The organism is Acidocella facilis ATCC 35904 (assembly GCF_000687875.1).
Lineage (GTDB): Bacteria > Pseudomonadota > Alphaproteobacteria > Acetobacterales > Acetobacteraceae > Acidocella > Acidocella facilis.
In genome coordinates this window covers 1-55386 of sequence record NZ_JHYG01000009.1, presented here as the reverse complement: position 1 = coordinate 55386, position 55386 = coordinate 1, and the positions used below count along the sequence as shown (strand labels likewise).

At 64.9% G+C, this 55386-nt stretch carries 54 protein-coding genes (1 of these 54 only partly in view); 22 read left to right on the top strand and 32 right to left on the bottom strand.

Annotation, left to right across the window (positions count from 1 at the left end; translation table 11 throughout):
- From T331_RS0112635 to T331_RS18305, 4 genes are all read right to left on the bottom strand, one after another.
- Positions 1–2298 carry the 5' portion of a Hint domain-containing protein gene (locus T331_RS0112635; RefSeq protein WP_026440281.1) on the bottom strand. 477 nt of this gene lie to the left of the window's left edge, so the window shows 2298 of its 2775 coding nt (coding positions 1–2298); it begins with the start codon at positions 2296–2298; its stop codon lies beyond the left edge, outside the window.
- A 68-nt stretch (positions 2299–2366) separates the two neighbouring features.
- The gene (locus T331_RS18310; protein ID WP_035180107.1) at positions 2367–3212 is read right to left on the bottom strand and encodes a CDP-alcohol phosphatidyltransferase family protein; all 846 of its coding nucleotides are present in this window, start codon (positions 3210–3212) and stop codon (positions 2367–2369) included.
- Positions 3212–3901 (bottom strand): phosphatidylserine decarboxylase, encoded by a 690-nt coding sequence (locus T331_RS0112625; protein ID WP_008492299.1) that lies wholly within the window; start codon positions 3899–3901, stop codon positions 3212–3214. Before T331_RS0112625 ends, T331_RS18310 begins: the two co-directional genes overlap by 1 nt.
- A gap of 16 nt (positions 3902–3917) precedes the next feature.
- On the bottom strand, positions 3918–4898 hold the full coding sequence (locus tag T331_RS18305) for a LysM peptidoglycan-binding domain-containing protein (protein ID WP_051622359.1): 981 nt from the start codon (positions 4896–4898) through the stop codon (positions 3918–3920).
- A 53-nt stretch (positions 4899–4951) separates the two neighbouring features.
- Between T331_RS18305 and T331_RS0112615 the strand changes: the two genes are divergently transcribed.
- Positions 4952–5503 carry an LOG family protein gene (locus T331_RS0112615; RefSeq protein ID WP_026440280.1) on the top strand — a complete coding sequence of 184 codons (552 nt, stop codon included), beginning with the start codon at positions 4952–4954 and terminating at the stop codon, positions 5501–5503.
- A gap of 136 nt (positions 5504–5639) precedes the next feature.
- Here T331_RS0112615 and T331_RS0112610 read toward each other — a convergent pair whose 3' ends face one another.
- The 10 genes from T331_RS0112610 to hslO form a co-directional block, all read right to left on the bottom strand.
- Positions 5640–6032: a flagellar FlbT gene (locus tag T331_RS0112610; RefSeq protein WP_008492296.1), complete on the bottom strand. Its 393-nt coding sequence runs from the start codon at positions 6030–6032 to the stop codon at positions 5640–5642.
- Between the two features lie 76 nt (positions 6033–6108).
- Complete coding sequence (locus T331_RS0112605; protein ID WP_026440279.1) at positions 6109–6924, bottom strand: TIGR00282 family metallophosphoesterase; 816 nt, start codon at positions 6922–6924, stop codon at positions 6109–6111.
- Positions 6925–6964: 40 nt separating this feature from the next.
- Entirely contained in the window at positions 6965–7957 is a 993-nt protein-coding gene (locus T331_RS0112600) for an SDR family oxidoreductase (RefSeq protein ID WP_026440278.1), read from the bottom strand.
- Positions 7958–8116: 159 nt separating this feature from the next.
- Positions 8117–9229, bottom strand: coding sequence for a DNA replication/repair protein RecF (recF, locus tag T331_RS0112595; RefSeq protein WP_322786136.1), 1113 nt, complete (start codon positions 9227–9229; stop codon positions 8117–8119).
- A gap of 210 nt (positions 9230–9439) precedes the next feature.
- Complete coding sequence (dnaN, locus tag T331_RS0112590; RefSeq protein WP_008492289.1) at positions 9440–10567, bottom strand: DNA polymerase III subunit beta; 1128 nt, start codon at positions 10565–10567, stop codon at positions 9440–9442.
- Between the two features lie 150 nt (positions 10568–10717).
- A complete protein-coding gene (dnaA, locus tag T331_RS0112585; RefSeq protein WP_051622366.1) occupies positions 10718–12103 on the bottom strand; it encodes a chromosomal replication initiator protein DnaA in 1386 nt (461 codons plus the stop codon).
- A gap of 441 nt (positions 12104–12544) precedes the next feature.
- Entirely contained in the window at positions 12545–12814 is a 270-nt protein-coding gene (rpsT, locus tag T331_RS0112580; protein WP_008492286.1) for a 30S ribosomal protein S20, read from the bottom strand.
- An 86-nt stretch (positions 12815–12900) separates the two neighbouring features.
- Positions 12901–13245 (bottom strand): cupin domain-containing protein, encoded by a 345-nt coding sequence (locus T331_RS0112575; protein ID WP_026440275.1) that lies wholly within the window; start codon positions 13243–13245, stop codon positions 12901–12903.
- Positions 13242–14021: a hypothetical protein gene (locus tag T331_RS18300; protein ID WP_051622358.1), complete on the bottom strand. Its 780-nt coding sequence runs from the start codon at positions 14019–14021 to the stop codon at positions 13242–13244. Before T331_RS18300 ends, T331_RS0112575 begins: the two co-directional genes overlap by 4 nt.
- On the bottom strand, positions 14018–14980 hold the full coding sequence (gene hslO, locus T331_RS18295) for an Hsp33 family molecular chaperone HslO (RefSeq protein ID WP_035180104.1): 963 nt from the start codon (positions 14978–14980) through the stop codon (positions 14018–14020). The genes T331_RS18300 and hslO overlap by 4 nt, the downstream gene beginning before the upstream one ends.
- A gap of 67 nt (positions 14981–15047) precedes the next feature.
- On the opposite strand from hslO, the gene rfaE1 reads away from it, so the two are divergent.
- Together rfaE1 and T331_RS0112555 are read left to right on the top strand one after the other, a co-directional pair.
- Positions 15048–16523, top strand: coding sequence for a D-glycero-beta-D-manno-heptose-7-phosphate kinase (gene rfaE1, locus T331_RS0112560; RefSeq protein WP_026440274.1), 1476 nt, complete (start codon positions 15048–15050; stop codon positions 16521–16523).
- A gap of 3 nt (positions 16524–16526) precedes the next feature.
- Entirely contained in the window at positions 16527–17204 is a 678-nt protein-coding gene (locus T331_RS0112555) for a GNAT family N-acetyltransferase (RefSeq protein ID WP_026440273.1), read from the top strand.
- Between the two features lie 109 nt (positions 17205–17313).
- Here T331_RS0112555 and T331_RS0112550 read toward each other — a convergent pair whose 3' ends face one another.
- The 5 genes from T331_RS0112550 to petA all read right to left on the bottom strand — a co-directional run bounded on the left by T331_RS0112550 (position 17314) and on the right by petA (position 20956).
- Positions 17314–18003: a DUF4396 domain-containing protein gene (locus T331_RS0112550; protein ID WP_026440272.1), complete on the bottom strand. Its 690-nt coding sequence runs from the start codon at positions 18001–18003 to the stop codon at positions 17314–17316.
- Between the two features lie 81 nt (positions 18004–18084).
- Positions 18085–18591 carry a uracil-DNA glycosylase family protein gene (locus T331_RS0112545; RefSeq protein ID WP_008492278.1) on the bottom strand — a complete coding sequence of 169 codons (507 nt, stop codon included), beginning with the start codon at positions 18589–18591 and terminating at the stop codon, positions 18085–18087.
- Positions 18592–18638: 47 nt separating this feature from the next.
- The gene (locus T331_RS20445) at positions 18639–19331 is read right to left on the bottom strand and encodes a cytochrome c1 (RefSeq protein WP_026440270.1); all 693 of its coding nucleotides are present in this window, start codon (positions 19329–19331) and stop codon (positions 18639–18641) included.
- Positions 19331–20389 carry a cytochrome b N-terminal domain-containing protein gene (locus tag T331_RS0112535; RefSeq protein ID WP_026440269.1) on the bottom strand — a complete coding sequence of 353 codons (1059 nt, stop codon included), beginning with the start codon at positions 20387–20389 and terminating at the stop codon, positions 19331–19333. The genes T331_RS20445 and T331_RS0112535 overlap by 1 nt, the downstream gene beginning before the upstream one ends.
- Positions 20390–20398: 9 nt before the next feature.
- Complete coding sequence (petA, locus tag T331_RS0112530; RefSeq protein WP_026440268.1) at positions 20399–20956, bottom strand: ubiquinol-cytochrome c reductase iron-sulfur subunit; 558 nt, start codon at positions 20954–20956, stop codon at positions 20399–20401.
- 109 nt (positions 20957–21065) lie between these two features.
- Here petA and hemF point away from each other — a divergent pair, with 109 nt between their 5' ends.
- Positions 21066–21917 carry an oxygen-dependent coproporphyrinogen oxidase gene (hemF, locus tag T331_RS0112525; RefSeq protein ID WP_026440267.1) on the top strand — a complete coding sequence of 284 codons (852 nt, stop codon included), beginning with the start codon at positions 21066–21068 and terminating at the stop codon, positions 21915–21917.
- Between the two features lie 49 nt (positions 21918–21966).
- Here the strand turns inward: hemF and T331_RS18290 are convergent, their stop codons facing one another.
- Complete coding sequence (locus T331_RS18290; RefSeq protein WP_035180102.1) at positions 21967–22440, bottom strand: hypothetical protein; 474 nt, start codon at positions 22438–22440, stop codon at positions 21967–21969.
- Positions 22441–22688: 248 nt separating this feature from the next.
- On the opposite strand from T331_RS18290, the gene T331_RS0112515 reads away from it, so the two are divergent.
- The 7 genes from T331_RS0112515 (at position 22689) to T331_RS0112485 (ending at position 29924) form a co-directional block, all read left to right on the top strand.
- Entirely contained in the window at positions 22689–22976 is a 288-nt protein-coding gene (locus tag T331_RS0112515; RefSeq protein WP_162173902.1) for an FtsB family cell division protein, read from the top strand.
- 289 nt (positions 22977–23265) lie between these two features.
- Complete coding sequence (gene pdhA, locus T331_RS0112510) at positions 23266–24225, top strand: pyruvate dehydrogenase (acetyl-transferring) E1 component subunit alpha (protein ID WP_008492269.1); 960 nt, start codon at positions 23266–23268, stop codon at positions 24223–24225.
- Positions 24226–24231: 6 nt separating this feature from the next.
- Positions 24232–25566, top strand: a complete 1335-nt coding sequence (locus T331_RS0112505; protein ID WP_026440265.1) for a pyruvate dehydrogenase complex E1 component subunit beta — start codon at positions 24232–24234, stop codon at positions 25564–25566.
- A 17-nt stretch (positions 25567–25583) separates the two neighbouring features.
- Positions 25584–26855 (top strand): pyruvate dehydrogenase complex dihydrolipoamide acetyltransferase, encoded by a 1272-nt coding sequence (locus T331_RS0112500; protein WP_026440264.1) that lies wholly within the window; start codon positions 25584–25586, stop codon positions 26853–26855.
- Between the two features lie 106 nt (positions 26856–26961).
- A complete protein-coding gene (gene lpdA / locus T331_RS0112495; RefSeq protein WP_026440263.1) occupies positions 26962–28356 on the top strand; it encodes a dihydrolipoyl dehydrogenase in 1395 nt (464 codons plus the stop codon).
- Positions 28357–28463: 107 nt separating this feature from the next.
- Complete coding sequence (gene lipA, locus T331_RS0112490; protein WP_008492263.1) at positions 28464–29414, top strand: lipoyl synthase; 951 nt, start codon at positions 28464–28466, stop codon at positions 29412–29414.
- A gap of 12 nt (positions 29415–29426) precedes the next feature.
- Positions 29427–29924, top strand: a complete 498-nt coding sequence (locus T331_RS0112485) for a type II toxin-antitoxin system RatA family toxin (protein WP_008492262.1) — start codon at positions 29427–29429, stop codon at positions 29922–29924.
- Between the two features lie 30 nt (positions 29925–29954).
- On the opposite strand, the gene T331_RS0112480 is transcribed toward T331_RS0112485, so the two are convergent.
- The 3 genes from T331_RS0112480 to uvrA form a co-directional block, all read right to left on the bottom strand.
- Positions 29955–31685 carry a hypothetical protein gene (locus tag T331_RS0112480; protein ID WP_035180097.1) on the bottom strand — a complete coding sequence of 577 codons (1731 nt, stop codon included), beginning with the start codon at positions 31683–31685 and terminating at the stop codon, positions 29955–29957.
- 64 nt (positions 31686–31749) lie between these two features.
- A complete protein-coding gene (locus tag T331_RS0112475; RefSeq protein ID WP_026440261.1) occupies positions 31750–32466 on the bottom strand; it encodes a C40 family peptidase in 717 nt (238 codons plus the stop codon).
- A 4-nt stretch (positions 32467–32470) separates the two neighbouring features.
- On the bottom strand, positions 32471–35341 hold the full coding sequence (gene uvrA, locus T331_RS0112470) for an excinuclease ABC subunit UvrA (RefSeq protein ID WP_026440260.1): 2871 nt from the start codon (positions 35339–35341) through the stop codon (positions 32471–32473).
- A 124-nt stretch (positions 35342–35465) separates the two neighbouring features.
- Between uvrA and ssb the strand changes: the two genes are divergently transcribed.
- The 3 genes from ssb to T331_RS0112455 all read left to right on the top strand — a co-directional run bounded on the left by ssb (position 35466) and on the right by T331_RS0112455 (position 37682).
- Positions 35466–35993, top strand: a complete 528-nt coding sequence (ssb, locus tag T331_RS0112465) for a single-stranded DNA-binding protein (protein WP_026440259.1) — start codon at positions 35466–35468, stop codon at positions 35991–35993.
- Positions 35994–36613: 620 nt separating this feature from the next.
- Complete coding sequence (locus T331_RS0112460) at positions 36614–37174, top strand: lipocalin family protein (RefSeq protein ID WP_035180095.1); 561 nt, start codon at positions 36614–36616, stop codon at positions 37172–37174.
- A gap of 22 nt (positions 37175–37196) precedes the next feature.
- Positions 37197–37682: a hypothetical protein gene (locus T331_RS0112455; RefSeq protein ID WP_051622356.1), complete on the top strand. Its 486-nt coding sequence runs from the start codon at positions 37197–37199 to the stop codon at positions 37680–37682.
- A gap of 42 nt (positions 37683–37724) precedes the next feature.
- On the opposite strand, the gene T331_RS0112450 is transcribed toward T331_RS0112455, so the two are convergent.
- A complete protein-coding gene (locus tag T331_RS0112450; protein WP_026440256.1) occupies positions 37725–39107 on the bottom strand; it encodes a purine-cytosine permease family protein in 1383 nt (460 codons plus the stop codon).
- A 328-nt stretch (positions 39108–39435) separates the two neighbouring features.
- Here T331_RS0112450 and argE point away from each other — a divergent pair, with 328 nt between their 5' ends.
- The gene (gene argE, locus T331_RS0112445) at positions 39436–40572 is read left to right on the top strand and encodes an acetylornithine deacetylase (RefSeq protein WP_026440255.1); all 1137 of its coding nucleotides are present in this window, start codon (positions 39436–39438) and stop codon (positions 40570–40572) included.
- A 7-nt stretch (positions 40573–40579) separates the two neighbouring features.
- Here argE and T331_RS0112440 read toward each other — a convergent pair whose 3' ends face one another.
- Complete coding sequence (locus tag T331_RS0112440; RefSeq protein ID WP_026440254.1) at positions 40580–41497, bottom strand: LysR family transcriptional regulator; 918 nt, start codon at positions 41495–41497, stop codon at positions 40580–40582.
- A gap of 100 nt (positions 41498–41597) precedes the next feature.
- Here T331_RS0112440 and T331_RS0112435 point away from each other — a divergent pair, with 100 nt between their 5' ends.
- Positions 41598–42275, top strand: a complete 678-nt coding sequence (locus T331_RS0112435) for a DUF1028 domain-containing protein (RefSeq protein WP_026440253.1) — start codon at positions 41598–41600, stop codon at positions 42273–42275.
- Between the two features lie 9 nt (positions 42276–42284).
- Here the strand turns inward: T331_RS0112435 and T331_RS0112430 are convergent, their stop codons facing one another.
- The 5 genes from T331_RS0112430 to hutI all read right to left on the bottom strand — a co-directional run bounded on the left by T331_RS0112430 (position 42285) and on the right by hutI (position 47980).
- Positions 42285–43007, bottom strand: a complete 723-nt coding sequence (locus T331_RS0112430) for a class II aldolase/adducin family protein (RefSeq protein WP_026440252.1) — start codon at positions 43005–43007, stop codon at positions 42285–42287.
- A 17-nt stretch (positions 43008–43024) separates the two neighbouring features.
- Positions 43025–43432, bottom strand: a complete 408-nt coding sequence (locus tag T331_RS0112425) for a RidA family protein (RefSeq protein ID WP_026440251.1) — start codon at positions 43430–43432, stop codon at positions 43025–43027.
- 118 nt (positions 43433–43550) lie between these two features.
- Positions 43551–45212 carry a urocanate hydratase gene (hutU, locus tag T331_RS0112420; RefSeq protein WP_026440250.1) on the bottom strand — a complete coding sequence of 554 codons (1662 nt, stop codon included), beginning with the start codon at positions 45210–45212 and terminating at the stop codon, positions 43551–43553.
- Between the two features lie 81 nt (positions 45213–45293).
- Positions 45294–46802 carry a histidine ammonia-lyase gene (hutH, locus tag T331_RS0112415; protein ID WP_026440249.1) on the bottom strand — a complete coding sequence of 503 codons (1509 nt, stop codon included), beginning with the start codon at positions 46800–46802 and terminating at the stop codon, positions 45294–45296.
- Positions 46799–47980 carry an imidazolonepropionase gene (gene hutI / locus T331_RS0112410; protein ID WP_026440248.1) on the bottom strand — a complete coding sequence of 394 codons (1182 nt, stop codon included), beginning with the start codon at positions 47978–47980 and terminating at the stop codon, positions 46799–46801. Before hutI ends, hutH begins: the two co-directional genes overlap by 4 nt.
- Positions 47981–48045: 65 nt before the next feature.
- Between hutI and T331_RS0112405 the strand changes: the two genes are divergently transcribed.
- The 3 genes from T331_RS0112405 (at position 48046) to T331_RS0112395 (ending at position 50955) form a co-directional block, all read left to right on the top strand.
- Complete coding sequence (locus tag T331_RS0112405) at positions 48046–49338, top strand: formimidoylglutamate deiminase (RefSeq protein WP_026440247.1); 1293 nt, start codon at positions 48046–48048, stop codon at positions 49336–49338.
- Between the two features lie 5 nt (positions 49339–49343).
- Positions 49344–50081, top strand: coding sequence for a histidine utilization repressor (hutC, locus tag T331_RS0112400; protein WP_035180111.1), 738 nt, complete (start codon positions 49344–49346; stop codon positions 50079–50081).
- 151 nt (positions 50082–50232) lie between these two features.
- The gene (locus T331_RS0112395; RefSeq protein WP_026440245.1) at positions 50233–50955 is read left to right on the top strand and encodes a hypothetical protein; all 723 of its coding nucleotides are present in this window, start codon (positions 50233–50235) and stop codon (positions 50953–50955) included.
- A gap of 69 nt (positions 50956–51024) precedes the next feature.
- On the opposite strand, the gene T331_RS0112390 is transcribed toward T331_RS0112395, so the two are convergent.
- Positions 51025–51720 (bottom strand): NAD-dependent deacylase, encoded by a 696-nt coding sequence (locus tag T331_RS0112390; RefSeq protein WP_026440244.1) that lies wholly within the window; start codon positions 51718–51720, stop codon positions 51025–51027.
- Between the two features lie 199 nt (positions 51721–51919).
- Between T331_RS0112390 and T331_RS0112385 the strand changes: the two genes are divergently transcribed.
- The 3 genes from T331_RS0112385 to T331_RS0112375 are packed head-to-tail and all read left to right on the top strand — an operon-like array spanning position 51920 to position 55073.
- Complete coding sequence (locus T331_RS0112385; protein WP_026440243.1) at positions 51920–53935, top strand: FUSC family protein; 2016 nt, start codon at positions 51920–51922, stop codon at positions 53933–53935.
- Positions 53932–54156: a DUF1656 domain-containing protein gene (locus T331_RS0112380; protein ID WP_026440242.1), complete on the top strand. Its 225-nt coding sequence runs from the start codon at positions 53932–53934 to the stop codon at positions 54154–54156. The genes T331_RS0112385 and T331_RS0112380 overlap by 4 nt, the downstream gene beginning before the upstream one ends.
- Positions 54153–55073 (top strand): HlyD family secretion protein, encoded by a 921-nt coding sequence (locus tag T331_RS0112375; protein ID WP_026440241.1) that lies wholly within the window; start codon positions 54153–54155, stop codon positions 55071–55073. Before T331_RS0112380 ends, T331_RS0112375 begins: the two co-directional genes overlap by 4 nt.
- A gap of 9 nt (positions 55074–55082) precedes the next feature.
- Here the strand turns inward: T331_RS0112375 and T331_RS0112370 are convergent.
- Positions 55083–55386 (bottom strand): transposase (locus tag T331_RS0112370; RefSeq protein ID WP_155992710.1); only part of this gene is annotated, 304 nt, incomplete at its 5' end.

Here is a 55386-nt window from a genome sequence, read left to right as displayed (position 1 = left end):
GCTTTCCGCCAGCAGGCAATCATGACGCTCAAACTCCGGCAGGACATACTCAACCGCCTCTGCCGGCTCTGGCTGGGTGATGGTGACGCCGTTGACCAGCGCCTCCGCCAACACCAGCACCCCGCCCAGCAGCAGGGAATGGCCCGGGGAGACGAACAGATCGCGCCGCGGCAGGCCCATGCCGAGCGCGCCCTTCTGGATACAAACCGGCCAGCGCGCGCGCTGGCCGCGCAGCGCCTCCGGCCCGAAACGCTGGCGGCCGATCCAGCGAATCGGCTGGCGGCCGCCAAAGCGCGTCGGCAGCACATCGCCAATGCGCAGCGACACGACATCGCGCTCGCCCTCCACGGTCTGGATCATGGTCCCGCGCCGGTAGCAGATGACGATCTCGGCACCGCCTGCGGTCTGGCTGAGCGTCACCGGCCCGGCCTGATCGAAACCGGCCAGGGCGATGGTTTCCGTCCCGCTGGCCCCGCTCAGCACCAGCCCGGTCCCGGCGACGAGGCTGGCGCTGCTGGCACTCACCCCGTCCAGGCGCAGAACATCCCCCGCACCGAACCCGGCGAGGGTCTGGCCGCCGGCAAGCTCGGCCACCGCCCCGGCCAGCATCCAGCCCGTGCCGGCGAAGGAGATCTCGGAAAAGCCGGAAAAGCTTGCCCCCATATCCAATGTGCCATGGCTGCCGGAGAGCAGCAGCGTGCCGCCGCCGCTCACGGCCGTCACCCTCCCCTCGAACACGCCGCCCGGGGCGACGGTGAGGCTGGGGCTGGCTTCGCTGATATAGGCGGCGAAGCTGCCGGCGAGCGTGCCGGCATTGGTGAAAGCCCCCCCGGCCAGGTCCAGCGCCACCGCCGCGCCCTCGACCAGCCCGCCATTGGTGAAGCTGCCCCCCTGCATCGCCAGCGCCGCATGGCCGAGGATGGTGCCGATATTCTGCACGCTGCCCCCGCCCATCCAGAGCCCGATAAAGGCGCCGCCGCCGCCCGAGAGCAGCCCCTGATTGAGCACCGTGCCGGTATAGAGCGCCACCCCCGCCCCCAGCCCTTCGCCCCAGCCATAGCGCGTCCCGGCCCCGCCCTGGATGCTGCCCGCATTCACCAGCAGGGCATCGTTCATCAGCACCACACCGTTGCCGCCGGTCTGCGTCCCGCTGCCGCCGGCGATCGAACCGCGATTGACCAAGGTGGCGCCGGCCAGCATCGCCGCGGCCCCGCCATAGAAGCCGCCACCGCCCAGCAGCGTGCCATCATTGCTGGCAACCAGCCCCGCCCCGCCGGACAGGCCAACGCCGCCGAACCCGGCAGAGCCTCCGCCGCCTCCGGCAATCACGCCGCCATTCACCAATGTGCCAGCGCCGAGCACCATGCCGGCTCCCGCCGTGCCCTGCCGCAAGACGGAACCGGACGGCGCGCTGGCGCCCTCAATCAGCCCGGTATTCTGGACCTGCCCCGCCGCCAGCGCCACCGCGGCACCGGTGGTGAAGCCATAGCCGCTCGCCGGGAAGGCCAGCGCGATGCTCCCGCCGCCCAGCATGGTGCCGCCATTATTCAGCCGCACCGGACCCGCCCCGGCATAAGCCGCATCGAACCCCGCAATGACCCCCGCATTGCCGAGATAGGCGCCGGCGCTCAAAATCACCCCGTCATGCCCGGCGGCGATGCTCGTGGCCTGGACCTCGCCCTGATTGACCAGGCTGGCGCCGCCGCCCAGCACCAGCCCGGCCAGCCCGCCTTGCACCACCCCGCCTGCCTGATTTTCCAACAGCCCGCTGGCACCCAGCACCATCCCCGCCAACCCGCCGGAAATGCTGCCCGCATTGCTGACCACACCACCTCCGCCGAGGCTGACACCATAGGCGCCACCAGTGATCGTCCCGGTCGCGTCGTTCTCCAGCGCGCCGCTGGCCATGCGCACGCCGATCCGCTGCAAGCCTACCCCGCCCGCAACGCCCCCTTCGATAAGCCCCTGGCTGACCAGGATCCCGCCCGAAGCCAGCACCACCCCTTCCAGATTGCCGGACAGCGTCCCACCCAGAGCATTATCAATGGTGCCGGCCCCGGCCAGTTCGAGCCCCACCCCGACAGCCGCGCCGCTGGCCAGCGTCAGCTCCGCGACCAGCGTGGCGCTGGTCGCGATGGTCCAGTTCGAGGATTGATCGCCATAAAGCCCGCTGACCAGCGCCGGGCTGTCTGTTGCCGCCTGGCCGGCCAAGGTGAGGGAAAGTCCGCTCGCCAGGCTCAACGAGGCGGGGGTTGCCGTTCCCAGCAAGATCGGGCCGCCTTGCGTCAAGCCGGACATCAAACGCTTCTCCGCGCGATTATTCCGGAATCAGATTTAAAACGACAGGTTAATCAAATCAATAAAAATCAAACCTCAGGTTGCGTCACGACCTGTTCATCATCGATCACCACAGACGCTTCGCGCCGCGCCTTCGCCTCGCGGGCCAGCTTGCGATAGCTGCGCAGCGAAAACGGCAGCATGATGATATAGGCGAGCCCGGCCATCGCGCCGGCAATGAAGGGGTCGGCGAAGATCAAAGCCGCGAAGACCACCACCCCCAGCAGCAGCGGCAGGATGCCGGCGGTGGGGATCTTGAAATTCTTGAAGCTCCAGACCGGCAAAGTGGAGACGCATAGCACCGCCACCATGGCCAGCACCGCGCCGGTGAAAAGCGGGTAGCTCACCACATCCTGCAGCCAGAACTGGTCATGCTCATTCGCCGCCAGACCGATGAAGAGCGGAAACAGAGCGAGCCCCGCGCCAGCCGGAGCCGGCACGCCGGTGAAGAAATTATAGGCGAAGGCGGCCTTGGGCGCGGAATCCAGCGCCGCGTTGAAGCGCGCCAGACGCAGCGCCATGGCGGCGGCGAACATCAAAGGCGGCAGAAAGCCGATCGCCCCCCAGGGCTGCAGCGACCACATATAAAGCAGCAGCGCCGGGGCGATGCCAAAGCAGAGAAAATCCGCCAGGCTGTCGAACTCGGCGCCGAAGCGCGAGGTCGCCTTCAGCATCCGCGCCAGCCGCCCATCCAGCCCGTCGATCACGCCCGAGACCGCGATGGCCAGCACGGCGGCGCCGAAGCGCCCCTCCAGCCCCAGCCGGATCGAGGACAGCCCGACGCAGAGCCCCAGCAGCGTCATCAGATTGGGCAGCATCCGGTTGAAACTCTGCCCGGAAAAACGCTGCCGGCGCGGCAGCCGACGCGGCCGCATCACGGGAAGGTGCTGAGCACGGGCGGCAATTCGGCGATCACCGTCTCACCGCCGAGCATGCGCTGGCCGACCGCGACCAGCGGCAGGCAGCCTTCCGGCAGATAGAGATCGGTGCGCGAGCCGAAGCGGATGATGCCGAAACGCTGGCCGGCGAGCAGCGCCTGGCCCTCGGTCACTTCGCAGAGAATCCGCCGCGCGATCAGCCCGGCGATCTGCACCACCACCACCTCGCGCCCATCGACGGTGCGCAGCAGCATCGAGTTACGCTCATTATCGTCGCTCGCCTTGTCCTCGGCGGCGGAGAGGAACAGGCCGGGATGATAGGCGATCTTCTGCACCGTGCCGGCGATCGGGGCGCGGTTCACATGCACGTCCAGCACCGAGAGGAAGATGGCGACACGGGTGCGCGGCACCGGCGGCAAGCCGAGCTCCGCCGGCGGGATCGCCTGTTCGATGCTCACCACCAGACCGTCGGCGGGGGCGACGAACACGTTGGGGCGCGGCGGCAGCACGCGTTCCGGGTCGCGGAAGAAATACAGACAGAACAGGGTGAAAAGCAGCCCGATCCAGGCCAGCGGGTGCCAGACCACCAGCCCGATCAGGGCGACCACGATGCCGCCGATGATGAACGGATAGCCGGCCTTGTGCGGCGGGCTCATCACCGATTTGATCGTCTCAGCAATATTCATGGAACTCTGCCTTTATTCAGTGCGCCTGAGTCTGCGGCAGGGCGAAGGCCTGGCCGGGGAAAATCAGGTTGGGGTCGTGGATCTGCCCCGCATTGGCGGAATAGATCAGCGTATACAAGGTGCCTTTCCCATAAACCCGGCGCGCGATCATCCAGAGATTATCGCCGGGGGCGATCAGCACATGGCCGTCCTGCAGCGCCTTGGTCAGAGCTTCCGGCGCAAAAGGCGCGGTCACCGGTGGGAGCGCCTGGCCATCCGGGCCGGTGGCGTTCAGCGTGACCATGCCAGGCGCCGTCGGCACCGATGCCTGCAGATGCCAATGGCCGGAGGCATCCGCCTTGGCGGTGCCGAGATCCTTGCCGCCGACATTGACCGTGACCTGCGCCCCCGCCGGAGCGGTGCCGCTGAATATGGCATGGCCCTGCGCGTCGTAATCCACCGCCCCCATGCCGAGCTGGCCGGGCTGCGGCCCCTGGCCGGTGACAACCTTGCTGCCATCCGGCCCGGAGACCACGGCCAGCGCCGGCTGGCCATTGCCGGGCAGATTGATCGAGGCGCTTTGCTGGCCCTGCACCACCTGCCCGCCGGGCAGCGCCTCGGACAACGTGATCTCATGCGAACCGGGGGGCAGCGGGCTGGCCGGGATCAGCACGAAGGCGCCTTGCGCATCCGCGGTCGCGGTGCCCAGCACCTTGTCGCCATCCTTGACGGTCACGGTGGCCCCCGGCACGGCACGGCCGGCCATCACCGCATTGCCCTGCGGGTCGACGCGGACGATGTCGAAGCTCGGCACGGCGGGGCCGGCGGCCGCCTGCGGCGTCGCCGGAGCGCTGGGTGCTACCGGCACGGCCGGGGCCGGCGCGCCGTGGCGACCGTGATGCAGATAGAAGAGCAGCGCCGCATCCCCCAGCGCCAGGATGACCAGCACGAGAAGGATGATCAGCCGCAGAGGGGTGCGCTTGCGCACCGGTGTCTCAAGAGTGTCGTTGCTTGCCATGGCCGCTTCAGCCTGCCACGAACGGGGCAGAACTGGAAGCGAGGCAGAGTGAGATGGCTAGTTTTTCCGTCACCGTATTTTGCGGCTCCAACCCGGGGGTGGATCCGGCCTATGCGGCGGCGGCCACATCCTTGGGTGAAGGGCTGGGCAAGCGCGGCATGCGCCTAGTGTTCGGCGGCGGCAATGTCGGGCTGATGGGCATCACCGCCGGCGCGACGTTGGGCGCGGGCGGCGAGGTGACCGGCATCATCCCGGATTTCCTGCGCCAGCGCGAGGTGGAGTTCCAGGGCCTGACCGAGCTGATCGTCACCGATTCGATGCATACCCGCAAGCGCCGCTTGTTTGCGCTGGGCGATGTGTTCGTGGTGATGCCCGGCGGGCTGGGCACCTATGACGAGACCTTCGAGATCCTGACCTGGAAGCAGCTCAGCCAGCACGCCAAGCCGATCATTCTGGTGAATATTCTCGGCTGGGCCGACCCGTTCATCGCGATGATCGACGAGACGATCAAGCGCGGCTTCGCCAGGCCGGAGGTGCGCGATCTGTTTGAGGTACAGCCGGACATGCCGGCCCTGCTGGCACGGCTGGAAGAGCTGCGCGGCTAGAGCATCAAGCTTTTGTTTTAGCGAGCAATTTCGTGTGTTTATCTTGACGCTGGCGCGTCAACCTCAACACATATTGCTCTAAACCAAATCCCATTACGTTGAGCCGGACATAACCACGCCCGGCTCAACGCAAACATCAATTCCCTTGCGGTGCCGACTCCGCCGCGCGGATCATCTGCCGGGCGCGCTTGAGCGCATCCAGCACGGTCTCCTCGCTGGTCAGGCGCAGCAGCGCGGACCAGTCCTCGCGCTGCGCCTCCGGCGCCTCGCCCATCAGCCGGCGAATATTGTCGCGGGCGCGCTGCAGCGCCTCCGGCCGCTCCTCCTCATCACTGATATAAGCCTGCTGCAAGGCGAAATAGGCTTGGCGCAGCGGGCTGGTGGCTTCCTCCGCCGGCATGATCTGCTTGCCGAAGAGAAAGCGCGCATGGCTGTTCAGCTCCAGCCGCGTGCGGGTTTTGAACCGGATGACCGCCCCATTGAGGATCATCGATTCACCCTGCTTCAATTCCAGGACCAGAGAGGACATCACACCCCGCTTTTGCAAGATTGGAAGATAAACATGAGTCTGCCACGCCTCATGTTAACGGGGGATGAAGCGCCGCTTACGCCGAGGGCATGGCCGGCGCCAAACGTCCGCCCAGCCGCACCGGCTCGATGCGTTTGGCCAGCCCGGTGGCGTCATCCGTCTCCACGAAAGCGCCGCACAGGGTCGCCGGGCCCTCCGCCGGGCTCAGCTTCTCACCCGGCATCTTGCGGATGAACCGGTTCAGCGCCGGGGCCTTCTGCATGCCGATGATCGAATCATAATCCCCGCACATGCCCAGATCCGTCGCGAAGCCGGTGCCGCCTGGGAGGATCTGGTGGTCGGCGGTGGGGATATGGGTGTGGGTGCCGGTGACGGCGGTGACGCGGCCATCGAAGGCATGGCCGAACGCCATTTTCTCCGACGTCGCCTCGGCATGGATGTCGATCAGGATGGCATGGGCGGTGATGCCGAGCTTATGGCGGGTGAGCAGCTCATCGATGCCGCGAAACGGGCAATCCATCGCCTCCATGTAGAGCCGCCCCATCGCCTGCGCCACCAGCACCTTGCGCCCATCCGGCAACGTTGCCAGGCAGGCCCCCGCACCCGGCGTGCCGGGCGGGAAATTGATCGGGCGGATCAAGCGTTTTTCGCTGGCGATGTAGGGGATGATCTCCCGGCGGTCCCAGGCATGGTTGCCCAGCGTGATCACATCCGCCCCGGCGGCGAAGAGCGCCTGCGCCATGTCCGGCCCCAGCCCGAAACCATGGCTGGCATTCTCGGCGTTCACCGCGACGAAATCCAGTTTCAGCGCCGCGCGCAGCTCAGGAATATGTTTGAGAGCCGCCTCGCGGCCGGAGCGGCCGAGCAGGTCGCCGAGCAGAAGAATACGCATGGGAGCGGTATAAGGGCTCCCTTGCCTGAAACAAAGCCGCTCAGCCTTGCTTTAAGCGCCGCAGCCCCAACGCGGCGCCGAGCCCCAGCGCCAGCAGCCCGGCATAGGCGGCCGCCTTGTGCCGGCCGGAGAACATCTCCCAGCTAACCTCGCGCTCGACACCGTCGAACCGCCCATGCGCCGCTTCATCGCCAGGCACCGGCTTGAACAAATTGGCCGGGCGGTCCTCCGGCTCAGGCTCGCTGGTCAGCTGGCCGGAATAGCCCTGCCTGGCCAGCACCCAATCGGCAAAGCCCGGCGCGATGCGGTTGGCGAGAATGGCCTTCACCGTCGGGAACCCGACCCAGAGCTCCCGGCGCGGATGCTCGGCCGCGAACAGGATCGCCCGGGCTGGCACCTCCGGCGCATAGACCGGCGGCACCGGCATCGGCCGGCGGCCCATCTTGTTCAGCGCCCAGTTGAATTGCGGCGTGTTCACCGCCGGCAGATGCACCATGCAGAGCTTGATCTGGCTGCGATCATGGATCAGCTCGCTGCGCAGACTGTCAGTGAAGCCACGAATGGCGGATTTCGCCCCGCAATAAGCCGATTGCAGCGGCACCGAGCGATAGGCCAAAGCCGAGCCGACATTGATGATGGTGCCGGCACCGCGTTTCTGCATCGCCGCCAGCGCCGCCAGACAGCCATGCACGGTGCCGAGATAGGTCACTTCCGTGGCGCGGCGGAATTCCTCCGGTGTCACCTTGGTCACTGGCGCGAACACGGTGGCCATGGCGTTATTGACCCAGACGCTGATCGGCCCGAATTCCTGCTCGATCGCCTGGGCGGCCTGGGAGACGGCATCGGCATCGGCCACGTCCACCGAATGCCAGACGGCACGCGCCCCCAGCCCCTGAATTTCGGCGGCGGCGGCCTGCAGCCGGCCCTCATCGCGCCCCAGCAACGCCACATCATAGCCCGCCTTGGCGAACATGGTTGCGGTGGCCCGGCCCACCCCGGCGCCAGCGCCGGTGACAACAACGATCTTGCTCATGGCTTCTCCCGTTCTGCGGTTGCTCCCCGCGATTTAGGCGCGGGCACGGGCGAATGCCGGCAGGTGGAGAAAGCTTCAGCCGGAGGTTAGAGCAATATGTGTTTAGGTTGACGCGCCAGCGTCAAGAAAAACACATGAAATTGCTCGCTAAAACAAAACTTAGAGCCTCAAGCGAAAAGCTTGATGCTCTAAGAGGCTCTCGCGCACGGCCAGACGCGCGGCGTCCAGCCCCGCGAACAGCTCCTGATCCGTGCCGGTCAGCCAGGCCGGCGCGTCCATCCGGGCCAGGGCAGCGAACAAGGCGCCGCGCCGCTGCGCATCCAGATGCACCAGCGGCTCATCCAGCAGCAGCAGCGGCGGGGCGCCCCGCAGCGCGGTAATCAAAGCGACATGGCCGAGCACGATGCCGATCAGCATCGCCTTCTGCTGGCCGGTGGAGGAGAGCGCGGCGGGGCGGCCGGCCTGGGCATCGGCAATCAGCAGATCGGCCTTCTGCGGGCCGTAGCCTGAGGATTTCACCGCCGCATCGGTGGCGCGCGAGGCCGCCAGCGCGCCGCGCAGCCAGTCTTCCACATCCAGCGCCGCAGCCGCGTCCAGAAGCTGCGCGATCGGGCAGGCCAACCCCAGTGTCACCCGCGGAAACGGGTCCGCCGCGCCCGCCTCCAGGCTCGCATTCAGCCGCGCGATCAGCCCCAGCCGGGCCGCCGTGGCGGCGACGGCATGGCGGGCCATCGCATCCTCCAGCCCCGCCACCCAGGCAGGGTCGTAACGCGGCTCGGCCAGCAGCCGGTTGCGCTGGGCGGAGGCACTCTCGAAGGCCGCGATCTCGCGCGCATGGAACGGCTCCAGCGCGATCACCAGGCGATCCAGGAATTTACGTCGGCCGGAGGCGGTATCCGTGAACAGCCGGTCCATCTGTGGGGTCAGCCAGACAGCGGCGAGCTGCTCCGCGACATCCGATTGCGCCCGGGGCTTCACCCCGTTGAGGCGGAATTCCCGCCGCTCCGGCGCCCCTTCCACCGCCCCGGTGCCGATCTCCAGCCCGTTGGAAAACTGTGCGGCCACCGCCCAGCCCCCGGCGCCGCCCTGGCGCGCCAGCTCGGCGAATTTTGCCCCGCGCAGGCCGCGCCCAGGGACCAGCAGCGAGGCCGCTTCCAGCAGATTGGTCTTGCCCGCGCCGTTCGGGCCGGTGAACACCAGGCGCCGCGCCGGCGCCTCAAAGCGCAGCGTGGCGTAGGAGCGGAAATCGGTGAGCGTCAGGCGGGATAGCAATATGACGGCGGTCCTTTGCCGCTTTTTGAAAAAAGCGGCAGCAAAAACTTTTGCTCACGGGCGGTGAAGCCCTGGCAACGGCGTGGAAAACCCCCAGCACCCAGGCGCAAACGTTTTTGGGCGCAGGCGGCCAAGGTTCCAGCATCGCGAAGCGGTGCTGGAAAGCCGCCGGAGGGCGTGGCCCTTTTTTCAAAAAGGGCCACAAAACCTTCACACCCGCATCGGCATCAAAACATAAACCGCCGAGCTGTCATTCTCCTCACGCACCAGCGTCGGCGCGGCGCCGTCAGCGAAGGCGAATTCCACCTTGCCGGACTTGATCTGGTCGGTGACATCCGAGAGATAGCGCGCCTGGAAGCCGATTTCCAACGGCCCGGACTGGTAATCCACCAGATCCCCGCCTAGCTCCTCGGAGGCCGAGCCCTGCTCGGCGGAGGCCGCCGAGATCACCAGCAGCTCCTTCGCCAGCGAGAGCTTCACCGGCCGGTGCTTCTCCGCCGAAATCGCCGAGACGCGGCCGACCGCATCGTTGAAATCCTTCTTGTCCACCCGCAGGATCTTGTCATTCCCCCGCGGGATCACGCGGTCATAATCCGGGAAGGTGCCATCGATCAGCTTGCTGGTCAGGCGCATGGTGCCGATGGTGAACTGGATGCGCGTCTCGGAAAGCGCCACCTCCACCTCGCCGCTCGCCTCATCCAGCAGCTTGCGCAGCTCGGTCACGGTCTTGCGCGGCACGATGATGCCGGGCATACCAGCCGCCCCGCTCGGGAGCGGCTCCTCAACGCGCGCCAGACGATGCCCGTCCGTCGCCACCGCGCGGATCACCGGGCCGTCCTGGCCCTCGGCGGCGTGCAGATAGATGCCGTTGAGATAATAGCGCGTCTCCTCGGTGGAGATGGCAAAGCGGGTGCGGTCGATCAGCCCGCGCAGCTCGATCGCCGAGAGCACGAAGCTGTGCGAGAGCTTGCCGGCATCGAGCTTCGGGAATTCCTCGACCGAGAGCGCCACCAGGCTGGTGGAATAGCGCCCGGCGCGCAGCGCCAGCGGCGCGTCCCCGCCCGGATGATCGAGCTCGATCACCGCATTCTCCGGCTGGCGGCGGACAATCTCATACAAGGTCGCCGCCGGCACGGTGATGGCGCCGTCGCGCAGCGTCTCCGCCGCCACCTCTTCCACCAGCGCGATCTCCAGATCGGTCGCGGCGATGGAAAGCCGGCCATTCTGCACCGAGAGCAGCACGTTGGCGAGAATGGGAATGGTATTGCGCTTCTCCACCACGTTCTGCACGTGAGCGAGCGACTTCATCAGCGTGGCGCGATCGGCCTTGAACTTCATGATACCCTTCCAGACTGCGATCGAATCACTTGGTTTGCGGCGCGATTCGGGCCTTAGAGTAGCAAGCTGACCAGGGGCTTGCAAAGCCAGGGATTCGGCCAAAGAAAAGGGGCCCCGCGGGCCCCTTTCTCACCGCCGGCAAAGGCGGGTTCAGTTCTCCAGCATGCGCTTGAGCAGCTCGACATCCTCGGCGAAAGCGGCATCCTGGCCGATCAGCTCGGTCACCCGCGAGACCGCATGCATGACGGTGGTATGGTCGCGGTCGCCGAAATGCCGGCCGATATCGGGCAGGCTCTTCGAGGTCAGCTGCTTGGCCAGGTACATTGCCACCTGGCGCGGCCGGGCGATGTTGCGCGCCCGCCGGGCGGAGCTCATCTCGGCGATGCGGATATTATAATGCTCGCAGACGCGCTTCTGGATTTCCTGGATGGAGATCTTGCGGTCATGCGCCTTCAGCACATCGTGCAGCACCTCATGCGCGGTATCCAGCGTCACCTGCCGGTTGAACAGATTGGCATGCGCGACGAGGCGGTTCAGCGCGCCTTCCAGCTCACGGTTATTGCTGGTGATCTTGCGGGCGAGGAATTCCACCACCTTCGGCGGCACCTCCACCCCGGCGCGCTGCGCCTTGGCCTCCAGAATGGAATAGCGCAGCTCGAATGTGGTGGCGTGCAGATCCGCGACGATGCCGCAGCCCAGGCGGGTACGCAGCCGGTCCTCCAGCCCCGAGAGGTCGGAGGGGGATTTGTCGGCGGAGATGACGATCTGCTTGCCCGCATCCACCAGCGCGTTGAAGGTGTGGAAGAATTCTTCCTGGGTGTTGTCCTTGCCGATCAGGAACTGCAGATCGTCGATCATCAGCACGTCGACGGACCGCAGCTCGTTCTTGAATTCCAGCGTGGATTGCGAGCGCAGCGCGTTGATGAAGCGGTACATGAAGCGCTCGGCGGACATATAGGCCACCGAGACCGGCCGCCCGCCGCGCGCATTGGTGGACAGCTCCCAGGCGATGGCGTGCATCAGATGGGTCTTGCCCAGCCCGACACCGCCATAAAGGAACAGCGGGTTGAAGCCCGGCGTCGCCGGGCTCTCGGCCACCCGCCGCGCGCAGGCATAGGCGAACTCGTTCGGCTTGCCGACGACGAAGGTCTCGAAGGTAAAACGCTGGTCCAGCCCGGCCATGTTCTCCTGGCGCGGCGCCGGCATCGCCGCCTGCCCGGCCACCGGCCGCGCGGCCGGCTCGGCCAGATCCGGCGCGGCCGGACGCGCGGAGGGCGCGCCAGTGCGGAACTCAACCCGCTTCACGCCCGGATTCTCAGCCTGCCAGAAGGAGGCGATCAGCTCGCCATATTCCTTGTTCACCCAGTCGCGCAGAAAGCGGGTCGGCAGCAGCACCACCGCCTCGTCGCCGGCAACACCGCCAAAGCTCACCTGCTTCAGCCAGGTGCGATATTCGACCTCACCCACTTCCGCCTGCAGCCGGGCGCGCACGCGGCCCCATTGCTCAGCCAGCCGTGCCTCTTCATTCCATATCATGGAGGTTTGCAGCGCAGCGCCGCCCTGACCAGAGGAATTGATCTCTAGGTTGATACCCATTCTGCTTTGCCTAACCCCGAACACAGCGCCGCAAAGGACCGATTCCGCAAAGCAAACCCTTGGGAAAAGGGCGCCTTCTCAGAAATGAGACAGTCCTGAACAGTCAATTGAGGCTTGGACATTAGGTCTAAACGCCTCGCCGAAGCAAGCCGACAAATGCGACAGCTTTGCGAACAAGCTGCTGACACTTCGAAAAAAACGTTTAAATTCAAAAGACTACAAATAAAAAACTTTCTTTGCGCCTACCTACTTGCCATAGCAAAAGCCTGGGCTTGCAACCAAGAATAGAAAACCGCCGTATCTTGCCATTACAACAAGATGACGGCGGTTCAAAAACGTATATTTTTTGGGACAACCCGGAGGATTATCCCAACCGGCGCATTAAGCGGCGGCGACGGCCTTCACGCTGGCTGACAGGCGGGAGATCTTGCGGGCAACCGCATTCGCCTTCAGCACGCCCTTGCCAGCCGCGCGCTGTAGCTCCGGCTGGGCAGCGATCAACGCAGCCTGCGCGGCTGCCTTGTCGCCAGCCGCCACGGCCTCTTCAACCTTGCGGATGAAGGTGTGGACGCGGGACTTGCGCGCCTTGTTGCGCGCCGTGCGCTTCAGCGTCTGGCGGATGCGTTTCTGGGCAGATGCGATATTGGCCATGTTATCCGAACAAAAAAGGTGTGTGTAATGGAGCGCGCCGTCTAGACCGCCCAAGGGGCCGCGTCAAGCACTTCCGCTAATTTCAGCTATTCCTGGATCACCCAGCTCTTGCGCAGCGCCGAGAGCACCTCCCAGGTGCCGGTGAAGCCGGGCTCGATCACGAATTTATCCCCAGGCCCCGCCTCGATCCGCCGGCCATCATCGCCCTCCACCACGCAGGCGCCGGAGATGATCTCCATATATTCCCACTCGGTATAGGCGATCCGCCATTTGCCGGGGCTGGCTTCCCATTCCCCGGCGGCGAGTCCGCGTGCCGGGTTCTCATACAGCACGATCGTGCGCGCCATCGGTTCGCCGGAAATCACTTTTTCCGGCGCGATCGGACTCCATTCCGCCACCCCGGCGGGCGGCAGCTGCACCAGCCGGCTCATGGCTGCGCCCCCAAGGCCGCCGGGCCCGCCCCAGGCAGATAGCCAGGCACGGCGCCATTGGTGTTGAGCTGGCCGGGCACCGGCGCCGCCGGCGCCACGGGGGCGGTGGTCGTCGTCGTGGTCGTGCTGGTGGCCATGCCAGGGGCGGTGCCCACCCCCGGCGGGGCCGCGAGCGGCGCCGCCTGGATCACCCCGCCCCCGGCATCGGGGGAGGCCGCCGCCGGGGCAGCGGCGCCGCCGTCACTGGTCCAGGAAATCCAGTTCGGCAGGTTTTTCTGGATCTGGTACTGCAGCTGCACATTCATCTGCGTCATCAGCTGCTTGGTCAGGTCGTAATAGGCCACGCGCAGATCCTCCGGATTGCCGGAATCCGGCGCGCTATGGGTGGCGCCGACACTGGCCTCGGTGAAGCCGGTGGAGCGGCCATCGGCGCTGGCCAGATTCACATCCACCGTCATCGCGCCGACCAAATTGCCGCTGACATTATCAACCGAGGCGTTGGTGACCGTCACCGTCGCGGTGCCGGGCTGGCCGGCGGGCTGCAGGCGCTGGCGCAGCATCGTCTCCAGCGTCTCGGCCGGGGGGGCGGGGTCCTGGCTCGCAGCCAGCTGCTGGGACGGGCTGGGCACGAAATTCGTCACCACATTCACCTGCGCCACCTTCAACAGGATCGGCGGCAGGTAGGAATAATCCAGCGGTTTCAGCACCGGGGCCGGTGGCGTCGAGCCGCAGGAGGCAAGCGCCAGCAGCGGCAAAGCGAGAAGCAGCTTCTTCATTCGGGGGCTCCAAGGTCGGTTTGGGGCGGGCGCCCGGCGACATCCGCGCGGGCGAAACAAAAATCGAAATTGCAGAATTCGCAGGTCATCACGATCTGGCCCTCGACGGCCATATGGTCGAGATCCTCCTGGTTGAACCCTTCCAGAATGCCGCCCAGGCGCTGGCGCGAGCAGCGGCAGCCGAAGGAGAGAGCGCGCGGCTTGGAAACCGCCGCGCCTTCGCCATGGAACAGCCGGTAGAGCAGCCGCTCGGGCGAGAGCGCATCATCCAGCAACTCCTCCTGCGTCACCGTCTCGGCCAGGATGCAGGCGGTGCGCCAGGCTTCCTCCTGCTCGCCCTCGGATATCTCCGGGCCCACGCCGCCGGCCCCGGCGACACGCTCCATCACCAGAGCCGAGGCGCGCCAGCCCCCCTCGCCTTCCGCCGCCGCCAGGAAAATCCGCGCCGGCAGCTGCTCGGAGGTGGAAAAATAATACTCCGCCATCTCGGTCAGGCTCTCGCCTTCGATGGCGACGATGCCCTGGCTCGGGTCCTTGTCCAGCCCCTGATCGACGGTGAAGGCGATATAGCCATTGCCGAAGAGCTGGCGGGCGGTAGCCTCCGGCGGGATCTCAGCCCCCGCCTCCACCCGCACATAGCCGCGCAGCGCCCCGGCCTCGGTGCAATCCACCACCAGCATCGGCACCGGGCCGTCGCCGCGAATCTGGATGGAGAAGGAGCCTTTGAATTTCAACGCGGTGGAGAGCCCCGCCGCCAGCGCCAGGGCCTGGCCAAGCAAGGCGCGCACCGGGGCGGGATGCTGGTGCCGGGAGAGCAGCGTCGCCCCCAGCGGCCCCAGCCGCACCAGCCGGCCGCGCACCGGGCGCTCGGGCAGATAAAACGGAGTGACGCCGCGCGGCACGGAAAGATCCGGCACTTGCGGGCGGGTGGAATCAAGAAACGCGGGCAGCTCTGTCATGATGTGTCCCAAATAAGCATGTTTTCGCCCCGTTGCCACAAGCCCGGGAGAGGGTTAGCGGTTTCCCATGGCCAACGACTCCTCTGCCGCCCCCTCCTGCGCCGACCTCGGCGCCTATGTGAAGAAACTCGCCCGCGCCAGCGTGCTCGTGGTGGGCGACGCGATGCTCGACCGTTACACCTATGGCGAAGTGACCCGGGTGAGCCCGGAAGCGCCGGTGCCCATCCTCACCGTCACCCGCGAGGTGGCGATGCCGGGCGGGGCTGGGAATGTGGTGCGCAATTTGATCGCGCTCGACGCCTCGGCGGCCTTCGTCTCGGTCGTCGGCGATGACCAGGCCGGCTCGGACCTGACCGGGCTGATCGGCGGGCAGGAGCGCGTGGAACCCTGGCTGCTGGTGCAGAATGGCCGCACCACGACGATGAAGACCCGCTATATCGCGCAAGGCCAGCATCTGATCCGCGCCGACCGCGAGGAGCGCATCGCCCTGCCGGAGAAGCTCTGCGAGCGGCTGCTGAAGATCGCCCTGGATGCGATGGCGGCCACGACTGTCACCGTGCTCTCGGACTATAATAAAGGTGTGCTCAGCGCCCCGGTCTGCGCCGCCCTGATCGAAGGCGCGCAAAAACTCGGGCGCAAGATCATCGTCGACCCCAAGGGCCGCGACTATGCCCGTTATAAGGGCGCGGACATCCTCACCCCCAACCGCAAGGAACTGGCCGAGGCCACCAACATGCCGGTGGAGAGCGAGGCGCAGATCGTCACCGCCGCCAAGGCGCTGCTCGCCTGGTATGGCTTCGGCGCGGTGCTGGTGACGCGCTCCGAGGACGGGATGAGCCTGATCACCGCCGAGGAGGTGCATCATTTCCCCGGCGAGGCGCGGGAAGTCTACGACGTCTCCGGCGCCGGGGATACGGTGGTGGCGGCCCTGGCCGCCTGCATCGCCGCCGAGGTGCCGCTGGTGGAGGCTGCAAGGCTGGCCAATATCGCCGGCGGCATCGTCGTCGCCAAGGTCGGCACCGCTGTCGCCCGCCCGGCGGATCTTCTCGCCCATATCGCCCCCGCCACCGGGGCGCTGCAGAAAATCGTCACCCCGTCCGCCGCCGCCGAGATGGCCGAGCGCTGGCGCCTGCGCGGCTATAAGGTCGGCTTTACCAATGGCTGTTTTGATCTGCTGCATCCGGGCCATGTGCATCTGCTGGAGCAATGCCGGGCGATGTGCGACCGGCTGATCGTCGGCATCAATGCCGATGCCTCGGTGCAGCGCCTGAAAGGCCCGACCCGCCCGGCCCAGGGCGAGGCGGCCCGCGCCGCCGTGCTAGCCTCGCTCGCCTCGGTCGATCTGGTCTGTCTGTTCGAGGAAGATACCCCGATCGAGCTGATCAAGCTGATCAAGCCGGACGTGCTGATCAAGGGCGCGGATTATACCCGCGAAACCGTCGTCGGCGCGGATCTGGTGGAGAGCTGGGGCGGCAGTGTAGCGCTGGCCCAGCTGCTGCCCGGCCATTCCACCACCGCCACCCTCGCCCGGCTGAGGGGCTGAGCCATGACCAAGCTTCCCCTCGGCCCCGAGGTCGATACCTGGCCGCGCCCGCTGCCCGCCCGGCAGAAATTTCTGGGCGCGCGCGTCAGCCTGGAGCCACTCACCCGCCGCCATGCGCTGGAACTGTTCGAGGCCTCGCAATTCGCCGAGGACAGTTTCACCTATATGTCCTTCGGCCCGTGGAAGAGTGTGGCCGAGGTGGAAGCGCTGATTGCCGGCTTTTACGCCGACCCGCTGGCCGCCTTCTGGGCGGTGCGGCCGACCACCATCGGCCGTGTCTCCGGCTTTCTGTCGCTGATGAATATCGAGCCAAAGAATGCCGCCATCGAGCTCGGCAATATCTGGTTGGGCCCGGAGCTGCGCCGCACCCGTGCCGCGACCGAGGCGATGTTCCTGATGCTGCGCCACGCGGCGGAGGATCTCGGCTATCGCCGGCTGGTCTGGAAATGCAACGCGCTCAACGAGCCTTCCAAACGTGCCGCGCTGCGCCTGGGCTTTTCCTATGAGGGCACGCTGCGCGCGCATATGGTGGTGAAGGGGCGCGAGCGCGACACCGCGATGTATGCGATGCTCGGGCATGAATGGCCGCAACAGCGCGATGCGATTCTCGCCTGGCTGGATGAGGCGAATTTCGATGCGCAGGGCAATGCGATCAAATCACTGAAAGAGCTGCGCGGCTAGAGCATCAAGCTTTTAGCTTGATGCTCTAAGTTTTGTTTTAGCGAGCAATTTCATGTGTTTTTCTTGACGCTGGCGCGTCAACCTAAACACATATTGCTCTAACACGCGCCTACATGCAGGGCTCCTTCACCCCGGATTTGATCAGCAGCCAGTTCATCGGAAACGCCGTGGCGAAGCCGATGATCATGCCGATCTGCATCATGAACCAGTAGGTGGCGCTGTCCGGCTGCAGGCTGGGGCCGAAAAACACGAAGCGGGTGAGCGCCATCCAGGCGAACAGCCCGACCTCGAAGGCGGTGAGCGACCAGAAATCCGCCTTCACCGCCGCCTTGATGCCCTCGGCCGGCTGCAGCCCGCGCATCGGCACGATGGAATAATATTGAAAGACGATGCCGAGCAGGAAGGCGAAGGCATAATCCAGCACCAGTTGCCCCGCGAACACCGAGCCGGCGATCGCCAGCCCTGAGAAAAACACCAGAAATTCCGCGACAATATCGCCCAGCGTGCAGCCCGCCCCGCAATGGGTGGTGCCGGCGAAGACCTGCACCCAGAACGGTTTGTCATCGCCGTGATGATGATGGTGATTATGCGCGTGATGCGATGCCGGCGCCGCGTGCCCCAGCCGCCAATAGGCCCAGAGCCCGAGCGGCCCGAAATATAAGGCGGTGACCGGCCAGACCGGGTTCATCACCGCCATCGCCTGCGGGCGGGCACGCAGATCCCACAAAATAATCAGCGCACTGATGAACGCGGCGGCCAGGGACAGCATCGCCAGATCATTGAGCCAGGCCGGAACCATCCGCGCCTCCTTCGCTGTAACATCTATGTTGCAACAGCTTGGGCAGCCCGGCGAAAATTCAACCCGGCGCGATGATGACGATCACGTCAGCCGCGCCACCTCCGCCCGCAATTTCGGCAAAATCTCCTCACCAAACCAAGGGTTTTTCTTCTCCCACCCGGTGGTCCGCCAGGAGGGGTGCGGCAGCGGCAGAAACCGCCCCGGCGCCTGCGCGCGCACCCTCTGCGTCATGCTGCCCTTGCCCAGATAGCGCCTTTGCGCATAGCCGCCGACCAGCAGGATCAGCTCAAGCTGCGGCAGATGGCGCAACAGCGCCTCATGCCAGAGCGGCGCGCATTCCGGGCGCGGCGGGGCATCGCCGCCATTGCGCAGCCGGCCGGGATAGCAGAAGCCCATTGGCATGAAATTCAGCCGGGTTTCATCGTAGAAAACCTCCCGGCCAATCCCCATCCAATGCCGCAGCCGATCGCCGGAGGCATCGTCGAACGGCAGGCCGCTGGCATGCACCTTGGTGCCCGGCGCCTGCGAGATCACCAGCAGCTTCGCGGTGGGCGAGACCCGGAACACCGGCCGCGCCCCCAGCGGCAAGATGTCATGGCAGACGCGGCAGGCCCGCGCCGAAGCCGCGACGCCGCTCAGCCCTCCTGCTTCCAGATCCGCCTTTTGGTCGCCAGCGCCACCAGCGTCAGGAAGGCGAAGAAGATCCCCGCCCTGATCCCCAGAACATGCCGGGCGGTGAGGTTTGGATCGGACGCCCATGTCAGAAACTCCGCGACATCCGCGGCTTCCTGCGCCTGTGTGGCCTTGGTCCCGTCCGCGTAAGTCACCGCATTGTCCCGCAGCACCGGCGGCATGGCAACCTGCCCGCCCGGATAAGCGCGGTTGTAATAATGCCCTGGCAACATCGTCACCCCGGCCGGGGCCGGGGCGAAGCCGGTGAGGAAGCGGTAAATATAGCGCGTGCCATCGCGGCGCTGGGCGACGATGCTGGAGAGATCCGGCGGCACCGCCCCGCCCATGCTCATCGCCGCGGGGGCCTTGAACACATCATCCGGGGTGGCGGGCTGGCCGGTGGCCAGCTTCACCGCATTGGCAAGCCCGGCGATCTGCGCCGTATCCAGCCCGATTCCCGCAAGATCCCGGTAATGTAGCTGGTTGAGGCTGTGGCAGCTGGCGCACACGCCCTGATACACCGCCAGCCCGCGCTGGGCGGCTTCATCATCGATATGCCCGAAGGCGCCGGAGGAGGGGAAAGACGGGGTCTGCGCCTGCGCCGCCCCACCCGCCAGCAGCCCGAGTGCTAAGCCCGACATCAGCAAAACGCGCATTATTTGGCCTCCGCGGCGGTGACGAGGGGGGTGAGCACGAGGAAATGGATGAAAAACCAGATGCCGAAAATGATCTGCAGCACCGGCGCGCTGGCCCAGCCCAGAGCCAGCACATCCAGCCCCAGCAGCAGCGTCAGCCCGCGATAGAGCCGGCCGGGTGGGGCGCCGTTGGAACGATCTAGCCAGGGCAGCGCGTAAAGCGTGGCCGCAGCCAGAATCACCACCAAAATCGCCCCGCCATCGCCCGGGATCAGCCCGGCAAGATGCGCCACCGGCTGCAAATACCAGGGATAGGAGATTACCATCGGCAGCACATCGCCCGGCAGCATGGCCTGGGCGCTCTGCCCCCAATGCGGGGCGAAGGCCAGCAGCAGCGTGAAGAACAGCGCCAGCGCCGCCAAGGCCGCGAAATATTGCGACGCATAGACCGGCCAGAACGCCACCGCCCGGCCCTCCGGCGCCGGCCGCGCCCGCCGTGCCGCGCAGCGCGCCCAGCAGATCACCCAAACCGGGCAAGCCGCCAGCAGCACATGGAACACCAGCAGCCGAGCCAACGTGCCGGGGCCGGACGGGCCACCGAAAATCCACAGCGCCACCGCGCCGGGAAAGCCCGGCAGGGTCAGCGCGGCATCGCTGGCATGGGTGAGCGAGAGCGCGCCCCCTGCCCCGCCCTGCAGCACGAAGCCCAGCCAGCCGGAGAGCAGCAGCACCGCCAGCAGCTTCACCCAGAGCATCCAGGCAAACCGCGCCGGGCCACGGTAGCCGCGGGTCAGCAACAGCCGGAACAGCTGCGCATATAGCGCCAGAAACGCCAAAGACGCGCCGGTATTATGGTAGCCCAGCACCAGCCAGCCGCCATTCACCTCGCGATTGATCATCTGCACCGCGCCATAGGCGTCGCGCGGATTATAATACACCGCCAGCACCGCGCCCGAGGCCAGCAGCAGCGCCAGCAGCGCCCCCAGCAGCGTTGGCAAGGTCGCATGCCAGGCCCCGCCCGGCGCGCGATCCTTGATCAGATAGGGGCAGGCAACGCCCTGTTTCGCCTCCGATTGCATTGGCGCGTCCTAACCCAGCTGGAGTTGGTGTTTATCGATGAAGCGAAAGCGCGGGATGGCCAGGTTTCGCGGCGCCGGCCCGGCCCGCACCCGCCCCAGCGCGTCATATTCGCTGCCATCGCAGGGGCTGACCCAGCCGCCATAATCGCCACGCGGATCGCCCGGCGCACTCCCCTGCAAGGCGCAGGGCGCGCCGGTATTCATGCCGATCACCACGACGATATGCCCATCATCTGGCGCCACCCGTTCGGAGACCTCCTGCGGGTCCACCAGCGCGCTCATCGGCACAATCTGGGCGGCGGCGAGCTGCTGGTCGGTCAGCCGGCGGATCAGGATGGTCTGCCCGCCCCATTGCACCGTCTTGGTGGCATTTTCGGCAATATCGGAAACCAGCACCACCGGCCGGGCCGCTTCCAGCCCCGCCGCGTCCGGGTTCAGCGCTTCGATCAGCGGCCAGGCGATCGCCCCCACCCCGATGGCGCCGCCCGCCACGGCCAGAAGCCTCAGGAAGTCGCGCCGGGTCTCGGTCCCATGCGCCGCAAGCGCATCCGCTGTTGGTTCAGCCATGTGTTCGCTCCCTGGAGGAGTTAAGTCTCCTCCCTTGGTTGCAGCGTGGCAAGGCAATGAAAAAATTTCAAGTGTGGATCGATGGCCGGGCATGGCTTAAGCAGGCGCCATGACCAGCCCGCCCCCCCATGCCGCCCTGAAACAGGACGCCGCCACCTGGTTCGCCGCCCTGCGCGACCGGATCTGCGCCGAATTCGAGACGATCGAGCAGGAAGCCGGCGGCGCTGCCCGGTTCCAGCGCGCCAGCTGGGAGCGCCCGGGCGGCGGCGGCGGCACGATGAGCGTGCTGCGCGGCCAGGTATTCGAGAAGGCCGGGGTGAATATCTCGGTGGTGGATGGCACGCTGAGCCCGGATTTCGCCGCGAAAATTCCCGGCACCGAGGCAGGTGCTGCGTTCTGGGCGGCGGGGATTTCGCTGGTCGTGCATCCGCGCAGCCCGAAAATCCCGGCGGTGCATATGAACACCCGCATGATCGTCACCGCCAAGGGCTGGTTCGGCGGCGGCGGGGATCTCACCCCGCTGCAGCCCGGCACGCCGGAAGCCACCGAGGATGCCGCCTTCTTCCACGCCGCCTATCAGGCCGCCTGCGATGCGCACGATCCCGGCTATTATGAAAAATTCAAAGCCTGGTGCGATGAATATTTCTACCTCCCGCATCGCAATGAACCACGCGGCGCCGGCGGGATTTTCTATGATTATCTCGATAGTGGCGATGTCGCGGCGGATTTCGCCTTCACCCGCGATGTCGGCCAGGCCTTCCTGGCGGCCTACCCGCCGATCGTGCGCCGCCGGCGCGAAGCCCCCTATACGCCGCAGGAGCGCGAGGCGCAGCTGATCCGCCGCGGCCGCTATGTGGAGTTCAACCTGCTCTATGACCGCGGCACCACATTCGGGCTGAAAACCGGCGGCAATACCGAGGCGATCCTGATGTCGATGCCGCCCGAAGTGAAATGGCCCTGAGCCCGACGCGAGCATGCAAAAAGGCCGGAGCAATGCTCCGGCCTTTTCATTACGGGGTGATGCCCACACCGCGCGGGGTGATGATCACCGAGGGCATCGGCGCCACGTAAACCGGCGGCGGCGGCGGTGGCGCGTAATAGACCGGCGGGGGCGGCGGCGGCGCGTAATAATAGCCTGGCGGCGGACCGGCATAGACCGGCACGCCCGGCTCCCAGACCGGGGCCGGGCCGATATAGCCATAGTCCGGGCCCCAACCGGCATACCAGTGCCAGATATGACCCGCCCCCCACCAGCCATGATCATGCCAATCATGGTAGGGGCGGCCATCCCAATGCCCGCCGGGGCCACCGTGCCAGTCGCCACCGCCATGCCAACCGCCATCGCCGTGCCAGTCACCGCCACCGCCGTGCCAGTCGCCGCCGCCATGGCCGTGATCGCCCCAGTCCGCGAAGGCCGGGGCGACGCCAGCGCCGGCCAGGCCCATCGCCACGGCACCCGCCAGCAAAATCTGTCTCATCGTCATGGGTTGTCCCCTTCGCACATTCTGGCCTGAATAGGCGCCCCGCCTGTGGCCACAGCACGCCCCAAGAAGGGCGGAAACAAGGCGGCGGAATGAAATTGAATTAATTTATTTAATGTCATGATTATTCAAGAAATTCACTTGCGAATTGCGCGCGGATAAGGGAAGATTCAAGCGGTTTCAACAACCCGGCTTCACGTTTAGGGAATGGCTCTGTGCTCCGCGCGATAAAAAACCGCCTTCGTGGCCTGGTGGCGCCTGCTATTTTTCTGGCGCTCACCTATTATTTTGGATGGAACGCCATCCACGGCAAAAGCGGGCTGGAGGCGCAGGCCGCGCAGCGCGCGCAACTGGCCGCCGTGCAGAAGCAGGCGGATGCCACCCATCAGCGCCTGGTGCTCTGGCAGACCAAGGTGGCCGACCTCAATGGTCAGGCGATTCAGCCCGACATGCTGAACGAGGAAGCCCGCAACGTGCTGAGCCTCGCCGACCCGAACGACCTCGTCGTCGAGCTGCCGCCGCACAAATCCGCCGAATGATGATTTCGTTTTAGAGCCTCACCCTAAGCAGCGGCGCCTTTCGGCGCCGTTTTTTTTGAAATTTTATGAGCCGCCTTCTACCTACCCCGGGCTTCGGATGCATGAATTAACTATTTTTTGGTTAATTTAATTTGTTGCAACTGCGAAGAAGAGTTTTTACAGAGCTTTCTCTTGCGCGGCGCACCAACATTGGCATAGCTGCGAGCGGACGATCAAAACCCGGGAGCCAAGAGACATGGCCGTTAGCCCTGACAAATCGAGAAAATCCGCAAAGAAGCCCGCCGAGGTGATGAGCAAGGACGAATTGCTCAAGGCCTATGAGAGCATGCTGCTGATCCGCCGCTTCGAGGAGAAGGCCGGCCAGCTTTACGGCATGGGCCTCATCGCCGGCTTCTGCCATCTTTATATCGGCCAGGAGGCCGTGGTGGTCGGCATGCAGCATTGCCTCAAGGAAGGCGATCAGGTCATCACCTCCTACCGTGACCACGGCCATATGCTGGCCTGCGACATGGACCCCAAGGGCGTGATGGCGGAGCTGACCGGGCGCATCGGCGGCTACTCCAAGGGCAAGGGCGGCTCCATGCACATGTTCAGCAAGGAGAAAGGCTTCTTCGGCGGCCATGGCATCGTCGGCGCCCAGGTGTCGCTGGGGGCGGGCCTCGCCTTCGCCAACTGGTATCGCGAGAACGACAATGTCTGCCTCACCTATTATGGCGAGGGTGCCTCCAACCAGGGGCAGGTCTATGAGAGCTACAACCTCGCGGCGCTGATGAAGCTGCCGGTGGTGTTCATCATCGAGAATAACCGTTACGCGATGGGCACCTCGGTCGAGCGCGCCTCCGCCTCGCGGGATCTGTCGCTGAACGCCGCTGCCTGGGGCATGCCCAGCCTGGCCGTGGACGGCATGGATGTGCTGGCGGTGAAGGAAGCCGGCGAGCAGGCGGTGGCGCATTGCCGCGCCGGCAAGGGCCCGTTCCTGCTGGAGATGAAGACCTATCGCTATCGCGGCCACTCAATGTCCGACCCGGCGAAGTACCGCACCCGCGAGGAAGTGCAGAAAATGCGCGCCGAGCATGACTGCCTGGATTCCGCCCGCAAGAAGCTGGAGGAAGCCGGCATCGCCGAGGCCGATCTGAAGAAGCTGGATGAGGCGATCAAGGCCCGGGTGCAGGAGGCGGCTGATTTCTCGCAAAGCTCGCCCGAGCCCGATCCGTCCGAACTTTACACTGACGTGCTGCTGGAGGGCTAAGACACCATGACCGACATTCTGATGCCCGCCCTTTCCCCCACCATGACCGAGGGCAAGCTCGCCAAATGGCTCAAGAAAGTGGGCGATGAGGTGAAGTCCGGCGATGTTCTGGCCGAGATCGAGACCGACAAGGCGACCATGGAAGTGGAAGCCGTCGATGAAGGCACGCTGACCGCCATTCTGGTCGAGGAAGGCACTGAGGGTGTCGCCGTGAACGCGGTGATCGCCCAGCTCAATGGCGGCTCGGACGCCGCCAAGCCCGCCCCGGCCCCAGCACCCAAGGCCGAGGCTGCGGCCCCGAAGGCCGAAGCCCCGAAAAAAGCGCCCACCACGCCGCAGGAGCCGGTCGAGAAGGAATGGGGCCCGACCAAGACCATGACCGTGCGCGAAGCCTTGCGCGAAGCCATGGCCGTCGAAATGCGCGCCGATAAGGACGTGTTCCTGATGGGCGAGGAAGTTGCCCAGTATCAGGGCGCCTATAAGGTCAGCCAAGGTCTGCTGGATGAGTTCGGTGCGCGCCGCGTCATCGACACCCCGATCACCGAGCATGGCTTCACCGGCATGGCCGTGGGTGCGGCGATGAACGGGCTGAAGCCGATCCTGGAGTTCATGACCTTCAACTTCGCCATGCAGGCGATCGACCAGATCATCAACTCCGCCGCCAAGACGCTCTATATGTCCGGTGGCCAGATGGGCGCGCAGATCGTCTTCCGCGGCCCCAACGGTGCCGCCGCCCGTGTCGGCGCCCAGCACAGCCAGTGCTACGCCTCCTGGTACGCGCATTGCCCGGGCCTGAAGGTCGTCGCCCCCTGGTCCGCCGCCGATGCCAAGGGCCTGCTGCGCGCCGCCATCCGCGACCCCAACCCGGTCGTGTTCCTGGAAAACGAGATCCTGTACGGCCACTCCTTCGAGGTGCCGGAAGATGAGGATTTCATCCTGCCGATCGGCAAGGCCAAGATCGAGCGCCAGGGTTCTGATGTCACCATCATCGCCTTCTCGATCATGGTGGATACGGCGCTGAAGGCGGCTGAGACGCTGGCCGAGCAGGGCATCTCCGCCGAGGTGATCAATCTGCGCACCATCCGCCCGCTGGATATCGAGACCATCGCCGCCTCGGTGAAAAAGACCTCGCGCGTGGTGAGCCTGGAGGAAGGCTGGCCCTTCGCCGGCATCGGCTCCGAGATCATCGCCACCGTCACCGAGCATTGCTTCGACTGGCTGGATGCCCCGCCGGCGCGCGTGGCCGGCGTTGACGTGCCGATGCCCTATGCGGCCAACCTTGAAAAACTGGCGCTGCCCCAGCCCGACTGGGTGGTGGATGCCGTCAAGAAACTGTTCTGATCCGGGAGGCGTTCAACATGGCCATTAACATCCTGATGCCGGCCCTCTCACCGACCATGACCGAGGGCAAGCTCGCGAAATGGGCGAAGAAGGAAGGCGATGAGATCAAGTCCGGCGACGTGATCGCCGAGATCGAGACCGACAAGGCGACCATGGAAGTGGAAGCCGTCGATGAAGGCTTCCTCGGCAAGATCCTGGTGCCGGAAGGCACTGAGGGGGTTGCGGTGAATGCGGTGATCGGGCTGATCACCGCCTCCAAGGACGAGAAGGTGGACGGCCCTGCCCCCGCCGCCGCGCCCAAGGCGCAGGCCGCCAAGGAAGAGCCAAAGGCCGAAGCCCCGAAGGCCGCTGCGGCTGCCCCGGCTGCTGCGGACCATGGCGAGCGCATCTTCGCCTCGCCCTTGGCCAAGCGCATCGCCAAGCAGTCCGGCATCGATCTGGCCACCATCAAGGGCTCCGGCCCGAATGGGCGGATCGTGAAGGCGGATCTGGACGGCAAATCCGCCGCCGCGCCGAAGGCCGAAGCCGCGCCGGCTGCTGCCCCGGCCGCCGCCGCGCCGAAGCCGGCCACCCCGGCCCCGGTCATCACCGCGCCGCATAAGAAGATCCCCAACTCCACCATGCGCAAGGTCATCGCCAAGCGCCTGACGGAATCCAAGCAGACCGTCCCGCATTTCTACCTCACGGTGGATATCGAGCTGGACAAGCTGCTGGCGCTGCGCGGCGAGCTGAACGGCAAGTCGCCTAAGGACGGCCCGGGCGCCTTCAAGCTCTCGGTGAATGATCTCGTCATCAAGGCCTGCGGCGTCGCCCTGGCCCGGCACCCGGCGGTGAATGCCTCCTGGACCGACGAGGCGATCATCCAGTACGACAATGTCGACATCTCCGTCGCCGTTGCCGTCCCGGATGGTCTGATCACCCCGATCGTCAAGAACGCGGACAAGCTCGGCCTGGCCGGCATTTCCAACGCGATGAAGGATCTCGCGGGCCGGGCCAAGGCCGGCAAGCTGAAGCCCGAGGAATTCCAGGGCGGCGGCTTCTCCATCTCCAATCTCGGCATGTATGGCATCAAGGATTTCTGCGCCATCGTGAACCCGCCGCAGGCCGCCATTCTGGCTGTCGGTGCGGGGGAGAAGCGGGCCGTGGTGAAGGGCGATGAGATCAGGATCGCCACGGTGATGAGCGTCACCCTGTCCACCGACCACCGCGTGGTCGATGGCGCGCTGGGCGCTGAATTCCTGCAGACCCTGAAGGCCCTGATCGAAGAGCCGCTAAGCCTGATGCTCTAACCCCGATGGGTCGAGGGCTTTGGCTTCGCCGCGCCCCCGGCCCAGGTTGCAAAAGTTTTTTGCGCCGCTTTTTTTCAAAAAAGCGGCCTAAAAAAGGAACTCCAAAATGGCTGACAAATTCGACGTTATCGTGGTCGGCGGTGGCCCGGGCGGCTATGTCGCCGCCATTCGCGCCGCGCAGCTGAAGCTGAAAGTGGCACTGGTCGAGGCCAAGCATCTGGGCGGCATCTGCCTCAACTGGGGCTGCATCCCGACCAAGGCGCTGCTGCGCTCGGCCGAGGTGAAGCATCTGATCGACCATTCCGAAGCGTTCGGCATCACCGTTGGCGATGTGAAGGTGGATCTGGCCAAGGTGGTGGCCCGCTCGCGCGCTGTCTCCAAGCAGCTCTCGGGCGGCATCGGCCATCTGATGAAGAAAAACAAGGTCACCGTCTATGACGGCTATGGCAAGCTCGCCGGCAAGGGCAAGCTCTCCGTGACCAAGGATGGCAAGCCGGTGGCCGAGCTGGAAGCCCCGCACATCATCCTGGCCACCGGCGCCCGTCCCCGGCAGATCCCGGGCCTTGAGGTCGATGGCAAGCAGATCATCTCCTATTTCGAGGCGATGGTGCCGGAAACCCTGCCGAAATCCCTGCTGATCATGGGTTCCGGGGCGATTGGCATCGAATTCGCCAGCTTCTACAACACGCTGGGCGTGGATGTGACCGTGGTGGAGATGGTCGACCGCATCATGCCGGTGGAAGACGCCGAAATCTCAGCCATCGCCCGCAAGCAGTTCGAGAAGCAGGGGATCAAGATCCTGACCTCCGCCGTGGTCAAGAAGGCCGAGAAGGGGGCGAAATCCGTCAAGGTCACGGTCGAGGCCGGCGGCAAGGAACAGATCTTCGAGGTCGAGAAAGTGATCTCGGCGGTCGGCATTGTCGGCAATGTCGAAAATATCGGTCTGGAAGGCACCAAAGCGAAGGTCGATCGCACCCATGTGGTGGTGGATGGCTATGGCAATACCGGCGAGCCGGGCGTCTATGCCATTGGCGATCTCGCCGGCCCGCCCTGGCTGGCGCACAAGGCGAGCCACGAGGCGATCGTCTGCGTCGAGAAAATCGCCGGGCTCAACCCGCACCCGTTCGAGACCGGCAACATCCCCGGCTGCACCTATGCGCACCCGCAGGTGGCCAGTGTCGGCCTCACCGAAGCCAAGGCCAAGGAAGCCGGGCATGAGGTCAAGGTTGGCCGCTTCCCGCTGATCGGCAATGGCAAGGCGATTGCCCTGGGCGAGCCGGACGGGCTGGTGAAAACCATCTTCGACGCCAAGACCGGCGAATTGCTCGGCGCCCATATGGTCGGGCCGGAAGTGACGGAGATGATCCAGGGCTATGTCATCGCCCGCCAGCTGGAAAGCACCGAGGCCGAGCTGATGGAAACGGTGTTCCCGCACCCCACCGTCTCGGAAGCCATGCACGAATCCGTGCTTGACGCTTACGGCCGGGTCATCCACTTCTAGACCAGCGCGGCGCTCCCGCAATGTGATAAAGCGAGCCGGATGGAGACATCCGGCTCTCGGTAGCGCCCCCTTTGCAGGGGGCGTTTCTTTTAGGGATAAGTGGAATCATGGCCACACGTATCGAGATCGACCACCGGGTCCGGCATCCGGAAAAGCAGCACCGGAAAGACAATCCGATCGCCCGCAAGCCTGACTGGATCCGCGTCAAGGCGCCGACCCACCCGGTCTATCACGAGACCCGCGCCTTGATGCGCGACAAGAAGCTGACCACCGTGTGCGAGGAAGCGGCCTGCCCGAATATCGGCGAATGCTGGTCCCAGCGCCACGCCACGATGATGATCATGGGCGAGATCTGCACCCGCGCCTGCTCCTTCTGCAATGTCTCCACCGGCCTGCCGAACGCGCTGGACGCCGATGAGCCGCGCCGCGTCGCCGAGGCCGTCGCCCAGCTCGGGCTGCGCCATGTGGTGATCACCTCGGTCGACCGTGACGATGTGCCCGATGGCGGGGCGGCGCATTTCGCCGCCGTCATCGCCGCCGTGCGCGACGCCGCCCCCGCCACCACCATCGAAATCCTCACCCCGGATTTCCTGCGCAAGCCCGGCGCCATCGCAATGGTCACCGCCGCCAGGCCGGACGTGTTCAACCATAATTTCGAGACCGTGCCCCGCCTCTACCCGACCATCCGGCCCGGCGCGCGCTATTATCAATCCATCCGCCTGCTCGACCAGGTGAAGCAGCTCGATCCGTCGATCTTCACCAAATCCGGCCTCATGGTCGGGCTGGGCGAGAGCAAATCCGAGATTTCCCAGGTGATGGATGATCTGCGCATCGCCGATGTGGATTTCCTCACCATCGGGCAATATCTGCAGCCCACGGTGAAGCATGCCGCGGTGGAGAAATTCTGGACGCCCGAGGAGTTCGAGGAGCTGGCCGGCATGGCCCGCGCCAAGGGCTTCCTGCAGGTCTCAGCCACCCCCCTCACCCGCTCCTCCTATCATGCCGATGCGGATTTCGAGCAGCTGCGCGCCGCCCGGGCCAAGCAGCTGGCGGGCTGAGCACGCCCCCGCATGACCAAGTTCGCGCAGCAGAAAATCGTCCCCTACACGCCCCAGCAGCTCTACGCGCTGGTGGCGGACGTGGCCAAATATCCGAAATTCCTGCCCTGGTGCGTGGGGGCGCGGATCCGCAGCCATGTGAACAACCTGATGATCGCGGATTTGACCATCGGCTTCGGCCCGTTCCGGGAGAGCTTCACCTCCCGCGTCACGTTGTTGCCGGGCTCGGGCGAGGGGCCCTGCGCCATCCGCGTGGAATATGAGAACGGCCCGTTCAAATATCTGCATAATCGCTGGGATTTCGCCCCGCACCCGGAGGGCTGCGCGGTGGATTTCTTCGTCGATTTCGAATTCCGCAACATCATCCTGCAGAAGGCCATCGGCGCGGTGTTCACCGAGGCGGTGCAGATGATGGTCAACGCCTTCCTCAAACGCGCCGCCAGCGTCTATGGCGAGCCGCCCAGACCAGCCCCCGCCCCCACCGGTCAACCCGCCCCGCAGGTGAAGTGAGCGGCGTTTGCCTCCGGCACGGGAACAGCGTCAAGCGGCCGGCTGATATCCAAGCGCGGCCCCCAGATCGCGGAAATGGGCCAGCAGGCTGTCATAATGCCCCAACGCCACCGCTTCGGACGCATCCGGGTAGGTCCGCGCATAAAATAGCGGATCGAAATTTTGTATCACATGCTCCCGGCGCGCACCGATGGCCAGGTAATGCGCCAAAGCCGTGCCGCGCCCCTCCCGCACATCCAGCGCCGCATCCGCATTGCGCGCCAGATAGCGCGTGCCGTCAAAATCCTTGAGCTCGATCCGGCCTGGCTTGCGTTTCTCCAGCCGGGCGAGCATGTCGCGCAATTCCTGCGCCGTGGCAAACCGCGCCTGCGCGCCGAGCAGATCCTGCATTTGCCAAAACCGCGCGGGATTGGCCCGCAGCCCAACCGCCGTAACCGGCGGCAGCAAGACATAGCGAAACGCCGGCTCCTCCAGGGGCAGATAAAGCTGCCCCACCTGCAAGACCGGGCTGAACATGCCACCGACCGGCACATAGATGCGCTGCGCCTCGCTCAACCAGGCCGCCAGCCAGGAGAATGTCGAAATGCTCAGCGCCAGATTGGCGGACCGGCGCAGCACCTCGAAATCATAACCAGGACTGGTACCGGCAACGAACTGCGCCCGCGGAAAGGCGGCGCGCAAGCCGGCACTATAAGGATCCTCGCCAAGCTGCCCGTAAAACACCAGCTCCAGGCCGCTCTCTTCCTGTAATTTCGCGTAATAGGCCGGAGGCAGCGGAAAATAGCCAGGATACTCGCCGTTCAGGATCTCGTTCGCGCGCACGCTGCAGACCAGCTGGCCGGGGCCAAATCCCTGCACGGCCTCCTGCCCCGGAACAGGCGGCAGCAAGGCCCGGCAGGTCGCGCGCGACGGGTAATGTGAGACATGAAAACAATACCCCTCCAGACAGATCGCATCCACCTCATCACGATCCAGGCACGCCGCCAGCCCGGCCACGTCCAGATGATAATCGTCTCCCGTGCCCGCACTTTCACGGGCAGGTGGGCGTGGCGCCGGCGTCTCGCGCTGCCACATCGGCAGCTGGATATTGGTCACAACCGCCCCAGCCACACGCCGCGCAATTCCCTCAGCGGTGAGATATTGCAGCGCCCGGTTGCCAATATTTCCATGCGGGTGGATCCAGACCTGTTTGCGCCCGCGCCAGCCCGGCACCGGCACCGCCCGCAACACCCCATCGCGCGCTTGCAGCTCCAGCGTGGCCAGGTCCTGTTGAAGTGGCAGCGGCAACTGGCCGGGCAACTCCACCACATGTTCGCCGAAAAACAGATTGAAGGCGCAAAACCCCGCCTTGACCGGCGAACCGCCATTCACCGACCAGTATTGCGCCACGATCCGGTGGATCAGCTCAACATCGCGCGCCGGCACCGGCAGAAAATGCTCCCATTCCTTGGCTGCAGCGGAGAGAAAGCTCAGCTCGCCATCCGGCCGGGCCACGAGAAAAAGTTCATCACCATGAAACAGCAGGCTGCCTTGGTAATGCCCCTCCTGAATGGCGAGGGTCGAAGGCAGGTTGGGGAGGGTGGCCCGCTCGGCATGCGCCACGGAAAGAATGGCCCCGGTCGGGGTTGGCTCCAGCCCCAGCACGATATGCTGGGGTTCCAGTGCGTCCGGTGCCCGATGCACCAGTGAGGATGAGTGTGTGTCCAGACATATCAGCGTGCCGAACCAGGTGAACATCGCGATGCGGGGTAAGGGCGGCAAGGGAGCAAGGGCTTTTTGCATGCGCGCCAAAGGTTAAACCAGCGAAACAGATGCGTCCATCGCTTCAATCCACCCAGACCAGATCATGATGGTCAAAAATGCGCGGCATATCCGGCTTGATGATCTGGAAAAACGGCGAGATGTCGAAATCGCGCGGGGTGAACAGGCCGGTATCGTGAATATGATAGATCTCCCGCACCTTCGCCGCTGCCGCCCCGGGGGGCACTGAGGACGGGATCTCGGGCAGGATCGGATAATGCGCCGCCTGAAACGCCTCCGCCACCAGGGTTGAGCAGATCGCCCGGCTGGGGTCGGCGGAGCCGACCGCGATCGCCCGCCGCCGCCAGGCGCGCGGCACCGGCAGCGGCACCATATAGCGTGCCAGATCCGCCACATGCTTCAGATCATATTGCGCGCCCAGCCTGGCCTGCGCGTGGGCAACGACGATATCCGCATCCGCCTCGGTCAGGCTGATCGGCCGGCAGACGCGCAGATGGTAAGGCGCCAGCTCCGAGAGCGGAAAGCGCCGCACGCCCTGCAGCACATCCGCCTCGATGCACATGCCCCCGCCCGCATACAGCACCGCATGCGACCAGCTGGACTGGGTGAGATATTTGATCACCGCGCTGATGCGCAGATTACCCTCGACCAGGATCACATCCGCCTTGCGCAGCAACGCCTGCAACGCCACCAGATCCACCGGCAAGGCCGGGGCGGCCTCGACCTCCTGGGTCAGGAAGCTCGCCAGCCAGCCCCCGACGATGCGGCGGAGCCGGTTCACCGCCTCACGCCTTCTTGCGCGTCTTCACAGGCTTGGCCGGCGCCAGCAACGGGGCGAGGAAGCGGCCCGTATAGCTGCCTTCACTCGCGGCGATATCCTCCGGCGTGCCGGTGGCAATCACGCGCCCGCCGCCAGAGCCGCCCTCCGGCCCGATATCGATGATATGATCGGCGGTTTTGATCACTTCCAGATTATGCTCGATGACGATGATGGTATTGCCGGCATCCACCAGCGCGTGCAGCACCTCCAACAGCTTGCGGATATCCTCGAAATGCAGCCCCGTCGTTGGCTCATCGAGAATATAGAGCGTGCGCCCGGTGGCGCGGCGCGCCAGCTCCTTGGCCAGCTTGATACGCTGCGCCTCACCGCCTGAAAGTGTGGTCGCCTGCTGGCCGAGCTTGATATAGCCGAGCCCCACCCGCGCCAGAATCGAGAGCCGGTCATGGATCTTCGGCACCGCGGAGAAGAACACCAGCGCCTCATCCACCGACATATCCAGCACATCGGCGATGGATTTGCCGCGGAACTTCACCTCCAGCGTCTCGCGGTTATAGCGCTTGCCCTTGCAGGTATCGCAGGTGACGAACACATCCGGCAGGAAGTGCATCTCGATTTTCAGCACGCCGTCGCCCTGGCACGCCTCGCAGCGCCCGCCTTTCACGTTGAAGCTGAACCGCCCCGGCTTGTAGCCGCGCGCGCGCGCCTCCGGCATCTCGGCGAACCAGTCGCGGATCGGCGCGAACAGATCCGTATAGGTGGCGGGGTTGGAGCGCGGGGTGCGGCCGATCGGCGACTGGTCGATATCGATGATCTTATCTAGCTGCTCCATGCCCTCGATCTTCTCGAACGGCGCCGGCACCTCGCCCGAGCCCATCAGCCGGCGCGAGAGCGCCTTGTAGAGTGTGTCGATGACCAGCGTCGATTTGCCGCCGCCGGAAACGCCGGTGACACAGGTAAACAGCCCGAGCGGGAAGGTCGCGGTGACATCCTTCAGATTATTGCCGCGCGCACCGACGAGCTTGATGGTGCGGTTCTTCTGCACCGGGCGGCGCGGCGGCACCGGTATCGAGCGCCGGCCGGAGAGATAATCCCCGGTGACGGATTTCGGGTTGGCCGCGACCTCCGCCGGCGTGCCCTGCGCCACCACATGCCCGCCCTTCACCCCGGCTTCCGGCCCCATATCCACCAGATGATCGGCGGCGCGGATCGCATCCTCGTCATGCTCCACCACCAGCACGGTATTGCCGAGGCGCTTGAGCCGCTCCAGCGTGCCCAGCAGCCGCTCATTATCGCGCTGATGCAGCCCGATGGAGGGCTCATCTAGCACATAGAGCACGCCGGTGAGCCCGGAGCCGATCTGCGAGGCGAGGCGGATGCGCTGGCTCTCCCCGCCCGAGAGCGTCGCGGAGGAGCGCGCCAAAGTGAGGTAATTCAGCCCGACGTCGAGCAGGAATTGCAGCCGCTCCTCGATCTCCTTGAGGATGCGCCGGGCGATTTCCAGGCGCTGCGGGGTGAGGGTTTCCGCGACGCTGCCGAACCAGTCCCGCGCCTTGTCGATGGACAGCTCCGCCACCTCGGCCAGGTTTTTCTCAGCCACCTTCACCGCCAGCGCCTCGGGGCGCAGCCGCGCGCCGTTGCAGGCGGCACAGGGGCGCTCGGCATGGTAGCGGGAAAGCTCCTCACGCACCCAGGCGGAATCGGTTTCCTTGTAGCGCCGGTCGAGATTCTTGATGATCCCCTCGAACGGCTTGACGACATTATAGGCGCGCGCGCTGTCCTTGTAGGTGAATTTGATCTCCTCCTTGCCGGAGCCGAACAGGAACACCTCGCGCACCTCCTCGGGCACATCCTCCCAGGCGGTGCCGAGCTTCACCCCGTAATGCTTGGCGATGGCGGCGATGGTCTGGTCGTAATAGGGCGATTGCGCGTTGGCCCAGGGGGCGATGGCATTGTCATCCAGCGCCCGGCGCTCATCGGGCACCACCAGATGCGGGTCGAAATAGATCTCATGCCCCAGCCCATCGCATTCCGGGCAGGCGCCATGCGGCGAGTTGAAGGAGAATAGCCGCGGCTCGATCTCCTCGATGGTGAAGCCCGAAACCGGACAAGCAAAGCGCGAGGAAAACACCGTGCGCTCCTGATTGTCGTGGTTCTCGGCATAGACGATGCCATCGGCCAGCCCGAGCGCGGTCTCGAAACTATCCGCCAGGCGCTGCTCCAGCCCGGGCTTCACCACCAGCCGGTCGACGACGATCTCGATATCGTGTTTCAGCGTCTTTTTCAGCGCCGGCGCCTCGGCGATTTCATAGACGGTGCCGTCGATCTTGGCACGGGTGAAGCCCTTGCGCTGATACTCCGCCAGCTCCTTCTTATATTCGCCCTTGCGGCCCCGGATCACCGGGGCCAGCAGCAACAGCCGCGTACCCTCCGGCATCGCCATCACCCGGTCCACCATCTGGCTCACCGTCTGCGCCTCGATCGGCAGGCCGGTGGCGGGCGAATAGGGCACCCCGGCGCGCGCCCAGAGCAGGCGCATATAATCATGGATTTCGGTGACGGTGCCGACGGTGGAGCGCGGATTCTTCGAGGTGGTCTTCTGCTCGATGGAGATGGCCGGGGAGAGCCCCTCGATGCTGTCCACATCCGGCTTGCCCATCAGCTCCAGGAACTGCCGGGCATAGGCGGAAAGGCTCTCCACATAGCGCCGCTGCCCCTCGGCATAGATGGTATCGAACGCCAGCGAGGATTTGCCCGAGCCGGACAGCCCGGTGATCACGGTCAGCTGCTCGCGCGGAATCTGGATGTCGATATTTTTCAGGTTATGTTCGCGCGCGCCGCGAACAGTAATGAAGCCGGCACCCTTCTGTTCCGCCATGATCGATCCTGGATGTTCGTGATACGTTCTTGTAAGATAGGGTCTCGCCGCGTATAAAGCAACGCTGGCCACCGCGTGGCGGATGCGCTATCCTGGAAGACAATTTTGAGTTGTAGAGGGCGACATGGCTGGTAGTGTGAACAAGGTGATTCTGGTGGGCAATCTCGGGCGCGACCCGGAGATCCGCAACACCCAGTCCGGCATGAAGGTCGTCAATCTGGCCGTCGCCACCTCCGAGAGCTGGAACGACAAGGCCAGCGGCGAGCGCAAGGAGCTGACCGAGTGGCACCGCGTGGTCATCATGAATGACCGTCTGGCGGATGTGGCCGAGAAATACCTGAAGAAGGGCTCCAAGCTCTATCTGGAAGGCAAGCTGCAGACCCGCAAATGGACCGACCAGTCCGGCCAGGAGCGCTATACCACCGAGATCATGATCGGCCGCTTCAACGGCGAGCTGGTGCTGCTGGACCGTGCCGGCGGTGGTGGCGGCGGCATGGGTATGGGCGGTGGCATGAGTGGTGGCATGGGCGGTGGCGACGAGTACGCGCCGCGCGCCGCCTCCGCCCCGGCCGCGAAATCCCCCGCCCGTGCTGTCGGCGGCTGGGATACGCGGCCGAGCACTGGCGATCTGGACGACGAAATCCCATTCTAACCCCCGCCTGACCTCGGCGGCTTACCGCAAACCGCGCCTTTCCGGCGCGGTTTTTTTATGGTGAACAATCCGGCCGCCCACGTCTTTATCGTTACGAATCCAGCATCTATGTGCTAAATCGCACCTGATTTAAAAAACGGTATCATCATAGCTTATTATAACGTCCGCGCGTCGATTCAAAAAAAACGTCAACCCTAACGTGCCACGGCATTGCGGCCAGATCCGGTCGGATCTCTTTTAAAGCAATCAAAAAATGCTGTTAAATTCAATAGCCTTTTCTGACAGCCCACTTTTCTGTCGAAAAGATTAAAGCCACTTCATTTTCTGCGCTCAGCCTACCGACGCGATTCATTTTGCTTGAAGTTGATGCGAAATCATTACTATCGATACATGCAAAGATAGCTTCACAAACATCCTTTCACTAAACGTTCGCCTTGGGCACCAGATCAGAATGAAGCCGACCTTCCGCGCCTTTGCCGCATGGCTGGCCGCTTTGGCAGGGCAGAAACGCGCGAGCACTGCACTGCTCACCGCCTCAAGCACGCCCCGCTTCAGTGACCCGAGGTGATCCGCCGCGCCAAAGCCTGCGTAGACAGATTTTAACCCGGAAGGACCGATCCATGCGCGGATGGCTGCTCATTCCCTTGCTGCTGCTGATCTCAGGCTGTGCCGGAACCCCCGCGCCCATCATCGCGCCGCAACCGCAGAAACCGGTTGAGATGTCGCGCCTGTTTACCGGCACCTGGTACGAAATCGGCCGCATCCCGATGCAGCTGACCGATGGCTGCGTCGCCGGCACCACAAGCTATTTCGCCAATGCCCAGGGCCAGCTGATGGAGCGCGATGCCTGCCGCATGCACACGCCGGCGGGCAGGGAAAAATCCTTCCAGGGCACCGTCGCGATTCTGTCCCCCGGCGCCAACAACAAATTTCTCGTGCGCTACCGGCTCTGGCATCTGTTCACCATCCCCTACACCTACTGGGTCCTCGATCACGCCGCCGATTATAGCTGGTTCATCGTCGCCAACCCGCAAATGACGCTGCTTTCCTTCTTCACCCGCACACCCGATCCCGCCCCGGCGCTGGTGGAAAAGCTGACGGCGCGTGTCCGTGCGCTTGGCTATCAAGGCAAGCTGGAATATCCCGCCCGCTTCCCGCCGACCGGCCAACCGGGTAAATGATGCGGATAACGGGAGACATTCCATGCGGCTCTGGGCCCTCGCCTTCATTCTCTGCGCCGCCGCCAACGCCGCCTTGGCCGATGAGGCCAGCCAGTGCCAGGCGCGGCAAGGCCAGTACCTGACCGGCACCATCGCCCATGGCCCGTTCTTCGTCCGCGCCTGGGCGTATCGCGACGGGGTGGCGCTTTCCCACAGCAAGATCCTGCTGCGCGGCGATGATGGCCAGATCTATGATATTCGCGCGGATAACGTCTTCGCGGCCGGCAACGATGCGGCCCCCGGGGCGGTGCCGGCGCCGCTTTCAGCGCTGCATCCCGGCATGCGGCTGGCGCTGTGCGGCAAACTCTATAGGCTGCGCAACGGACGAATGGGAATGGACTGGGTGCATACCAATTGCGGCGACACCCCGCGCCCCAGTGCCCCGAACGGGTTTCTGAAACAGCTTGGCCCGGACGCAACGCCCGGGCCGAACCTTGAAAACGCCCGCGAATATTGCCGGCTTTGGTAAAGCCCGGCGCGCGTCTGAATCTAACCCGCCATTTGTCAGCCTTTAGGTAGCCGGCACGAGGCTGGCCGCGCTCTTGCGCGCCATCACATAATAGACCGGGCTGATCACGCAGAGCCCAACGATCCAGGAGAGATCCACCCCATCCAGCGCCTTCGCCACCGGGCCGGTATAGAGATCGTTCGAGACAAACGGTAGCTGAATGAGAATCCCCAATATATAGCAGAAGATCGCGGATTTATTGAAGCGCCCATAGATGCCGCCCTCGGCGGTGAAAAACGCCCCGACATCATAATCCCCATGCCGCACCAGGTAGAAATCCACCAGATTGATCGCCGTCCAGGGCACCAGCACATAGAGCAGCAACAGGATGAAGTTGGTGTAGTTGGTCAGGAAGGCCCCCGCCGCGAACAAGGCGATGGCGAGACCAACTAACGTGATCGCGATGGCGGTGGTGGTGCGCGCCGCCGCCCCCGGCTTCCAGCCCGGCGCGAATGTATGCACCAGCGTGATGGTGGAGAGCACGCCGCAATACAGGTTCATCGCATTGGTGCCGGCGATGCCGATGGAAAAAATGACCACAACCGGCACCGCGACCGCCCCGGTAAAGCTGGTGAGCCCCGCGACCGGATCACCATTCGCCGCAACCAGACCTAGCATCGCCCCCAGGATCATCGGGAAAATCGAGCCGAGCGTGCAGCCCCAGTAGGAGGCCCAGAACGCATCCTTCGCACCCGTATCATGCGGCATGTAGCGGCTATAATCCGAAACATAGGGCGCGTAGGCGATCTGCCAGAGCGCGCCGACCGAGACCATGCTGCAGAACCCGGCCAGGTTGAAATGGTTCATCGCCATGAAGTTGCCCGGCAGCCCATGCACCAGCACGATCCAGGCGAAGCTGACCAGCAGTGCCAGACCGGATGCCCAGGTGATCACCCGCGCGTAGGCGTGAATAAGGTCGTGCCCGAAGATCGTCGCGATGACGCTGATCACCGCGATCAGCACGATCAGCCAGCGCTGATCGATTCCCGCCGCGATCGTGTGCAAGGATTGTCCCGCGAGCACGATATTGGACGCCAGAAACCCGACATACATGACAATGACGATGGCCACCACCAGCACCGCGCCGATGGTCCCGAACTGCCCGCGCGTCTGCACCATCTGCGGCACGCCAAGCCGCGCGCCCTGCGCCGAGTGCAGCGCCATGAAAATCGCGCCGACCAGATTGCCGATGATGATCGAAAGGCAGGAGCTGGCGAAATCCAGCTTGAACACGGCTGATGCCAGCGAGCCGGTGATGATCGTCAGCATCATGATGTTCGAGCCGAACCAGATGGTGAACAGATCCCGCCAGGTACCGTGGCGCTGATCGAGAGGGATTTGGTAGATCGTATGTTGCTCGACTTTGCCAGGAGCTTCCGTGGCCATGTTGCTGTCCTTAGGGCTGGGGGTGGTAGGCCGCGGCGGCGCGGAGATCAGGCCGAAATCGCATCGCGCCATGCCGGCAAATATTGCCGGAGGTCGCGGCGCAAGCAGCTTGCGGGCGAGACAGAACGGTCACGCGGTGCACTCCATTATTTAATCTTAGCCACAGCTTACACGAATCGCGCGGGCTTCCGCATTGAATTAACCGAACCAAGAGCCTCCCTTTTTCTGTGCATCAGGATGTTTTTTGGGCATTCCCACGCCGATCGCGCCCGCCACGCAGGCAGATCCCAGACTTCACCTCTCCCTCTCCCCACGCTAGGAGTAGGGCATGACCCGCACCACCGCGCATCTTGCCAGCCTCACCGCCTTCCCCAGCATCAGCGCCGATCCGAACGAGGACCTCATCCGCTGGAGTGCCGGGATCGTCACCGCGGCTGGTGGGCGGGTTCAAGTTTTGGCCGGTGCAAAGCCAGGAAAACTTAATATGCTGGCGAGCTTCGGGCCACAGACCGGGGCCGGCATCGTGTTGTCCGGCCATAGCGATGTCGTACCCGTAGCCGGCCAGGACTGGCATACCGACCCGTTCGCGCTGACCGCGAAGGACGGCAAACTGCTCGGCCGTGGCAGCAGCGACATGAAAGGCTTCCTTGCCGCCTGCCTCAGCGCCGCCGAACGCGCCGACAAAACCCGCCTCACCCGGCCGCTGCATCTGGCATTTTCCTATGATGAAGAAGTCGGCTGCCTTGGCGTGCGGGATTTGCTGGAGCGGCTGCAGGCGGAAAACTTCCAAGCCGAAGGCTGTATCATTGGCGAGCCGACAGCGCAGCAGGTTGGCTTTGGGCATAAGGGTAAGATTTTCGGCTGCTTCTGCTGTCATGGCCAGCCCGCCCATTCCGCCAACCCGGCGCTGGGCTGCAACGCCATCGGCCTCGCCGCGGAAATGGTCGGCGCGGCCGAGACACTTCAGGCCGAGCTCCTCGCCACCGGCCCGCGCGATGCGGCCTACCCGTTTCCGGTCACCTCCGTGCATGTCGGCACCATCAAGGGCGGCAGCGCGCTGAACATCGTGCCGGAGCGCTGCGATGTGGAATTCGAAATCCGCAATGTCGCCGGGGATGATCCGCACGCTCTGGTTGCCCGGCTGCGCGCCCGGGCGGCGGAGATCATCGCCCGGCGCGCGCAAGGCCGCATCGAAATCGAGATCGCCAACGAATATCCAGGGCTGGAGACCTCGCCCAAAGATCCGTTCGCGGCAAAGATCCTGGCCGCAGCCGGCACCAGCCCGTGCAAGATCGGCTTCGGCACGGAAGGCGGATTGTTCCAGTCGCGGCTTGGCCTACCTGTCGTGGTCTGCGGGCCGGGCAACATCGACCGTGCCCACAAGCCGGATGAATATGTCACCCAGGACGAGCTCGATCACTGCGATGCTTTTCTGGACCGCGTGATCGCCTCCCTGAGCGCCTGAAATCGCCTCAGCGCGTGCCGGGAAGTTTCTGATTCAGCAGCAGCTCCCGGCATAATTCGAGAAAGGCCTCCGCCGTCGGCGTGCGCCGCAGCCCTTTCAAAGTCGCGACACCATAGACCAGAGGCCGCAACTTATCCTCCAAGGTCAGGTAGGCGAGCTTGTGCCCGTCCAGCGTCGAGGGGTTTTTCGGCTGCGCATTGGCCAGCCCATACCCTTCGCCCCGCGCCACCAGGCTGCGAATGATGTCGATATAAGCATAGCGCCCGGCAATGCGCGGCGCGATGCCAACCTCACGGAACAAGGACAAGAAATAATCGCGGCTCATCGGCAGATCGAGCAACAGAAAATCCTCGCCCTCCAGCTCCTTCAAACTAACCGAGCGCCGCCGTGCAAAGCGATGCGACCCGCCGACAAACGCGTAGGGCGGCAGCGGCGCCATCGGCATGAAGTCGAAATCCGGTGGGATGTTCATATCGTAGGTCAGCAGCAGAGCAATTCGGCCCTGGCGCAGGCTCTCGAACAATTCCGCCTGGTTTCCATCCAGCGCATTCATCCGCGCCGCCTCGTGGCGCTTGCGAAACACCGAGAGCAGCTCCGGCACGGCCAGCGGAAACAGCGTCGAGAGACAGCCGATTTCCAGCGGTCCGCCGATCTTCGCTGAAATCACCGACGCCGCCGCCTGCACCTCTTCCGCCTGCATCAGCAGCGCCTTCGCTTCACGCAGAAAACGCTGCCCCTCGGCGGTAAGCGAAAGTCCCTGCGCGTGGTGGCGGATAAAAAGCTGGATGCCAAACTCTTCTTCCAGCGCCGTGATCGCCGAGGAAATTGAAGGCTGCGAGATATTCACCCGCTCGGAGGCCTGGGTGATGCTGCCGGTCTCTGCCGTCGCGACGAAATAGCCGATCTGTTTCAGCGTGAAGCGCATGTTCCCGCCCTCAAGAAATTTGAATCAACATATCAGAAGTTTATATTTTACAAAACCAGCAACAACGTGGAAACCGGATGCGACCGTTCAGGAGTTTCGCATGACCTTCTCCCTCGTCGCGCGCTGCCCGCGTTCAGGCCAGTTTGCCGTTGCCGTCACCTCCTCATCGCCCGCCGTCGCGGCACGCTGCGCCTTTGCCCGTGCGGGTGTCGGTGCCGCAACAACCCAGAACGTGACCGACCCGCGGCTGGCACCGCAACTTCTGGATGCGCTGGAATCTGGCCTCACCGCCGCTGCGGCGATCGAAAAAATTGCAGGCAGCGCAAGCTTCCCCGAGTTCCGGCAACTGACCCTCATCGATACCCACGGAAAAACTGCAGTATTTTCCGGCGCCCGGACGCTTGGTGTCACCGGCGAGGCGCGCGGAATCAACGCGGCCGCCGCCGGCAATCTGCTGGCCGATAACGGCGTTCCGCAGGCTGTGATCGACGCGTTTGTGGCCAGCGATCCGAACCTGGAACTTGGCGCGCGTGTGATCGAAGCGATGCTGGCGGGGCTTGCCGCCGGCGGCGAAGCCGGGCCGATCAAATCCGCCGGCCTCATCGTGGTCGACAAACAAGCCTGGCCGCTGGCGGATCTGAGGGTCGATTGGCACGACGCGCCGCTGCACGAACTCGCCCGGCTCTGGGAGATTTGGCAACCGCAAATGCATGACTACGTCACCCGCGCGCTGAACCCGACCGCCGCCCCCGCCTACGGCGTGCCGGGCGATGAGTGACGCCGGCGACTAGTTCAGATAATCCTGATCCAGCCGGCGGCGCATCTGCGCGAAATGCGCTTCGGCGAATTCCGGCTCGCTGTCCCAGGCTTGCGCGGTCTTCTCCGCCACCTCGTCATTCAGCACGCTGAGCGTCTGCCCGGTCGCGTAGGCCAGCATCAAGGTTCGGGCCCCGCGCTCGAAATGATAGAAGGCATCGAAGGCTTCGGCGGCAGTTTCGCCCGTGGCCAGCAGCCCGTGATTGCCCATCATCAGGATCTTCTTCTCGCCCAGAATCTTCGCCAAGCGCTCACCCTCGGCCTGGTTATCAGCCATCCCCGCATAGGCGCCATCCACCGCGACGCGGTTGAAGAACCGCGCACAGGTCTGATCCACCGGATATAATGTAGGGTCTTTCAGGCAGGCGAGCGCCGTGGCGTAGGCCGGGTGCAGATGCACCACACAGCGCGCCCGGGGCACCAGCCGATGGATCGCGCCATGGATCGCCCAAGCGGTGCTGTCCACATCTTCCGGCAATGCATTGGCCGCCCCATCCAGCAGCGCCAGTTCCGAGGCTTTCAGCGTCGCGAAATCACGCCAGCGGCGATTGATGAGGAATTGCGTGCCGTCATCGGACATTGCCAGCGAGATATGGTTGGCGGTCGCCTCCTGCCAATCCAGCATGGCGGAGAGCCTACATAAAGCCGCGAGCTCGCCGCGCAGCTTCATCTCACGTCGTTTCAAGTCGCTCATCACAATCCTCCGACAGCTCAGGGCAGTTCAGCGATCACGTCGATCTCGACCAGCCATTCCGGCCGCGCCAAAGCCACGATAACCAGCCCGGTGAACACCGGATAGACCCCCTTCAGCCAGCGTCCCGCGGTGCGATACACCGCCTCGCGATGCCGGATATCGGTGATATAGACGGTCACCTTGCAGATATGCTCCAGCGTCGCGCCACATTCGCGCAGCAGCAGATCGATATTCTGCATCACCTTCTCAGTCTGCGCCACCGGATCGCCAACGCCGACATTCTCGCGCGTGTCCAGATCCTGCGGCACCTGCCCGCGCAGATAGATCATCTTGCCCGTCACCACCGCCTGGCAGAGATCATTATCGAGATTCTGCTCCGGGTAGGTCTCCTTGGTGTTGAAGGGGCGAATACGCTTGTGAATCATCTCGAAAACTCCGCAGCCTACCCTACCATAGGCCGCCCGCCCCCTTTGTTAAACCTGATACTGCAAAGCCGTTGCATAAATTAAACCGAACCAATTGCCGGATTTTTCAGCAACAGACCTATAATGAGGGTAGGTTGAGGCCAAACTCCCGGGCGCAGTCCTTGGCGATGTCATAGCCCGCATCGGCATGGCGCATCACGCCGGTGGCCGGGTCGTTCCACAGCACCCGCTCCAGCCGCCTCGCCGCATCCTCGGTGCCATCCGCGCAAATCACCATGCCGGAATGCTGCGAAAACCCCATCCCGACCCCGCCGCCATGATGCAGCGAAACCCAGGTGGCGCCCGAGGCGCAATTCAGCAGCGCATTCAGCAACGGCCAGTCGGAGACAGCATCCGAGCCATCCGCCATCGCCTCCGTTTCGCGATTGGGCGAAGCGACGGAGCCGCTATCCAGATGGTCACGCCCGATCACGATCGGCGCCTTCAGCTCGCCCTTCGCTACCATCTCGTTGAAGGCGAGCCCCAGCCGATGCCGGTCCCCCAGCCCGACCCAACAGATGCGCGCCGGCAGGCCCTGGAAGGCAATGCGCTCCTTCGCCATCTCCAGCCAGTGATGCAGATGCTTGTCGTCAGGCAGCAGCTCCTTCACCTTCGCGTCGGTCTTGTAGATATCCTCAGGATCGCCCGAAAGCGCCGCCCAGCGGAACGGGCCGATGCCCCGGCAAAACAGGGGACGAATATAGGCCGGCACGAAACCGGGGAAGGTGAAGGCATTCTCAACCCCTTCCTCCTTCGCACGCTGGCGCAGATTATTGCCGTAATCGAAAGTCGGCACGCCCAATTTCACAAATTCCAGCATCGCCTCGACATGTTTGGCCATCGAGGCGCGCGCCGCCGCTTCCACCGCCTGCGGCGCGCTCTCGCGCCTGGCCTCCCACTCAGCAACGCTCCAGCCGGCGGGCAGATAGCCGTTCACCGGATCATGGGCGGAGGTCTGGTCGGTCAGCATGTCCGGCTTGATGCCGCGCTTGAGCATTTCCGGCAGAATTTCAGCGGCATTGCCCAGCAAGCCTACGGACACCGGCTTTTTCTCGGCAATGGATGTTTCGATGATCGCCATCGCCTCATCCAGCGTATCGGCGCGGACATCGACATAGCGTGTCTTCAACCGCATCTCGATCCGGCTCGCCTGGCATTCGATGGCAAGGCAGCTCATCCCCGCCATGGTCGCGGCGAGAGGCTGCGCGCCGCCCATGCCGCCCAGCCCGGCGGTCAGCACCCATTTTCCGGCGACGTCACCATTATAATGGCGCCGCCCCGCTTCCACAAAGGTTTCGTAAGTGCCCTGAACAATGCCCTGGGTGCCGATATAGATCCAGCTGCCGGCCGTCATCTGGCCATACATCATCAAGCCCTTGCGATCGAGCTCGTTGAAATGCGCCCAGTTCGCCCAGTTCGGCACCAGATTCGAGTTGGCGATGAGCACGCGCGGCGCATCCTTATGGGTGCGGAACACACCCACCGGCTTGCCGGACTGGACCAGCAGGGTTTCATCATCGCCCAGGCTTTTCAGCGCACTGACGATCCGATCGAAGCTCTCCCAATCCCGCGCCGCCCGGCCGATACCGCCATACACCACCAGCTCTTCCGGCCGCTCGGCCACCATCGGGTCGAGATTATTCATCAGCATCCGCAACGGCGCTTCGGTCAGCCAGCTTTTCGCGGATAATGTGCTGCCATGGTCGGCACGGATGATGCGGGCATTATCAAGGCGGGTCATGCGCTTAAACCTTTCAGAATGGTCTCAGGCACCGGCGGCACCGGCGCGGCGTGTTGTCCAAATCACAGGCGAGGCAAAATCTCAGGCAACCCCCGGCAGATCAAACCCAGCCAAGGCGCCCTCACCCAGCAGCGCGATGGCCATCTCGATATCTGGGGCGAAATGCCGGTCCTCTTCCAGCTTCGGCACCGCCGCGCGCAATCTTGCACGCGCCGCCTCCAACAAAGCCGAGGAGGTCAGCGTATGAAAATCGCAGCCCTGCGCCGCCGCCAGCCATTCGATGGCGATGATCGCGCGCAAATTTTCATTCATCCGCAGCAACCTCCGCGCGCCGTGGGCGGCCATCGAGACATGATCCTCCTGGTTGGCGGAGGTGGGGATGGAATCGACCGAAGCCGGGTAGGCACTCTGCTTGTTCTCGGAGACCAAAGCCGCGGCCGTCACCTGCGGAATCATGAAACCGGAATTCAATCCGGGTTTCGGCGTCAGGAAGGCCGGCAGGCCGGAGAGCACCGGGTCGACCAGCAGCGAAATCCGCCGCTCGGTCAGCGAGCCGATTTCGCACACCGCCATCGCGATCATATCCGCCGCGAAGGCCACCGGCTCGGCATGGAAATTCCCGCCGGAGAGGGCGACCGCCGGGCCGGTGAAGATCAGCGGATTATCCGTCACGCCATTGGCTTCCGTATCCAACGTCGCCGCCGCCTGGCGCAGAAGATCCAACACTGCCCCCATCACCTGTGGCTGGCAGCGTAGGCAATACGGGTCCTGCACCCGCTCATCGCCTTTCAGATGCGAGGCGCGAATGGCCGACCCCGCCATCAGCCCGCGCAGCGCCTCCGCCACCTCCGCCTGGCCGCGATGCCGGCGCACCGCATGGATGCGCGGATCAAACGGCGCATCGGAGCCCTTCGCGGCATCGGTGGAAAGCGCGCCCGTTACCAGCGCCGCGCGGAAATTCGCCTCCGCCTCGAACAGCCCGGCCAGGGCGTTGGCGGTGGAAAATTGCGTACCGTTGAGCAGCGCCAGCCCTTCCTTGGGCCCCAGCACCAAAGGCGCCAACCCGGCTTCTGCCAAGGCCAGCTCTGCATCCTTGGCCACACCACCGACGAAAATCGCGCCGACTCCCATCATCGCCGCGGTCATATGCGCCAGCGGCGCCAGATCGCCCGAGGCGCCGACAGAGCCCTGCGCCGGCACCACCGGGATCAGATCCTTCGCCAGCATCGCCTCCAGCATGCGCACGGTTTCCACCCGCACGCCCGAGGCGCCCTGGCCGAGCGAGCCCATCTTCAAGGCCAGCATCAGCCGCGCCACCGCGACGGGCATCGGCGCGCCCACCCCCGCCGCGTGCGAGAGCACGAGATTGCGTTGCAACGTTGCCAGATCCGCATCCGCGATGCGCACCGAGGCCAGCTTGCCGAAGCCGGTATTGATGCCATAGACCGGCTCGCCCCGGCCCAGAATCTCCGCCACCGCATCCGCCCCGGCCTGAACAGCCGGAAGCGCCGCTTCGTCAAGTTCGACGACAGCGCCTTGATAGATATCGCGCCATTGGGCGAGGCTCATCGCCCCGGGGGTGAGTTTCATGCGGCACTCCAGATACGTTGATGTAGCGGGTTGAACCCGATGCGATAGACCAGCTCCGCCGGGCGCTCGATGTCCCAGATCGCGAGATGGCATTTGGCCCCTGGCTTCAGCATGCCTACATCCGACCGCCCAAGTGCGGCGGCGGCATGGCGGGTGACGCCGAGCAGGCATTCCTCAACCGTGAGGCGAAACTGCGTGGCGGCCATGTTCATTGCCAGCAGCAAGGAGAAAAGCGGCGAGGTGCCGGGGTTGAGATCGGTGGAAACCGCCATGCGCACCCCATGGGCGCGAAAGGAAGCAACCGGCGGCAGCCTGGTTTCGCGCAGCGTATAGAAGGCGCCGGGCAGCAGCACGGCAACACTGCCCGCCCGCGCCATCGCCGCGGCGCCATCCTCGCTGGTATATTCAAGATGATCCGCCGAGAGCGCGCCAAACCTTGCCGCCAGCGCCGCGCCGCCAAGGTCCGAAAGCTGGTCCGCATGCAGTTTCACCGCCAGCCTGCAACGCGTCGCCGCCTCGAACACCTGCGCCATCTCCTCAGGCGAAAAGGCGATGCCCTCGCAAAACCCATCCACCGCGTCGGCCAGTCTGTGTCGCGCGACATGCGGGATCATCTCCTCGCAGAGCAGTCGCAGATAATCCTCACGCGCCATCTCCGGCGGAAATCCATGCGCGCCCAGGAAGCTGGTGACAACATCCACGGCGCCGCCAAGCGACTTTGCTACCTCAAGACATTTATATTCCGCCTCTGGCGCCAACCCGTAACCGGATTTGATCTCGATGGTCGTCACCCCTTCGGCGAGCAGTGCCTCCAACCGCAATTCCGCCGCGCGGCGCAGCTCATCGAAGCTGGCCGCGCGTGTGGCGCGCATCGTGCCCATGATGCCGCCGCCCGCCCGGGCGATCTCCTCATAGCTTGCCCCAGCCAGCCGCGCCTCGAATTCCCCCGCCCGGCTGCCGGCATAAACCAGATGCGTATGGCAATCGATCAGCCCGGGCGTGATCCAGCGGCCCTCGCAATCCACCACTTCCTCGGCCTGCATATCGCGCATCGGCCCGGCATAGAGAATGCGCCCGTGCGCCTGCGCCACCATGCCCGGCTCCACCAGCCCCAGGCCCGGCAGATCCGGGTCCATCGTCGCCAGCCTCGCATTGGTAAAAATCCGCTCTGCCCGCATATTCTGAACCTTGGCGTTGAGGGAAAAGTTGTATATACAATATGCACGTCCGGGAGAGCTGTCCAGTGTCCGATCGCATCATTTTCCGCCACGCGTTGCTCCCCCAGGGTTGGGCCGCGAATGTCGCCATCTCCTTTGCGGCCGGGCGGATCACGCAAATCGAAACCGGCATCGAAGGCGGTGCAGGCATCGCTTTGCCGGGCATGCCCAATCTGCACAGCCATAGCTTCCAGCGCGCCATGGCCGGCCGGGCCGAGCATCGCGGCGCCGGAACCGACAGTTTCTGGACCTGGCGCGAGCTGATGTACAAGCTCGCCTGGTCGCTGGACCCGGAGGATGTGCAGGCCATCGCCACCCTCGCCTTCACCGAAATGCTGGAAGCCGGCTTCACCGCGGTCGCGGAGTTTCATTATCTCCACCACGCGCCGGACGGCACGCCTTATGACGACATCGCGGAGATGGCCACGCGCATCGCCGCCGCCGCCGCCGCCGCCGGGATCGAGCTGCTGCTGCTCCCGGTTTTCTACGCCCATTCCGGCTTTGGCGGGCGGCCACCGGCTGAGGGCCAGCGCCGTTTCATCAATTCGCTGGACAGCTACGCCCGGCTGCATGAACGCTGCCAGGCGCTGGCCGCCACCGGCTGCGCCCCGCATTCGCTGCGCGCCGCCACGCGTGAGGAAATCACCGCGCTGAACCATCTGAACGGCGCCGCGCCGTTTCACATCCACATCGCCGAGCAGACCGCCGAAATCGAGGCCTGCCTGGCTTTCTCCGGCGCCCGGCCGGTTGAATATCTGCTGGCAAACGCCCCGGTTTCGGCAAATTGGTGCCTGGTCCACGCCACCCATATCACCGCCCAGGAGGCCGCCGCCATGGCAAAATCCCAGGCGGTGGCGGGGCTCTGCCCGATCACCGAGGCCAATCTCGGTGACGGTATTTTCCCCGCCCAGCATTTCACCGGCGCCTTCGGCATCGGCTCGGACTCCAACATCCTCATCGATGCCGCGCGCGAGCTGCAGATGCTCGAATATTCCCAGCGCCTGGCGCAGCGCCAGCGCAATGTCATGGCCACGGACACGACCCGCTCGACCGCCACCGCGCTCTACCAAAACGCGCTGGCCGGCGGGGCGCAGGCCATTGGGCTGCCGGCCGGCCTCGCCATCGGCGCCCCGGCCAGCTTCGTCACCATCGCCGGCGAAACGCCGGAGGATGCGCTGGCCGACGCCCTCTTCACCGCCCGCGCGCCCGCGCTGCGCGATGTCTGGGTGCGCGGCAAACGGCTGGTGGAAGCCGGACAACATATCCACGCCCGGCCCGCCCGCGCCGCGTTCGAGGCAATTTTGCGCAAGCGGCTGTGACCGCCATGCCGTCTCCCCGCCCCGCCAAACTCTATGAGCAGGTCAAGGCCTATCTGCGGGAGGGCATCGCCAGCGGCATTTGGAAGGTGGGCGAGAAAATCCCCTCCGAGTTCGAGCTGATGGAGCGCCTCGGCGCCTCGCGGATGACGGTGCATCGTGCCTTGCGCGAGCTTTCCGCCGAGGGGGTGCTGCTGCGCCTGCAGGGCGCGGGCAGCTTCGTGCAGGCTCCAGCCCCGCGCTCGCCCTTGCTGGAAATCCACGACATCGCCGAGGATATCGCACGGCGTGGCCATGCCCATCGCGCGCAGGTGCTGGCGCTGGAAGCCCGCCCCGCGCCAGCGGACATCGCCGCCGAATTCGCCCTGCGCCCGCGCGCCAGGCTGTTTTATTCCGAGATCCTGCATTTCGAGGATGAGATCCCGGTGCAGCTGGAGCAGCGCTATGTCTCGCCCGGCTTCGCCCCAGATTATCTGGCGCAGGATTTCACCCGCCAGACCCCGAACCGCTATCTGCAGACCATCGCCCCGCCGAGCGAAGTGGAGCATGTCATCCACGCCACCCTGGCCGATGCCAGCCTGCAAGCGCTGCTGCGCCTGGGCCCCCAGGACGCCTGCCTCTGCCTGCTGCGCCGCACCTGGACCCCGGCCGGCCCCGCCACGCGCTCTCTGCTCACCCATCCTGGCAGCCGCTACAGCCTGGGCAGCCGCTACAAGCTGGCGGATTTCCACGCCCGGCCAGGCTAATTCTTTAAAATCAAAAGTTTTTTGGGCCGCTTTTTTTCAAAAAAGCGGCGAACAACGTTTGGGGGTGGGCGACACGGGTGCCCCCGCCCCGCTTTTCAAACCGCCTCCCGGCGCGTAAATTTCCAGGAAGCCGCGTTGGAGGCGGAAAAGTTTGGATCACGACACGCTGTATCTCAGCGCCGGGCTGGGGGTTCTGGGCCTCGGCATACTGGCACTCTGTATCGACCTCCTGGGCGGCCGCCGCCGGCAGACGGCCCCGGCCAGCGGCCCGCAGGATGATCTGCACGCCTTCCTGCGCGCCGCTCCGCCGATGAAGGTGGAGGCCACGCCGCGCCTCGTGCCACCGGCTGAGCCCGCCGCACCCGAACCCGAATCCCAGCCCGCCCCGGAAACCGGCTTCGTCTTCCGCCGCCACGCCACCCGCGCGGCCATGGCCCCCCAAGCTGCCACCGCGCCGCGCCTGGCAGGAATGGACCTCACCTCCATCCAGAACGAAATCCGCGCCGCGCTCGATTCGCTGGTCGCCTCGCCGCCACCCTCCCCCGTCACGCAAGGGGCGCAGCTGGTCTGGGCGGAGCCGGGGCGTCTGGCCGTGCTCTCCCTCGGCCAGGCCGAGCCAGAGGACGGGCTGGCGCTGCTGCGCGAGGCCGGCATCGTCGCCCTCATCGCGGCGCAGGGCCATCCTTTCACCGCCCCCGGCGCGCTGGAAATCCTCACCTTGCCCGCCAGCGCGGACGCCGCCGCCCCGCTCGCCGCCACCCTTCGCAGCCGCCTCGCCGCGGGCGAAAAACTGGCTTTCTTTACCGATGAAACCGGGCTGAGCGGGGCCGCCGCCACGCTCGCGGCGCGGCTCTCCAGCCGGCGGGCGGGCTAGAGCAATATGTGTTTAGGTTGACGCGGCAGCGTCAAGATAAACACGTGAAATTGCTCGCCAATATCAAAATTAAAGCCCCAGCCGGCGCAGGAATTCAGGCACGCCCTCGCTGGCCGGCGCTTCGATCGCATGGTCGAAATAACGCCCCCCGGTCGGCGCCGGATTGATCTCATACAGCACGCAGCCTCGCCCGTTTCGCCGCGCCTCAGCCGCGAACCCGGCCGCCGGATACACCACCCCCGACGTGCCGATCGCACAGAACACATCCGCCCGCGCCAGCGCCTCCAGAATCTTATCCATGAAATACGGGATCTCCCCGAACCAGACGATATCCGGGCGCATCGCCGCCGCATCGCAGGCCGGGCAGATCGTCTCCACCCCGGACTCATTCAGCCACGGCCCCGCCGCACCGCATTCCGCGCAAAGCAGCCGGCGCAACTGGCCATGCATATGCAGCACATTCCGGCTGCCGGCCCGCTCATGCAGATCATCCACATTCTGCGTCACCAGCAGAAACTCACCCCGCCCGCGCCAGCCCTGTTCCAGCGCCGCCAGCGCCAGATGCCCCTCATTCGGCGCCACCTGGTTCAGCTGGGCCCGGCGCAGATTATAAAAGCGATGCACCAGCGCCGGATCCCGCAAGAACCCTTCCGGCGAGGCCACATCCTCGATCCGGTGATTTTCCCACAGCCCGTCCGCCGCGCGAAACGTGGCAATGCCTGAGTCCGCCGAGATCCCCGCCCCTGTCAGCACCACGATATTCACCGCCTGCTCCTCGTCTGCGTGCTTTCACGCTATCAGGGCCGCGGCCTCATGCAAACCGCTTCCGCCCCGGCCTCGCATCCGATAAGAAGCTCTTGAAACCCGCCGAAACCATAAGCCCAATCAGCCAGCCGGGGCGCCGCAGAGCCGCCTTGCAAAGAACATCTACCTTCCTGACGTTTTTTCCTGTTTGCAGGGGATAATGCCCAAGCCGGACGAACTCCTCTTTGCCCTGAAGACCTTCACGGGCGCCATGCTCGCCTTCTTCATCTCCTGCTGGCTGGGGCTGGACAACCCGTACTGGTCGATGGCCACCGCCTTCATCGTCGCTAACCCCTATGCCGGGGCGATGCGCTCGAAAGCCGTCTATCGCTTCTTCGGCACGCTGATCGGCGGCACCGCGGCGGTGGTGCTGGTGCCTAATCTGGTCAACGCACCGGTGCTGCTCTGCATCGCCATGGCGCTGTGGGTGGCGATGTGCCTCTATATCGCGCTGATGGACCGCAGCCCGCGCGCCTATACCTTCATGCTCTCGGGCTACACCGCCGGCATCATCGGCTTCCCCTCGGTCACCGATCCCAGCCATGTCTTCCAGACGGCGCTGACCCGCTGCGAGGAGATCACCCTCGGCATTGTCTGCACCACCATCATCGGCACCATCATCCTGCCGCGCTCGATCGGCCCGGTGCTGGCGCGGCGCATCAGCTCCTGGGTCAAGCCGGGGGTGGACTGGGCCAGCGCCGCGCTGGCCGGCGACGGTGAATCCCAGGCCGCGCGCGAGGCCCGCCGTCGTCTGGCCTTCGAGGCGACCGACACCGCGATGATGGTCTCCCAGCTCGCCTATGACGTCTCCAACATGCAATCGGCGGTGCGGCAGGTGACGAGGCTGCGCATGTATGTGATCAGCCTGATGCCGATCCTCAGCTCCATCGGCCAGCGCGTCGCCGAGCTGCGCCGGCTGGACGCGCTGACCCCGAAGCTGAAAACCGTGCTCGCCGCCACCGATCAATGGGTGCAGAGCGGCAAGGCGGATGGCGCCGATGCGCTGCTGCACGACATCCAGACGCTGGACCATGACACGCCGGACTGGGGCGGGCTGCTGCGCGCCAGCCTGGCGCTGCGGCTGGAGGAGCTGGTGCGCATCTCCAGCCATTCCCGGCAATTGCGCCGCTTCGTCACCGAAGGCGCACCGCCGCCCCCGGCGAGCCCGGCGCTGGATGCCGAATATATCGCCATCACCAAGCAGAACCGCGACCATAAGCTGGCCTTCCTCTCCGCCACCTCCGCCGCCGGCGCGGTGCTGCTGGTCTGCGCGCTCTGGATCGCCACCGGCTGGGCCTACGGCGCCGGGGCGGCGATCATGGTCGCCGTCGCCTGCTCCTTCTTCGCCGCGCAGGACGATCCCGCCCCGGCGATCGCGCAGATGCTGCGCAACGCCGTCATCGTCATCATCGGCATCTTCGTCTACAGCTTCGCCATCCTGCCCCGCGTGGTGGGGTTCGACGAGCTTTATCTGGTGCTGCTCCCGGCCGGGCTGATGACGGGCGTGCTGGTCTCGCGCCCCGCCACGTTCGGCACCGGCATGGTCATCGGCGCGGTTGGCGCCACCCAGCTTGGCCTGGGCAATGGCTATCACACCAGCTTCGTGCCGTTCGCGGACAGCTCCTTCAGCCTGATCGTCGGGCTGGGGTCGGCGCTGATCCTCACCCGCATCGTGCGCTCGGTCGGTGCCGCCTGGAGTGCGGAGCGGCTGATGCGCGCCAACTGGCGCGATGTCGCCGCCGCCGCGCAGGCCGCCCTCCCGCATGACCGGGCCGCCCTGACCGGCATCATGATGGACCGGCTGGGGCTGATGATGCCGCGCCTCGCCGCCGTGGCCAGCGGCGCCGATAGTGCCGCCTCCGGCGTGCTGGTGGATTTGCGCGTCGGCCTCAACATCATCGCCCTGCACCGCGAGCAATGGCGGCTGCCGCCCGAGGCACGGCGCTGCTGTGAACTGATCTTCGATGGCATCGCGGCGCATTATCAGGGCAATGCCCGCCAGCCCGCGCCGGACGCGCTGATGCACGCGCTGGACGGCGCGATGGTGGCGCTGATGCATGATGCCTTGGCCCACCGGGCCGCGCTGATGGTGCTCTCGGGCCTGCGCAGCGTGCTGTTTCCCGAGGCGGTTCCTCCCATTTTCCAGACCCACAGCCAGGCATTGGTGGCAGAATGATCGGTGAAATCAACATTTACGGCGTGCTGTTTCCGCCGCTGCTGATCTGGATCGGCATCGCCCTGCTGCTCTCCGTCGCGCTGCGCCGCGGCCTTTCCGCCATGGGCGTGTACCGTTTCGTCTGGCATCGCCCGCTGTTCGATCTCTGCCTCCTGGTGCTGCTCACCGGGCTGGTCTGGCTGTTGACCTCGCATTTCCTTTCATCCCCCGGAGCCCCATGAAATCCGCAAATTTCGTCAGCCGTTTTCTCGTCACCCTGGTGGTTGTGGTGCTTGCCGGGCTCGTCGGCTGGCAGCTCTGGATCTATTATATGGACGATCCCTGGACACGCGATGGCCGCGTGCGCGCGGATGTGGTCTCTCTCGCCCCTGACGTGACCGGCCCTGTGGTGCAGGTGTTCGTACAGGATAATGATTTCGTGCATACCGGCGAGCCTTTGTTCCAGATCGACCCGTCGCGTTTCAACCTGGCGATGGAGCAGGCCAAAGCCGCCCTCGCCCAGACCCAGGCGGCGCAGGACAAAGCCAAGGCGACGATGCAGAACGCCCAGCAGAACGCCGCGCGCTACGCCGCCCTCTCCAACAACGCCGCCTCCGCGATTTCGCGCGACGATGCCAGCACCCAGTCCCGCGCGGCCGAAGCCGCCTACGCGCAAGCGCAGGCCGCCACCGCGGCGGCGCAAGCCAATCTCGATGTCGCCCAGCTCAACCTCACCCGCAGCACGGTGCGCGCGACGGTGAATGGGCGGGTGACGAATTTCTCGATGAGGCCCGGCGATTACGTCGCCGCCGGCAAGCCGGTGATCGCCATCGTGGATACGGACAGCTTCTATGTCGATGGCTATTTCGAGGAAACCAAGCTGCATCACATCCAGGTCGGCGACAAGGCTAGCGTCGAGCTGCTGCAGGGCGGCCCGCCGATCCTGGGCCATGTGCAGGGCTTCGCCTCCGGCATCACCGACAATGAACGTGTCGCCGCGCCCACATTGCTGGCGGATGTGAATCCCACCTTCACCTGGGTGCGGCTGGCGGCGCGCATTCCGGTACGCATCGCCATCGACAAGGTGCCGGCCGGTCTCCATCTCGTCGCCGGGCTGACCGCGACGGTGAGCGTGCAGCCGGAGAAACGCAAAAACTAGGGTCCAGACTCATAACACCCACCAGACGACCGCTGCCACGAGGTAGATTGATGCGGCAAAATTGATGGCCAGCCGGTCATATCTGGTTGCGATCCGTCTGAAATCTTTGAGGCGGCAGAACGCATTCTCGATTTTATGCCGCTCTTTATAGGATGTCTTGCTGAAGCTGTACGGCCGCTTGCGGTTACGTTTGTTCGGGATGACGGCCTTCGTCCCGCGCTTTTTCAAGTTGCCTCGTAATTCGGCGCTATCGTAGGCTTTGTCGGCGAGAAATTTTTTCGCCTTCTTGGTTTTCTCAATCAAAGGCGCGGCC

What these genes read in the sequence shown, in the direction of transcription:
- uvrA (WP_026440260.1), bottom strand. Translation starts at nt 35,341, where the DNA reads ATGGCGGAACAGAAGGGTGCCGGCTTCATTACTGTTCGCGGCGCGCGC.
- T331_RS0112435 (WP_026440253.1), top strand. Translation starts at nt 41,598, where the DNA reads ATGACCTTCTCCCTCGTCGCGCGCTGCCCGCGTTCAGGCCAGTTTGCC.
- pdhA (WP_008492269.1), top strand. Translation starts at nt 23,266, where the DNA reads ATGAGCAAGGACGAATTGCTCAAGGCCTATGAGAGCATGCTGCTGATC.
- T331_RS20445 (WP_026440270.1), bottom strand. Translation starts at nt 19,331, where the DNA reads ATGCGCGTTTTGCTGATGTCGGGCTTAGCACTCGGGCTGCTGGCGGGT.
- T331_RS18300 (WP_051622358.1), bottom strand. Translation starts at nt 14,021, where the DNA reads ATGAAGAAGCTGCTTCTCGCTTTGCCGCTGCTGGCGCTTGCCTCCTGC.
- T331_RS0112455 (WP_051622356.1), top strand. Translation starts at nt 37,197, where the DNA reads ATGCGGCTCTGGGCCCTCGCCTTCATTCTCTGCGCCGCCGCCAACGCC.
- rpsT (WP_008492286.1), bottom strand. Translation starts at nt 12,814, where the DNA reads ATGGCCAATATCGCATCTGCCCAGAAACGCATCCGCCAGACGCTGAAG.
- T331_RS0112430 (WP_026440252.1), bottom strand. Translation starts at nt 43,007, where the DNA reads ATGAGCGACTTGAAACGACGTGAGATGAAGCTGCGCGGCGAGCTCGCG.
- hutU (WP_026440250.1), bottom strand. Translation starts at nt 45,212, where the DNA reads ATGACCCGCCTTGATAATGCCCGCATCATCCGTGCCGACCATGGCAGC.
- T331_RS0112625 (WP_008492299.1), bottom strand. Translation starts at nt 3,901, where the DNA reads ATGAATATTGCTGAGACGATCAAATCGGTGATGAGCCCGCCGCACAAG.
- T331_RS0112600 (WP_026440278.1), bottom strand. Translation starts at nt 7,957, where the DNA reads ATGAGCAAGATCGTTGTTGTCACCGGCGCTGGCGCCGGGGTGGGCCGG.
- T331_RS0112375 (WP_026440241.1), top strand. Translation starts at nt 54,153, where the DNA reads ATGAAATCCGCAAATTTCGTCAGCCGTTTTCTCGTCACCCTGGTGGTT.
- T331_RS0112550 (WP_026440272.1), bottom strand. Translation starts at nt 18,003, where the DNA reads ATGGTTCCGGCCTGGCTCAATGATCTGGCGATGCTGTCCCTGGCCGCC.
- T331_RS0112450 (WP_026440256.1), bottom strand. Translation starts at nt 39,107, where the DNA reads ATGGCCACGGAAGCTCCTGGCAAAGTCGAGCAACATACGATCTACCAA.
- hutH (WP_026440249.1), bottom strand. Translation starts at nt 46,802, where the DNA reads ATGAAACTCACCCCCGGGGCGATGAGCCTCGCCCAATGGCGCGATATC.
- T331_RS0112610 (WP_008492296.1), bottom strand. Translation starts at nt 6,032, where the DNA reads ATGTCCTCTCTGGTCCTGGAATTGAAGCAGGGTGAATCGATGATCCTC.
- lpdA (WP_026440263.1), top strand. Translation starts at nt 26,962, where the DNA reads ATGGCTGACAAATTCGACGTTATCGTGGTCGGCGGTGGCCCGGGCGGC.
- T331_RS18305 (WP_051622359.1), bottom strand. Translation starts at nt 4,898, where the DNA reads ATGGCAAGCAACGACACTCTTGAGACACCGGTGCGCAAGCGCACCCCT.
- T331_RS0112440 (WP_026440254.1), bottom strand. Translation starts at nt 41,497, where the DNA reads ATGCGCTTCACGCTGAAACAGATCGGCTATTTCGTCGCGACGGCAGAG.
- hutI (WP_026440248.1), bottom strand. Translation starts at nt 47,980, where the DNA reads ATGCGGGCAGAGCGGATTTTTACCAATGCGAGGCTGGCGACGATGGAC.
- hutC (WP_035180111.1), top strand. Translation starts at nt 49,344, where the DNA reads ATGCCGTCTCCCCGCCCCGCCAAACTCTATGAGCAGGTCAAGGCCTAT.
- T331_RS0112500 (WP_026440264.1), top strand. Translation starts at nt 25,584, where the DNA reads ATGGCCATTAACATCCTGATGCCGGCCCTCTCACCGACCATGACCGAG.
- rfaE1 (WP_026440274.1), top strand. Translation starts at nt 15,048, where the DNA reads ATGGCCAACGACTCCTCTGCCGCCCCCTCCTGCGCCGACCTCGGCGCC.
- T331_RS0112605 (WP_026440279.1), bottom strand. Translation starts at nt 6,924, where the DNA reads ATGCGTATTCTTCTGCTCGGCGACCTGCTCGGCCGCTCCGGCCGCGAG.
- T331_RS0112575 (WP_026440275.1), bottom strand. Translation starts at nt 13,245, where the DNA reads ATGAGCCGGCTGGTGCAGCTGCCGCCCGCCGGGGTGGCGGAATGGAGT.
- lipA (WP_008492263.1), top strand. Translation starts at nt 28,464, where the DNA reads ATGGCCACACGTATCGAGATCGACCACCGGGTCCGGCATCCGGAAAAG.
- T331_RS0112425 (WP_026440251.1), bottom strand. Translation starts at nt 43,432, where the DNA reads ATGATTCACAAGCGTATTCGCCCCTTCAACACCAAGGAGACCTACCCG.
- T331_RS0112505 (WP_026440265.1), top strand. Translation starts at nt 24,232, where the DNA reads ATGACCGACATTCTGATGCCCGCCCTTTCCCCCACCATGACCGAGGGC.
- hemF (WP_026440267.1), top strand. Translation starts at nt 21,066, where the DNA reads ATGACCAGCCCGCCCCCCCATGCCGCCCTGAAACAGGACGCCGCCACC.
- T331_RS0112380 (WP_026440242.1), top strand. Translation starts at nt 53,932, where the DNA reads ATGATCGGTGAAATCAACATTTACGGCGTGCTGTTTCCGCCGCTGCTG.
- T331_RS0112460 (WP_035180095.1), top strand. Translation starts at nt 36,614, where the DNA reads ATGCGCGGATGGCTGCTCATTCCCTTGCTGCTGCTGATCTCAGGCTGT.
- T331_RS0112615 (WP_026440280.1), top strand. Translation starts at nt 4,952, where the DNA reads ATGGCTAGTTTTTCCGTCACCGTATTTTGCGGCTCCAACCCGGGGGTG.
- hslO (WP_035180104.1), bottom strand. Translation starts at nt 14,980, where the DNA reads ATGACAGAGCTGCCCGCGTTTCTTGATTCCACCCGCCCGCAAGTGCCG.
- T331_RS0112535 (WP_026440269.1), bottom strand. Translation starts at nt 20,389, where the DNA reads ATGCAATCGGAGGCGAAACAGGGCGTTGCCTGCCCCTATCTGATCAAG.
- dnaN (WP_008492289.1), bottom strand. Translation starts at nt 10,567, where the DNA reads ATGAAGTTCAAGGCCGATCGCGCCACGCTGATGAAGTCGCTCGCTCAC.
- dnaA (WP_051622366.1), bottom strand. Translation starts at nt 12,103, where the DNA reads ATGATATGGAATGAAGAGGCACGGCTGGCTGAGCAATGGGGCCGCGTG.
- T331_RS0112385 (WP_026440243.1), top strand. Translation starts at nt 51,920, where the DNA reads ATGCCCAAGCCGGACGAACTCCTCTTTGCCCTGAAGACCTTCACGGGC.
- T331_RS18290 (WP_035180102.1), bottom strand. Translation starts at nt 22,440, where the DNA reads ATGACGATGAGACAGATTTTGCTGGCGGGTGCCGTGGCGATGGGCCTG.
- argE (WP_026440255.1), top strand. Translation starts at nt 39,436, where the DNA reads ATGACCCGCACCACCGCGCATCTTGCCAGCCTCACCGCCTTCCCCAGC.
- T331_RS0112555 (WP_026440273.1), top strand. Translation starts at nt 16,527, where the DNA reads ATGACCAAGCTTCCCCTCGGCCCCGAGGTCGATACCTGGCCGCGCCCG.
- T331_RS0112485 (WP_008492262.1), top strand. Translation starts at nt 29,427, where the DNA reads ATGACCAAGTTCGCGCAGCAGAAAATCGTCCCCTACACGCCCCAGCAG.
- ssb (WP_026440259.1), top strand. Translation starts at nt 35,466, where the DNA reads ATGGCTGGTAGTGTGAACAAGGTGATTCTGGTGGGCAATCTCGGGCGC.
- petA (WP_026440268.1), bottom strand. Translation starts at nt 20,956, where the DNA reads ATGGCTGAACCAACAGCGGATGCGCTTGCGGCGCATGGGACCGAGACC.
- T331_RS18310 (WP_035180107.1), bottom strand. Translation starts at nt 3,212, where the DNA reads ATGCGGCCGCGTCGGCTGCCGCGCCGGCAGCGTTTTTCCGGGCAGAGT.